The 48,301-nt window shown below is 45.1% G+C and carries 53 protein-coding genes (1 of these 53 running past the window's edge); 21 read left to right on the forward strand and 32 right to left on the reverse strand.

Annotated elements, in window-relative coordinates; translation table 11 throughout:
• The 3 genes from QT979_RS11410 to QT979_RS11420 form a co-directional block, all read right to left on the reverse strand.
• Positions 1-1,512 carry the 5' portion of a leucine-rich repeat domain-containing protein gene (locus tag QT979_RS11410; protein WP_333309955.1) on the reverse strand. It extends 201 nt beyond the left edge of the window, so 1,512 of the gene's 1,713 nt are visible here — the first part of the coding sequence; it begins with the start codon at positions 1,510-1,512; its stop codon lies beyond the left edge, outside the window.
• A gap of 215 nt (positions 1,513-1,727) precedes the next feature.
• Positions 1,728-1,964, reverse strand: coding sequence for a hypothetical protein (locus QT979_RS11415; RefSeq protein ID WP_333210933.1), 237 nt, complete (start codon positions 1,962-1,964; stop codon positions 1,728-1,730).
• A 480-nt stretch (positions 1,965-2,444) separates the two neighbouring features.
• Positions 2,445-5,315, reverse strand: coding sequence for a diguanylate cyclase (locus QT979_RS11420; protein WP_333210939.1), 2,871 nt, complete (start codon positions 5,313-5,315; stop codon positions 2,445-2,447).
• Between the two features lie 516 nt (positions 5,316-5,831).
• Here QT979_RS11420 and QT979_RS11425 point away from each other — a divergent pair.
• The 5 genes from QT979_RS11425 to QT979_RS11445 all read left to right on the forward strand — a co-directional run bounded on the left by QT979_RS11425 (position 5,832) and on the right by QT979_RS11445 (position 11,779).
• Positions 5,832-6,515 (forward strand): methyltransferase domain-containing protein, encoded by a 684-nt coding sequence (locus tag QT979_RS11425; RefSeq protein WP_333309958.1) that lies wholly within the window; start codon positions 5,832-5,834, stop codon positions 6,513-6,515.
• 323 nt (positions 6,516-6,838) lie between these two features.
• Positions 6,839-7,384: an RNA 2'-phosphotransferase gene (locus QT979_RS11430; protein ID WP_333210942.1), complete on the forward strand. Its 546-nt coding sequence runs from the start codon at positions 6,839-6,841 to the stop codon at positions 7,382-7,384.
• 71 nt (positions 7,385-7,455) lie between these two features.
• A complete protein-coding gene (locus QT979_RS11435; protein ID WP_333309961.1) occupies positions 7,456-8,664 on the forward strand; it encodes an AAA family ATPase in 1,209 nt (402 codons plus the stop codon).
• A 584-nt stretch (positions 8,665-9,248) separates the two neighbouring features.
• Positions 9,249-11,459 (forward strand): PAS domain S-box protein, encoded by a 2,211-nt coding sequence (locus tag QT979_RS11440; protein WP_333309963.1) that lies wholly within the window; start codon positions 9,249-9,251, stop codon positions 11,457-11,459.
• 26 nt (positions 11,460-11,485) lie between these two features.
• Complete coding sequence (locus QT979_RS11445) at positions 11,486-11,779, forward strand: TIGR03792 family protein (protein WP_333309966.1); 294 nt, start codon at positions 11,486-11,488, stop codon at positions 11,777-11,779.
• A 180-nt stretch (positions 11,780-11,959) separates the two neighbouring features.
• Here the strand turns inward: QT979_RS11445 and QT979_RS11450 are convergent, their stop codons facing one another.
• From QT979_RS11450 to QT979_RS11480, 7 genes are all read right to left on the reverse strand, one after another.
• On the reverse strand, positions 11,960-12,280 hold the full coding sequence (locus QT979_RS11450) for a type II toxin-antitoxin system RelE/ParE family toxin (RefSeq protein WP_333309968.1): 321 nt from the start codon (positions 12,278-12,280) through the stop codon (positions 11,960-11,962).
• A complete protein-coding gene (locus tag QT979_RS11455; RefSeq protein WP_333309971.1) occupies positions 12,277-12,471 on the reverse strand; it encodes a hypothetical protein in 195 nt (64 codons plus the stop codon). Before QT979_RS11455 ends, QT979_RS11450 begins: the two co-directional genes overlap by 4 nt.
• A gap of 124 nt (positions 12,472-12,595) precedes the next feature.
• Complete coding sequence (locus tag QT979_RS11460; RefSeq protein WP_333309973.1) at positions 12,596-12,760, reverse strand: hypothetical protein; 165 nt, start codon at positions 12,758-12,760, stop codon at positions 12,596-12,598.
• An 83-nt stretch (positions 12,761-12,843) separates the two neighbouring features.
• A complete protein-coding gene (locus tag QT979_RS11465) occupies positions 12,844-13,122 on the reverse strand; it encodes a hypothetical protein (RefSeq protein WP_333309976.1) in 279 nt (92 codons plus the stop codon).
• Positions 13,123-13,215: 93 nt separating this feature from the next.
• Entirely contained in the window at positions 13,216-13,656 is a 441-nt protein-coding gene (locus QT979_RS11470; RefSeq protein ID WP_333309978.1) for a hypothetical protein, read from the reverse strand.
• A gap of 346 nt (positions 13,657-14,002) precedes the next feature.
• Positions 14,003-14,341, reverse strand: coding sequence for a hypothetical protein (locus QT979_RS11475; RefSeq protein ID WP_333309980.1), 339 nt, complete (start codon positions 14,339-14,341; stop codon positions 14,003-14,005).
• A 56-nt stretch (positions 14,342-14,397) separates the two neighbouring features.
• Entirely contained in the window at positions 14,398-14,667 is a 270-nt protein-coding gene (locus QT979_RS11480; RefSeq protein WP_333309983.1) for a hypothetical protein, read from the reverse strand.
• Between the two features lie 261 nt (positions 14,668-14,928).
• Here QT979_RS11480 and QT979_RS11485 point away from each other — a divergent pair, with 261 nt between their 5' ends.
• The gene (locus tag QT979_RS11485) at positions 14,929-16,335 is read left to right on the forward strand and encodes an NB-ARC domain-containing protein (RefSeq protein WP_333309986.1); all 1,407 of its coding nucleotides are present in this window, start codon (positions 14,929-14,931) and stop codon (positions 16,333-16,335) included.
• Between the two features lie 5 nt (positions 16,336-16,340).
• On the opposite strand, the gene QT979_RS11490 is transcribed toward QT979_RS11485, so the two are convergent.
• On the reverse strand, positions 16,341-16,667 hold the full coding sequence (locus QT979_RS11490) for a hypothetical protein (RefSeq protein ID WP_333208113.1): 327 nt from the start codon (positions 16,665-16,667) through the stop codon (positions 16,341-16,343).
• 158 nt (positions 16,668-16,825) lie between these two features.
• Entirely contained in the window at positions 16,826-17,077 is a 252-nt protein-coding gene (locus tag QT979_RS11495) for a hypothetical protein (RefSeq protein ID WP_333309990.1), read from the reverse strand.
• 81 nt (positions 17,078-17,158) lie between these two features.
• Between QT979_RS11495 and QT979_RS11500 the strand changes: the two genes are divergently transcribed.
• Together QT979_RS11500 and QT979_RS11505 are read left to right on the forward strand one after the other, a co-directional pair.
• A complete protein-coding gene (locus QT979_RS11500) occupies positions 17,159-17,635 on the forward strand; it encodes a type II toxin-antitoxin system antitoxin SocA domain-containing protein (protein WP_333164858.1) in 477 nt (158 codons plus the stop codon).
• On the forward strand, positions 17,616-18,050 hold the full coding sequence (locus QT979_RS11505) for a hypothetical protein (protein WP_333309993.1): 435 nt from the start codon (positions 17,616-17,618) through the stop codon (positions 18,048-18,050). The genes QT979_RS11500 and QT979_RS11505 overlap by 20 nt, the downstream gene beginning before the upstream one ends.
• Positions 18,051-18,537: 487 nt before the next feature.
• Here QT979_RS11505 and QT979_RS11510 read toward each other — a convergent pair whose 3' ends face one another.
• Positions 18,538-18,705, reverse strand: a complete 168-nt coding sequence (locus tag QT979_RS11510; RefSeq protein ID WP_333210959.1) for a hypothetical protein — start codon at positions 18,703-18,705, stop codon at positions 18,538-18,540.
• Positions 18,706-18,849: 144 nt separating this feature from the next.
• Between QT979_RS11510 and QT979_RS11515 the strand changes: the two genes are divergently transcribed.
• From QT979_RS11515 to gmk, 4 genes are all read left to right on the forward strand, one after another.
• On the forward strand, positions 18,850-19,686 hold the full coding sequence (locus tag QT979_RS11515) for a hypothetical protein (protein WP_333210961.1): 837 nt from the start codon (positions 18,850-18,852) through the stop codon (positions 19,684-19,686).
• A gap of 164 nt (positions 19,687-19,850) precedes the next feature.
• Positions 19,851-21,953, forward strand: coding sequence for a M3 family metallopeptidase (locus tag QT979_RS11520; protein ID WP_333309996.1), 2,103 nt, complete (start codon positions 19,851-19,853; stop codon positions 21,951-21,953).
• 1,000 nt (positions 21,954-22,953) lie between these two features.
• Entirely contained in the window at positions 22,954-23,220 is a 267-nt protein-coding gene (gene remA / locus QT979_RS11525) for an extracellular matrix/biofilm regulator RemA (RefSeq protein ID WP_333309998.1), read from the forward strand.
• A gap of 78 nt (positions 23,221-23,298) precedes the next feature.
• Positions 23,299-23,868, forward strand: a complete 570-nt coding sequence (gene gmk / locus QT979_RS11530; RefSeq protein ID WP_333210966.1) for a guanylate kinase — start codon at positions 23,299-23,301, stop codon at positions 23,866-23,868.
• 10 nt (positions 23,869-23,878) lie between these two features.
• Here the strand turns inward: gmk and QT979_RS11535 are convergent, their stop codons facing one another.
• Positions 23,879-24,598 (reverse strand): hypothetical protein, encoded by a 720-nt coding sequence (locus QT979_RS11535; protein WP_333310000.1) that lies wholly within the window; start codon positions 24,596-24,598, stop codon positions 23,879-23,881.
• A gap of 87 nt (positions 24,599-24,685) precedes the next feature.
• Positions 24,686-25,969: an RNA-guided endonuclease IscB gene (iscB, locus tag QT979_RS11540; RefSeq protein ID WP_333210970.1), complete on the reverse strand. Its 1,284-nt coding sequence runs from the start codon at positions 25,967-25,969 to the stop codon at positions 24,686-24,688.
• A gap of 490 nt (positions 25,970-26,459) precedes the next feature.
• Here iscB and xseA point away from each other — a divergent pair, with 490 nt between their 5' ends.
• On the forward strand, positions 26,460-27,629 hold the full coding sequence (xseA, locus tag QT979_RS11545) for an exodeoxyribonuclease VII large subunit (RefSeq protein ID WP_333310003.1): 1,170 nt from the start codon (positions 26,460-26,462) through the stop codon (positions 27,627-27,629).
• The gene (gene xseB, locus QT979_RS11550) at positions 27,626-27,853 is read left to right on the forward strand and encodes an exodeoxyribonuclease VII small subunit (protein WP_333310006.1); all 228 of its coding nucleotides are present in this window, start codon (positions 27,626-27,628) and stop codon (positions 27,851-27,853) included. Before xseA ends, xseB begins: the two co-directional genes overlap by 4 nt.
• A gap of 228 nt (positions 27,854-28,081) precedes the next feature.
• Here the strand turns inward: xseB and QT979_RS11555 are convergent, their stop codons facing one another.
• From QT979_RS11555 to QT979_RS11585, 7 genes are all read right to left on the reverse strand, one after another.
• Positions 28,082-28,369 (reverse strand): DUF5615 family PIN-like protein, encoded by a 288-nt coding sequence (locus QT979_RS11555; protein WP_333210975.1) that lies wholly within the window; start codon positions 28,367-28,369, stop codon positions 28,082-28,084.
• Between the two features lie 97 nt (positions 28,370-28,466).
• Positions 28,467-28,727 carry a DUF433 domain-containing protein gene (locus QT979_RS11560; protein ID WP_332943370.1) on the reverse strand — a complete coding sequence of 87 codons (261 nt, stop codon included), beginning with the start codon at positions 28,725-28,727 and terminating at the stop codon, positions 28,467-28,469.
• A 237-nt stretch (positions 28,728-28,964) separates the two neighbouring features.
• Positions 28,965-29,819, reverse strand: coding sequence for a DUF1822 family protein (locus QT979_RS11565; RefSeq protein WP_333210978.1), 855 nt, complete (start codon positions 29,817-29,819; stop codon positions 28,965-28,967).
• Entirely contained in the window at positions 29,819-30,787 is a 969-nt protein-coding gene (locus QT979_RS11570) for a hypothetical protein (RefSeq protein ID WP_333310009.1), read from the reverse strand. The genes QT979_RS11565 and QT979_RS11570 overlap by 1 nt, the downstream gene beginning before the upstream one ends.
• Positions 30,788-31,081: 294 nt before the next feature.
• On the reverse strand, positions 31,082-31,291 hold the full coding sequence (locus tag QT979_RS11575) for a CsbD family protein (RefSeq protein WP_333215835.1): 210 nt from the start codon (positions 31,289-31,291) through the stop codon (positions 31,082-31,084).
• A 328-nt stretch (positions 31,292-31,619) separates the two neighbouring features.
• On the reverse strand, positions 31,620-32,447 hold the full coding sequence (locus QT979_RS11580) for a PHP domain-containing protein (RefSeq protein ID WP_333208107.1): 828 nt from the start codon (positions 32,445-32,447) through the stop codon (positions 31,620-31,622).
• A 316-nt stretch (positions 32,448-32,763) separates the two neighbouring features.
• The gene (locus QT979_RS11585; RefSeq protein WP_190740781.1) at positions 32,764-33,045 is read right to left on the reverse strand and encodes a hypothetical protein; all 282 of its coding nucleotides are present in this window, start codon (positions 33,043-33,045) and stop codon (positions 32,764-32,766) included.
• A 118-nt stretch (positions 33,046-33,163) separates the two neighbouring features.
• On the opposite strand from QT979_RS11585, the gene QT979_RS11590 reads away from it, so the two are divergent.
• Together QT979_RS11590 and QT979_RS11595 are read left to right on the forward strand one after the other, a co-directional pair.
• Entirely contained in the window at positions 33,164-33,340 is a 177-nt protein-coding gene (locus QT979_RS11590; RefSeq protein WP_333215839.1) for a hypothetical protein, read from the forward strand.
• 176 nt (positions 33,341-33,516) lie between these two features.
• Entirely contained in the window at positions 33,517-33,843 is a 327-nt protein-coding gene (locus tag QT979_RS11595) for a hypothetical protein (protein ID WP_333310011.1), read from the forward strand.
• Between the two features lie 151 nt (positions 33,844-33,994).
• Here QT979_RS11595 and QT979_RS11600 read toward each other — a convergent pair whose 3' ends face one another.
• Complete coding sequence (locus QT979_RS11600; RefSeq protein ID WP_333310014.1) at positions 33,995-34,462, reverse strand: hypothetical protein; 468 nt, start codon at positions 34,460-34,462, stop codon at positions 33,995-33,997.
• 55 nt (positions 34,463-34,517) lie between these two features.
• Here QT979_RS11600 and QT979_RS11605 point away from each other — a divergent pair, with 55 nt between their 5' ends.
• Entirely contained in the window at positions 34,518-35,138 is a 621-nt protein-coding gene (locus tag QT979_RS11605) for a histidine phosphatase family protein (RefSeq protein ID WP_333310017.1), read from the forward strand.
• Positions 35,139-35,198: 60 nt separating this feature from the next.
• Positions 35,199-35,570: a VOC family protein gene (locus tag QT979_RS11610; protein ID WP_333310019.1), complete on the forward strand. Its 372-nt coding sequence runs from the start codon at positions 35,199-35,201 to the stop codon at positions 35,568-35,570.
• Positions 35,571-35,768: 198 nt separating this feature from the next.
• Here QT979_RS11610 and QT979_RS11615 read toward each other — a convergent pair whose 3' ends face one another.
• Positions 35,769-36,059 carry a hypothetical protein gene (locus tag QT979_RS11615; RefSeq protein ID WP_333164903.1) on the reverse strand — a complete coding sequence of 97 codons (291 nt, stop codon included), beginning with the start codon at positions 36,057-36,059 and terminating at the stop codon, positions 35,769-35,771.
• A gap of 42 nt (positions 36,060-36,101) precedes the next feature.
• The gene (locus QT979_RS11620; protein ID WP_333310022.1) at positions 36,102-36,773 is read right to left on the reverse strand and encodes a phosphoribosyltransferase family protein; all 672 of its coding nucleotides are present in this window, start codon (positions 36,771-36,773) and stop codon (positions 36,102-36,104) included.
• A gap of 191 nt (positions 36,774-36,964) precedes the next feature.
• Here QT979_RS11620 and QT979_RS11625 point away from each other — a divergent pair, with 191 nt between their 5' ends.
• The gene (locus QT979_RS11625; protein ID WP_333215851.1) at positions 36,965-37,651 is read left to right on the forward strand and encodes a uracil-DNA glycosylase; all 687 of its coding nucleotides are present in this window, start codon (positions 36,965-36,967) and stop codon (positions 37,649-37,651) included.
• 97 nt (positions 37,652-37,748) lie between these two features.
• Here the strand turns inward: QT979_RS11625 and QT979_RS11630 are convergent, their stop codons facing one another.
• Positions 37,749-37,964: a hypothetical protein gene (locus tag QT979_RS11630; RefSeq protein WP_333310025.1), complete on the reverse strand. Its 216-nt coding sequence runs from the start codon at positions 37,962-37,964 to the stop codon at positions 37,749-37,751.
• Between the two features lie 248 nt (positions 37,965-38,212).
• On the opposite strand from QT979_RS11630, the gene QT979_RS11635 reads away from it, so the two are divergent.
• Positions 38,213-38,659 (forward strand): hypothetical protein, encoded by a 447-nt coding sequence (locus QT979_RS11635; RefSeq protein ID WP_333082147.1) that lies wholly within the window; start codon positions 38,213-38,215, stop codon positions 38,657-38,659.
• Between the two features lie 432 nt (positions 38,660-39,091).
• On the opposite strand, the gene QT979_RS11640 is transcribed toward QT979_RS11635, so the two are convergent.
• Genes QT979_RS11640 through tyrS form a run of 3 tightly spaced genes read right to left on the reverse strand, consistent with a single transcriptional unit; the run spans position 39,092 to position 41,711 of the window.
• Positions 39,092-39,688 carry a hypothetical protein gene (locus QT979_RS11640; RefSeq protein ID WP_333215855.1) on the reverse strand — a complete coding sequence of 199 codons (597 nt, stop codon included), beginning with the start codon at positions 39,686-39,688 and terminating at the stop codon, positions 39,092-39,094.
• 37 nt (positions 39,689-39,725) lie between these two features.
• A complete protein-coding gene (gene pyrF / locus QT979_RS11645; RefSeq protein ID WP_333215856.1) occupies positions 39,726-40,436 on the reverse strand; it encodes an orotidine-5'-phosphate decarboxylase in 711 nt (236 codons plus the stop codon).
• A 42-nt stretch (positions 40,437-40,478) separates the two neighbouring features.
• The gene (gene tyrS, locus QT979_RS11650) at positions 40,479-41,711 is read right to left on the reverse strand and encodes a tyrosine--tRNA ligase (RefSeq protein ID WP_333310032.1); all 1,233 of its coding nucleotides are present in this window, start codon (positions 41,709-41,711) and stop codon (positions 40,479-40,481) included.
• Between the two features lie 310 nt (positions 41,712-42,021).
• Here tyrS and QT979_RS11655 point away from each other — a divergent pair, with 310 nt between their 5' ends.
• Entirely contained in the window at positions 42,022-43,941 is a 1,920-nt protein-coding gene (locus QT979_RS11655) for a transglycosylase domain-containing protein (RefSeq protein ID WP_333215857.1), read from the forward strand.
• A 112-nt stretch (positions 43,942-44,053) separates the two neighbouring features.
• Here QT979_RS11655 and QT979_RS11660 read toward each other — a convergent pair whose 3' ends face one another.
• The 3 genes from QT979_RS11660 to QT979_RS11670 form a co-directional block, all read right to left on the reverse strand.
• Positions 44,054-44,377 carry a DUF1825 family protein gene (locus tag QT979_RS11660; RefSeq protein ID WP_006632589.1) on the reverse strand — a complete coding sequence of 108 codons (324 nt, stop codon included), beginning with the start codon at positions 44,375-44,377 and terminating at the stop codon, positions 44,054-44,056.
• 273 nt (positions 44,378-44,650) lie between these two features.
• Positions 44,651-45,244 carry a signal peptidase I gene (gene lepB / locus QT979_RS11665; protein ID WP_333215859.1) on the reverse strand — a complete coding sequence of 198 codons (594 nt, stop codon included), beginning with the start codon at positions 45,242-45,244 and terminating at the stop codon, positions 44,651-44,653.
• A 387-nt stretch (positions 45,245-45,631) separates the two neighbouring features.
• Positions 45,632-48,109, reverse strand: a complete 2,478-nt coding sequence (locus QT979_RS11670) for an ATP-dependent Clp protease ATP-binding subunit (RefSeq protein ID WP_190733781.1) — start codon at positions 48,107-48,109, stop codon at positions 45,632-45,634.
• Between the last annotated feature and the right edge of the window lie 192 nt (positions 48,110-48,301).

Below are 48,301 nucleotides of genomic sequence, written 5' to 3' on the forward strand. Positions count from 1 at the left end.
GAGTTTTAAAGGACGATCGCACACATAGCAAACCTTGTCAAACGCAAAAATCCAGCCACATTCAACTAAAAGCTGCTTCAAGCATTCAAAAGCTTTTTGTGCATCTGGGTTGAGAACAATTCTAAGTACAGAGACACAAAAGTCAGCCACACAGATTTTATCCCACAGGGATGCCCGATTAACGATCGACGTTGAGTTGTCTCTACAATAGTCCCAAAAATCCCGTTGCAATTCTTGTGTGACCTGCCGCTCCCATTCTATTAATTGTGGCAAATACGAACTACTATATCTTATTAAGTTAAAAGGCTTATAGGCTGATTCTAGCTGTTCGTAAATAAGCTGAAAAAAAGCTGTTTTTGGCTGTGGTTGCTCACTTGTTAGTGCGAAATAATACACGCACAAAAAAAATATATACCTAAACGGCAGACAGGCTGGTTCTAGCTGTTTGTAAATACGCTGAAAAAAATCATTTTTCTTAGTGGGAGATTTCAATTTTTTTAACTGTGTGATGGCCGAGTGGGGACTCGAACAAAAAATAATTTTCGGGCAAGTCTTGCCGAGAGCTGTGTAGGCAAATTCGATCGCGGCTGCGGCACGAGTGCGATCGACTCGCTCTGTGGAATTGGCAATAGCTTTCCACAGATATTGGAGTGGTGTTAAGTCTGATAAAAGATTGTTAGGCAGAGACAGCTTTTTCAAATCGATCAGAGAGTGCAGGGGGGTGAGGTCTGATATTTGATTGTTGTCCAGATTCAGCTCTATCAAATTGGTCAGAGATTGTAGGAGTGTGAGGTCTGATATTTGATTGTGGGACAGATTCAGATTATTCAAACTGGTTAGAGATTGCAGGGGTTTGAGGTCTGATATTTGATTGTTTACCAGATTCAGATATGTCAAATTTGTGACCAGAGACTTCAGCGGTGTTAAGTTTGATATTTGATTGTTGTCCAGATTCAGATATGTCAAAATCGTCAGAGATTTCAGTGGCGTTAGGTCTGATATTTGATTGTTAGACAGATTCAGATTAATCAAACAAGTCAGAGATTTCAGGGGTGTTAGGTCTGATATTTGATTGTGGGACAGATTCAGATTAGTCAAACAGGTCAGAGATTTCAGGGGTGTTAGATTTACTATTTGATTGTGGAACAAGTTCAGATATTTCAAACTGGTTAGAGAGTGCAGGGGTGTCAGGTCTGATATTTGATTTTTTTCCAGATTCAGCTCTATCAAATTGGTCAGAGATTGCAGGGGTGTTAGGTCTGATATTTGATTGTTGCCCAGATTCAGATTAGTCAAATTGGTCAGAGATTGCAAGGGTGTTAGGTCTGATATTTGATTTTTTTCCAGATTCAGATCGGTCAAATTTGACAGTATTTCTTCTAATTTATAAAAGCCAGACTTTCGTGCTGTTAACAACAGCACCTTAACTGTATGCTTCGCTTCTTGTGAAAGGCTGCCAAAGTGCAAGCGCCAGTCAGAAGTGGTCGTAGGGTTTGGTTGTTGAGAGGACATAGGGCAATAACCTCCTAGAAAAGTTGCTAAAATCTGATGTCGGTATCTACTTTAAATAACATATCTCTGGCGTTTCGGGGATTATGCCAGCGATCGCACGCACTTATTAACCACCCGATCGCGATCGCCAGTATTGCAATTTGTAACTCGGACTGCGGGCGATGTCGCACTCACAAAACACTTTTCATCTAATCTCCCGAACTGCCTCGCCTCCATTATTTAACCGCTTCCACCCTTGAAGCAATCAGCAGACAGCGAGACAATAAATTAATATCTAAATCAGGCAATATTTCGCTTTGGTCAATTTTTTCATATCCGTGCGATCGCAAATGATACAGGCTAAATACTCCCTCCTGCCAAAACCAAACTTCGGGGAATGCCAAGGCTTGGTAACGATGCAACTTGCTTTCGTTGCTGCTAGTAAATACAACTTCGATCGAGAGGTCTGCCATGCCTCCCGATTCTGTGCCAATTAAGTAACATTAGTCTGCTTGTGCGGAGGCTTTTCCTTCTTTTTCCTGGGTAGAACTTCGTGTGAGTAGAACTTCCTGTGGGAGTAAAAGCGATTTCTTTTTCTACAAAATACGTACCCAGCAACAGGGCGATGACACCGCTGAAGACTTCATGTTCTTGCGAAACTGCCAAGATTCATACCTCACATTTGAAATAAAAAAGTCGGAGGTCGGGGGAGTCAGAAAACCCCTGCTCGATTAGCTTGAATTGTTGCTCATCAATCCCGGAGTGAATTAGGCGCTGGTCTTTTGGTTTGTCTAAGGTTGCTGTCATGGCACGACCTCGTTTAACTATTTTATAGTAATTTGAATTCGCCCAACTTTGGAATCACATTGGTATGGTGCGTCTGACACAAAAAAATTGTTTAAATCGAAACGATAGATTTCTGACGCACCATACAAGTGGATTTAACTATTATATTATCCTTGAAATGTGGCAACCGAAACCCGATCGCGCCCTGCTTCTTTAGCCCGATAAAGTGACTCATCGGCCATCGCAATTAGCTCCCCCGGCTGCGATTTCGCCCCCGGAATGCAGCAAGCTACACCCAAACTCAGCGTCACATATTCGCTGACAGCAGACTTAGCGTGAGCTATGTGCAAACCCCGCACCTGTTGTGCGATCATTTCAGCTACGCAAGTGGCACCTTCAATATCCGTATTCGGCAAAACTACTACAAATTCTTCTCCACCGTAACGCGCTACTAAATCTGCCGCTCGCTTTACCGAATGCTGGATCACCCCCGCCACTTGCCGCAAACATTCATCCCCCGCTTGGTGACCATAAGTGTCGTTGTAAAGTTTGAAATAATCAATGTCGCACATAATTAAAGACAGCGGTGCTTCTTCCCTAGCCAAACGCCGCCATTCCGTATTGAGGTATTCATTAAAAGAGTGGCGGTTTCTTACCTCAGTCAAACTGTCGTAATTTGCCAAATACTGCAAGGCTCGATTCACTGTTTCTAACTGCTGTTTCTGCTGCTGCAACTGACGGTTGAGCTCCGCCAACTGCTGTTCGGCTGAGTGCGATCGCAACAAATTTCTCACCCTCGCCAGCAATTCCCTCTCGTCAAAAGGTTTTGAAATATAATCGTCAGCACCCGCATCCAAACTTTCGATCCGAGCGTCCATCCCCGATCGCGCTGTCAAAAAGATTACCGGAGTAGATTTCAATTCTGGCGTGTTCCGAATCTCCTTGAGCAAATCCAGTCCGTTTTGTCTTGGCATGATTTGGTCGCTCACAATCAAATTTGGCTGCAAACTTTTGGCTCTTTCTAAACCTTCAACGCCGTCCATCGCCACAGCGACTCGATAGTACGGAGTTAATAAAGTTTGGAGGTAAGCCAGCAGAAAATTGTTGTCTTCTACTACCAGCAACAACGGTAATTCTCTACTGTCACTTGTTAATTGTTCCAGATAATTTTTGTCGTCAAAACTGTTAGGTTCCGGCAGCGTGGCCTGGGGTGTGGCCGCCCGGATATTTCCCGAACCCCACTCTCCGGAGCCGAATCCAGTCAGTCCAGCCAATTGGGCGATCGCCCTCACCAACTGATTCGCTTCCACCGGCTTCGACAAATGCCTCTGAAACCCCGCCTCCAGCGCTTCGGCCGAATCTTCTTCCTCAGTGCCTCCCGTCAGCGCCACGGCTGGCAGCAGTTCCCTGTGCTCGGACATTTCCATTGCTCGGATGCGGCGGATTAAATCGCCGCCGTCGGCTCCCGATACCGTCATATCGCTGACCAACACGTCGGGGCGGGACTGTTGCAACTCCGCCATCGCTTCGGCGGCGCTACCCACCGCTGTTACCTTGGCTCCAAATGCTTCGAGGCCAGTTTTGAGAAATTGCCGGATCTCGGCGCTACTTTCCACCACCAGGACTTGCTTTCCCGCTAGGGGTTTGGAAACCGATCCGGGTCTGCTTTCTCTTTGGGCGATCGCAGCAGTGTGATCGTCGGGTGCATTTTTGTTGGCAATCGGTAGCAGCACCCCAAAGGTCGCCCCCTGACCGATACCGGGACTCGAAGCCCAAACACTTCCCCCGTGCAGTTCCACCAACTGCTGCACAATTGAGAGCCCCAGCCCCAGCCGATTTTGTTCCTTGGTCTGGAAGTTGTCTGCGGGGCGGAAGTAGTCAAAGATGTGCGGCAGAAATTTCGGATCGATGCCACAACCGCTGTCGCTGACCTGAATCAAGACGCCCGACTCAGTAGGCTCGATTCGCACTTGAATTGGGTATGGTGTCGCTTCTGGGGTGAATTTTATGGCGTTTGCAAGGAGGTTCCAGACTACTTGCTGCAAGCGTTCTGCATCTGCCAAAACATAGGTGATGGCGGGGTCGAAATGTTTTTCTACGCGGAGGTTTTTGGCATAGGCGGCGGGACGGAGGGTGTCAATCGCAGATTCTATGATAGACGGGAGGTGAACTTGCCCGATGTTCAGGCACATTTTCCCTCGCAGCAACCGCGAGAGGTCGAGGAGATTGTCTATTTGTCGGTTTTGTAATTTGGCGTTGCGCTCGATGATTTCCAAAGCGTGGCTGGTGGTGGCTTCGTTTAAATTGCGCGATCGAGCTAGCTGTGCCCATCCCAAAATCGCACTCAGGGGCGATCGCAGTTCGTGGGAGGCGATCGCCAGAAATTCGTCTTTTGCCCGGTTGGCTTCGGCTTGGGCTGCTTCAACGGCTTTGCGATCAGTGATGTCGAATCCGATCGCCAAATACTGATAGGGTTTTCCCTTACAGTCCAACAGTGGAACTACTGCTGCGTACACCCAATAATCACTTCCATTCTTGGCTTTATTCTGAATATCTCCTTGCCAAATTTCACCTTTGGCAACTGTTGATAGCAGATTGTTGATGATTTCCGAAGATTTATATTCCGAATGGAGGATGCCGAAGTGGCAGCCGATGAGTTCGGCTTGCGAATAGTTGGTGATTGAGCAAACTCGTTCGCTGACATAGTTGATAATTCCTCGCGCGTCCGTCCTCACCGCAAGTGTCGATCGGTCGATCGCTCTTTTAAAATCTAAACATTCTTGTAGCGACCAATCTAGTTCTTTTGTCGTAGAAATTTGACCGAGCCGATCGGACGCTTTTTGTTGCTGGCGATCGGGCTTATCCTTACTCCGTTGTTGGATTTCCATTGCTTCTATCTTCCCCTGACGGCTGACACCTAATCTACTCGCATCCTGATTCATTATCACAATTTTCTTTCCCGCACCGGCGGGTGTAATATTTTGTATCTCTTCATCTTCCTGAAAAATTGGCAGGCACCACATCCACTCGGGAGTCACCTTAATTTTTGTTTATAGTTGGCTAAAGTTTGTCAATCTGAGGACTGATTTTTTCATGTCTAGCCGATCGTCGGTTGGTGGCTCATTCCTTTTTATCTGGTATCTTTTATATTTTACTAAGGGGAATCACTGAGAATTTTATGGTGTGGATCACACACCGACAGTTGCATTCTTGTTTGAAACGGGTATCATAACCGTCAACTTTTTGCTCACAATTACTCCTAGTATCTGGCACAAAGTCTCGTCTTCGGCAGGCTTTCGCCTCTGTGGCATTCTGCCTCATCTGCACTGAATGAGATATATGTGGATGGCTAGACAGTTCCCAAATCAGGGGCGGGTTTGGGCGCACAAAGTCCCTATCTGGCGATCGTCCCTAACTTCTTTTAAATTATTTTCTTCAACATCTTGACAAGCCTGTATATTTTTTGTATTATAAAATGTAATATGCCTTCAGAGAAGAGAATCGGCTAACTGCCTTGACGCACTCAACTATTAACAATTTGAGGAAAATCGTCTGTGAATTTAGACGCTGTACGCGAGCAATTTGAACAAAGAGCCTTTGATTATGACGGCTTAATTCCCCGCATCATTCCGCGCTATGGCGAGCAACACGATGTAATATTGCAGTTAATCCCTTCTGAAACTAATGGTAACATAAAAGTTCTGGATTTAGGTGCGGGAACTGGCATACTGTCGGCTATGATTCTGCAAACATTTCCTCAAGCAAAAGTCCTAGCCTTTGATATGGCCCAAAATATGCTGAAAACTTGCCAAACAAACTTGTCCGCTTTCCGAGAACGGCTGACCTTGCAGCAAGGAAACTTTGCCGAAGATGATTTCGGCAGCGGTTACGATTTGGTAGTTTCAGGCTTGGCAATCCACCACCTCGACAGCCCAGGTAAACAACAGCTATTTCACAAACTTTTTCACTCCCTGAATCCAGGGGCAATCTTGCTAATTCGAGATATTGTGACAGGTGCTACTCCCCGGCTGACTGAGCAATACGAACAGTTGTGGCGGCAGTACATGAAAGCTAACGGAGAAGACGATGCAGCCTGGTTTCAAAAATATCGAGAAGAAGATATTCCCTCCTCTGTTGAAGAGCAGACAAAGTGGCTTGCAGAAGCTGGTTTTGCCGACGTAGGATGTCACTGGCGCTATCTAAATTTTGCTGTTTTTGGCGGAGTTATCCCAAGGTAAAAAGCATTCGGCAGAATGCAGAGTTTTTGATAATTATCAAAAGATAAATCTAGTGAAAAATCGCACAATGAAAACTTTTTCATTACCGGACGCAGAACCTAATTTTGTAGGTTCTTAATGGCCACTTTACCCCTCTAATTCGTGCGTAAAACCATTCATGTTTTGCGATATGAATAAGTTTCAACAAACCTGTAGAGGCGGGTTCACTCAAGCGCTCCCTGGCAGTGCCAACAGATTCAATAAACCCGCCCCCACCGCACAATATAACCCGCTAGTGACATTTGGTAAAATGTGATTTAAAAGTAAATAAATAAAGTAAAATCATGAGCGATTCTCGCTTAGTCAAAATTAGCAAATACCTGAGCAGACATCTGCGCCACGCGCCAGGGCGCATCGGCGTTGAACTCAATACAGGTGGCTGGCTTCCTGTTAGCGAACTCCTCGATGCCTGCCAAAAAAATAAATTTCCTGTTCAGCTTGCAGAACTCAAAAAAGTAGTAGCGGAAAACGACAAGCAGCGCTTTTCATTTGACTCCACAGGCACTCTAATTCGTGCTAATCAAGGACACAGCGTAGAGGTTGACTTACAGTTAGAACCCGCTGTTCCCCCGGATATTTTATATCACGGAACAGGTAGCACTGCCGTCGAGTCTATTCTCAGTCAAGGAATTAGGAAAATGTCGCGGCATCACGTTCATTTGTCCGTGAATATCCAGACGGCGCGCCAAGTAGGTGCAAGACATGGCATCCCGGCAGTCTTTACTGTAGATGCCGCAGCCATGCAACGCGATGGTCATACATTTTACTGCTCGGAAAACAAAGTTTGGTTGGTAGATTTTGTGCCGCCAGCTTATCTCAAAATAAGTTGATAATTTTCACTTTTTTTGTAGAATGTGTACCACAAAAGCAGTAAAATAAGAGTAAGTAGGAGTTTTGCCAAATGAGTGCAGAAGATATGGGCGATCGCGAAAACAATTTTCATCAAAACAATTCTCAAAATAGAGGTCTGCTAGGCTCTGGTTGGCGACCTTTTTACCGTCAATTTGATTGGGAACACCTGGTACATTTAGCGTCTAGCGATCCCTTAGAACTAGCTCAAAAAACTTTAGGGGTAGCTAGCGACCTTGCCGACGCAATGGGACGACACCAATATACTTGGTGGGCAAATATGTTAAATGTATTCTCGGAAAATACTCGCTACGAAATTGATGAATTTTGGGATTACATTACTCCGCAGCCAGTTTACCCGGATTACCGCTACAAAGACGTTTTAGTTACCGAAACGCCTGTGGTGCAATTAGTCAGCCGCGCTAGCATTCCCATCGACTACGTTCTCAACAAACTCCAAGAGATTACTGTTTTCAAAGTTCTGGATTTGCTAGGGAAACCGGATGCAATTACCCAGTCTTTTATGGAGCGACATTTTTCTTATCCCCCAGAGCGGTTTGTTAGCTGGGAACGCTTGGAAGTTTTGGGTACTGTTTATGCTTCTTGGGTTCGATTCGGCTGCTGGCTACAAATTGACAGCTACGACAGGGGAAGACGCTGCTACACTCTAATTTGCCAAGATATTGCGCCTCTCGTTAGCAAGGCAACTTACAATTTAGCGGTGATTCTGGGCGGGTACAAAAGCCGCGTCGGACAGGTTCACAGCCAGTTCTCAATTCGCACGTTTTCTGCAGAGGTTCAAAGTTTTACCGATACAGTTCAGCAGGCAATTTTGGATCAAAATCAGTTGGCTGTTTTGGTTAGTGGCGAACCGGGCACGGGCAAAACTGCTTGGACGCAAGCGGTAGCAAAGGAAATTTTAGTGCCGCTGGGTTATGTGATTTTTATCTTAGACCACGATGCTGTGGAAAATTTTGTGCCGCCGAGTTATTTAGAGCGGATTTGTATTATTATCAATGAGGCTGATAATTTGGCTCAAGATCGATCGACTGCTGAAGCCCAACGCACTAACAAAACTGAACACATTTTGAGTTTGCTGGATGGAACGTTGTATCAAAGCGTTATCGACGAAAACGGCATTCAATTTCAGCAAAAACTCGTAGTTTTGATGACTTGTAACACGACGGAAAGATTAGACCCTGCAATGTTACGGAAAGGGAGAGTGGATTTTACCAGTGAATTTACGCACAAATTTGTTTGAGCGCTCTCTTGCATTCTCAAGCTATTTGGCGATCACACTGGCTACAGGATCTCATACCATGTTCGATGTGGGATTTTCAATTAAAGAATTGGGAATGACTGAGGAAGCTCATGGTTTGGCTCACGGGCCTACAGTTGCATTCTTTTGGGAACTTGTCTAAAATACCCAACAATCACTAGGAAATCTTCTGACTCTCAAAGTGTGGGGGAAAATTTCTTGAGTACCTATAGACCCATTGGTGTCACCAATCGTCTAAAACCCTTTGTATCTCTCGTTTTTGGCCTAGTGTCGCTGCCATGTTGCGCCCCGGAATAGTCGGGGCAGGCAAGAGATCACTCCAGTCTCCTCCAACGATTCCGGGGGCGCCGACGTGATCTATGCCTCATCGTCACAGAGCAGGCGGGCACTACCTTTAGCCTTAAGCTGATAGCAATGCCTATAGACATATCCCCATCAAAAATGATATCAATGATGGGTGATACCCTCTAAGGGTATTGTCCGAGAGAGCAAATCAGGGGAAAACAGCATTTTTGGTGTAAAACAGAGTTTTTCAAACTTGACAGCTATGGAGGAAATCCCAAACCGTGCAAACTAAGCCAGTTCAGCAAAAAAGTCAGGGACTGGGAAGGTACGTTGACGGGAATGTCCCTATCGCCCAACAACCCGCAGAGGCAGCAGTGTCGGAGAGTAAAGAGCGATTTCGGCGGTTTGTGGAGCGCTCCGCCGAAGCCGTGGCAATGGTAGATTGTGAAATGCGCTATCTGTCGGTTTCCCGTCGCTGGGAAACAGATTGCGGGTGGGGCGACGGCGAGGCGCTCGGCCGCTCTCATTGGGAACTGTTCCCGAATCTCCCGGAATATTGGGAGCAAAATGCCCAGGCTTGTTTGACAGGAGTTTTGGAATATAGCGAGTTTGTGGCAGGGCGATCGATCGCATCTGTATCAGGAAAAACCGCAAGCGGCTCTGTCAGCAAGTCGGTAAGATGGGTATTTCAGCCTTGGAAAAATAACGAAGGTGCGATCGGCGGTTTGATTTTGTTTGCATCTAAGATAGGTGAGGCTCCCGCTCAAACCAATTGCTATAATAAATTTCAGTCCGAGGTTAAAAGAAAGCAGTTAGAAGCAATACCACAACTAACTCAAATTGCCCTCGAAAATGCTGCTGATACAATCTTTTTTAGTACCTCCGACGGTCAAATTTGCTACGCGAACAAAGCCGCTTGCCATCTTTTCGGCTACTCGGAATCGGAACTGCTAAACATGAGAGTTAGCGACATCGATTCGCATTTGCCCGCATCGGATTGGCGAGAACACTGGGCTCAACTAAAGCAGCAAACCAACCTGACTTTTGAAACCAGCTACAAAACCAAAGACGGCGCCAGTTTTTCCGTCGAAGTTAAAGTCAATTATTTAGAATACGGCGGCTGCGAATACCGCTGCGCGATCGCCCGCGACATTTCTGCTCGCCTCGCAGCAGAATCAGCGCTCGTACAGGCAAAAGAGCAACTTCAAGCCGTTTTAGACGCCGTGCCCGGATTAGTTTCTTGGGTAAGTTCCGATTTGCGCTACTTGGGAGTAAACCGACATTTAGCTAGCGCTTATAAAATGCCGTCCGAACTATTTATCGGTCAAAAAGTAGGTTTTTTAGATACAAGTCCCACATTTAACGATTTAGTATACGATTTCTTTGCCAACCATAAAAAGAAGACATCTCAAGAAGTAACAGCGAGCATCAGAGGAGAAAATAAAACTTATCTAATAGTAGCTCAAAAATACCATAACAATACGGCGGCGGTATTTGTGGGATTGGATATTACAGAAAGCAAACAGTCTCTTTTAGCTTTGCAAGAATCAGAAGAACGCCTGCGACAACAAGCGTCTAAATTAGAGCAGACGCTGTTAATTTTGCAGCAAACTCAAACTCAACTGATTCAAACAGAAAAAATGTCATCTCTGGGGCAGTTAGTAGCAGGAATAGCGCACGAAATCAACAATCCAGTTAGTTTTATTTCTGGCAATGTCAGCCACGCCACTGGCTACATTCAAGAACTGCTGCGAACGATCGACCTTTACCAAAAGTATTATCCCCATCCCGTGCGGGAAATTCAAGATTTGATAGAAGAATTAGACTTAGACTTCATCAAAAAAGACTTGCCAAAACTGCTAAATTCCATGAAAGTCGGTTCGGAAAGGATTCGCGATGTCGTGCGATCGCTCCGCTTGTTCTCGCGTACCGACGAAGCCCAAATGAAGCCTGCTGATATCCACGAAGGTTTGGACAGCACTTTGCTGATCTTGCAAAATCGCCTGCAAGCTAAAGGGGGACGACCGGGAATTTCTCTAGTTAAAGAATACGGGGATTTGCCGCCAGTTCGCTGCTATCCGGGACACTTAAACCAAGTGTTCATGCACTTGTTGACAAATGCGATCGACGCTTTGGAAGAAGGGGGGAGAAATTCCGAAAAGTATGGTAAAGTTCAAAATCAGTCTTACTTGTCTTCAGCCCGGTCCAACTCTGAAATATTCAATCCCGAAATTCGGATTCGGACTTCCCTGGTAGGGGAAAACGAAGTTGCGATCGCCATTAGTGACAATGGCCCTGGCATGACTGAAGAAGTCCTCGACTGCATCTTTGACCCTTTGTTTACCACTAAATGTCCAGACACGAGCACAGGTTTGGGTCTAGCAATATCCCAGCATTTAGTAGTAGAAAAGCACGGTGGTAAATTGCACTGTGTTTCGCGTCCGGGTGAGGGAACTGAGTTGATCATTAAAATTGCGATCGGCAACGATTAATTAGCTATTTACAAATAGGAAATAAGATGGTAATTGAGTGGCTCAAATTTAAAGTACCTCAAGAAAAGTGGGAGCAGTTTATTCAGCGAGATCAGGAAGTTTGGACTGAGGGACTAAAAAATTGGGACGGTTTTTTAGGCAAAGAAATTTGGGTAGATCCGGTGGAAAATGAGGTGGTGATGTTGATTCGCTGGGAAACTAGGGAGAAGTGGAAGTCTGTGCCACAAAGTACAATAGATGAGTTGGATGCCCAAATGGGGGATTTGCACATTGCGATCGCCGAAAGTCGCGAATATCAAGTTCGCAAGTTTTTGCATTAGTTAGTCAGCAGTCAGTTGCTCGTGGTAATTTTTGAAAGATTAATCATGCGTTTTACCTTGATTGTACTGCAGAGATCGATTTGGTATTTGGTGTGAAGGGCGATCAAGCTGGGTACAATCATCGCAGTGTTTGGTATCTGGTGTTAGGAGCGATCGCCCTTGATTGACTATTTCATGCGATTACTCTGGCGGTTCATTACCTAGAGGGGCTTGACGGCGGTGACGAACGTGTATTATTGCGACGGTATCGCCCTCCACCACAAACAGAATTCGATAGGTTCTTCCTTTACCAACCCACAGTTGTCGAATTTCCCTACCAATGATGGCAGCTTCGGGTGCAACTGAGCAACGGTAAGGAAACTGTTCCAGGGATGCGATCGCATCTTGGAGGTCGTAGTACCACTGATTTGCGGCATCAGCACTCAGATAATCGCACATCCAACGGTAGGCGTTTTCAATTTCTTGAAAGGCGGGTGGTTGGATTAGGACTTGATAACTCATAGACGAGGGGGGATGTTGAACTGCTGCTGTAGCGCTGTCATAGCTCTCTCGGCTGGAATACCTTCACCTCGATCGAAGCTTTCAAGTCCTTTGCGAATGCCGATGATAGCTTCGAGGTAGTCGATACGCTCTAGCAGTTGTTCGTAGGTATTAAGTTGGGGGTTTGGAGTGGATTTTAGCGATCGTACCAAACTGAGAAGATCCGCAAGCAGTTCGTCAGGGGTGCTATCTATTTCTTGGATGAGGAGTTCTTTGATGGTTGGTCATCGCGGCATCTCACGAGGATTGATACTTTGATTGTAACGGCGATCGCTATTAGTTTTGATGGGCGATCGATCTTGGTAGAATCATCGCAGTGTTCGGTATTTGGTGTGAAGGGCGATCGATCTTGATGCGTGAGGGGCGATCGATCTTGGTAGAATCATCGCAGTGTTTGGTATTTGGTGTGAGGGGCGATCGCAACTCGTACAATGATCGCATTGAAATAGTGGAAATAGAGCAGATTGTAAGTGGAAAAAGAGGTTGGGTAACACCAGCGTCAACCCAACCTAAAAGTGAGGGCGCTACAGCGAGAGAGCTACCGATACAGCAAGACTGACAAGGCTTGGATATGCAGCTTTAATTTCTCTTTTCCCCCATCTATAACCATCGTTGTGAGGATCGGAGAAGTGAACATCCTCAACATCTCCATTTCTTGAGTATTTTACAGTCCAGTGTGGATACTCACTGCTTTGCCCCGCTCTTCTCAACAAGTAGGCACGAGCATCATCACGTACCTTGTATTCGAGCTCATAACCTTCATCATCAGAAAAACCTGCTGATTGCCAACTAGAATATGCCATTTGTTCACCTCTATACTTTATTCTGGTTTATACAGGTGCATGCACCCCAAACGGATACTTAATCGAATGCAAAGAGTTTGTTGTACAGCTTCACTATCCTCTAATTGCTTGTTCTGTCATTCTCTCAAACTCATCGCATTTGTTGATAAGGGTTTGCACAATTTTGATGAAATAATTGATATCCAGTAAACTGATCTCTGCATTGTGCATTATCGAAAAAACCTGCCTTCCATTAATTTCCTCTAAACACCAAAAACCAGTTTTATACTTACTACTTTCCTTAAGAAGATATGACGAGATTTGATGAGGAATATAATCAAAACTATCAAATTTTAAACCGCTCGGGCAAGAAAACTCCAAGGTTGTGTCGTATCTCAAGATAAACACTGTCTGCGTACTTCCCGAAGCCATGTTAAATTTTATGATAGCATTGTTAGAGTTGATGTCAGCAATTCTCCAGCCAATTTGATTGCAATATCCTCTGACTGTTACCTGAAAGTTGTTAGACGAAAACAAGTCTTTTTCAATTGCCATATGCTACTCCTCAAGTTAATGATAATTATGACTTTAAATTACATTACAGTAGATGCCTGATTTGCGGGTCAGGGATAATCTTGCCAGTTGTGCTAAGCTGTTCACCATTTAAATCTCAGAGGCTATCTAGACCAGTAAAGGGTTTCAGGCTCTGAAATACGCAGTTTAAATGCTAAACAGCTTAGTTTTGGCTAAACTTTCTCAGCATTTAGATTAAGCTGTGGAGCATTTAAACCAGTAACGAGGCTAGTAGGGTGCGTCAGCTAGAACCCTTACGCTGAAACGGAAAACCTTAGATGCTGACGCACCTTACGCAAGTCCTTTAAATGCCGAACAGCTTAGGTGTCTAAACAAACCATTTAGTATTGGCTGTTTCACCTCCTATACCTATATCAACGCGGTAGGTTTCTCCAGAATATTTAAATTCTCTCCGTGCAGCAGGTATATCTCCATTACCGCCGTAACTTGTTGCTCTATTGTTTCCGAGCCAACTAATTACTTTATCTACAGTACGCTCAAAATCATCATGAGCTTTTCTAGGCAGTTCTGATTTCCCTTTACTTTTCAACCCTTCAACCACAGCGACAGCTTCGCTATAAGTTGGGGGCTGAGAAAATGCTTTGTCTGATGTAGCTAAATTATCTGTATTCTTCTGCAATTGAGCATAGAACCTATATGTACCCATGTCTTACTCCATTAAATCGACTATAATTAACGATCACTTTCATTCAGCAAAACTTCCTACCAAAGAGGTCTCGCCCCAGAAATAATTTGCTGGATGTCATAATCAGATAAGTCGTATACCCTACCTTGCTCGTCTCTAAAAGTAGCACCTTGACCAGTTTCTCCAACCTTGTAAATATGAATGTGATCTTTGTCAGCTTGTTTATCACTTAAACTTGAGCGAGCCATAAGAATATCGGTACACTTACCCTTGGTGTCAAATTGATATTTGACTTTGTAAGAACCTTTATTCTCCCAACTATTGGCACCAGGATACCACTTACTCATTGGCGTAGTTTATTGAATAATTTTGATTTTAGACTTGAGACCAGGGTATAAAACGCCAAGAGTTTAATCCCTAAATTAACGTTTTAATACTTATCCTATTTTCGTTTTTGTTAAAAATTTTGTCTAGCCAAAAATGCTGGATTTTGTTGGCAATTTTGTTGGCTACTCCAACTCGCCTTATGTAAAAAATGTTTGTAAATGCCAGAAAATGTTGGAAAATGTTAGGTATAATACGAAAAATCACAACATCGACGATACTGCATGAATCTTAAGGAAGTGTTAAAAATGGCTGACGAGATGGTATTTGCCAAAACTGGTCAGCACCTCGATAACTTACAAGAGGCAATTCTGCGAGGTACCATGCAAGGTGAAAAATACACCAAAATTGCCGAGGATATTCACTGTAACGAAAGTTATGTTAGGGATGTTGGCTCAAAGTTATGGCCGATACTTTCAGAAGAGTTGGGAGAAGATGTTAATAAAATAAATTTTCGATCGGTAATAGAGAGATTGCAAGTCTCGATAGTTTCACATTTGGAACAGCATCACAACAAAATTGGTAGTTTTAACATCTGTGGAGAAACTTTACACCCGCCAAATATCCAAAACTCACATCCACCCAATCAGGAAACAGCTAACGCAAAACCAACTAAAACTTCACATCAAGATTTAAGCGAAATGCCGGAGTTGGGTAATTTCTACGATCGCACCCTCGAACTCCAAACCCTCACAACCTGGATTCTACAACAAAACTGCCGCCTCATCACCCTCACTGGTATCAGCGGCATCGGCAAAACATCCCTAGCAGTACAACTCGTACAACAAATCAAACACGAGTTTGAGTACGCAGTTTGGTGCACCCTAGACGAATTCCCTACCATCGATAAATTTCAATCTAACCTAATACAGCTTTTTTCCCAGTCAGAAAAACAAGATTCATCCCCAACAAACGAGAAACGCTTACCGCTGATTAAGTATTTGCAAAAGCATCGCTGTTTAATAGTCTTAGATAACATTCACAACCTTTTCTGTAGCGGCGAATTGGCGGGAAAATATAAACCACAATACGAAGAATATCGCTCTTTATTCAAACAGATAGAAAAATTATCCCATCAAAGTTGCTTTCTGCTAATCGGTTGGGAACCGCCGAAAGAAGTTCCTCAACTCACCAGCGAAAATACTCCCATTCGTACTTTACAACTCACTGGCTTAGACACCGCAGCCGCCGGAGAAATTCTCAGAGATAAAGGATTAGCAGAAATCGATAACTGCGAAGCACTCATTCACCGCTACCAAGGCAATCCGTTATGGTTAAAAAGCGTGGCGACTTTGATTCAAGAGTTGGGAATCGGCGCGACCGAGTTATTAATAGATGATACCATATTGTTACCAGAAGATTTAAAAGATGTTTTACACGAGCAGTACGATCGCACTTCCGAACTCGAAAAACAAGTCATGTCATTGTTGGCGACAGAAAACCAGCCAGTCAACGTCGCCAAATTGCTACAAAACGGACAAATATCATCATCAGATTTGCTAAACGCCTTGCAATCTCTATCACGGCGCTGCTTGATAGAAAAAGAAGCAAGTCTTTACACTTTGTCACCTGTACTGAAGCAGTATATCAAAACTCGACGATCGCACTTAACAAACATCGACAGTGAATAAACATTTCAAACAACACCGCTTGTCAACTCTTGTTTCCTCAAATTCGGCAACAATGCCAAAACATCCAAATACCACCACCAACGCTGAGGTGTAATCTCCTCAAATTTGCGCTTCTGCATTAAATCCACAAATCTCGACAACTCCTCATAAAACTCCCTTGCTTGTTCAACTAACCGTCGATCGGCATTTGCTAATAAACCTTTCTCTTCCTCACTCAGTTGAGATTCAACTTTTGCCAACTCATCTCTAAGTTGCAACATTTCTAAATGTTCAGCCCCACTCACATCAGGAAATTCAACCATTACACAATAGTTTTTTACCAAAGTATTCATAACAAATCCTTAACTAAACCTACATAAATAAACATTGAATTAGCCAGGTAGCTTTCCGGTTCCTTTGGAGGAAAAGCCGTTTCTAAAACTCCATCCAAGCCCATCATTACCCGCCATATTGTGTTATTTACACTGCTGGTAACTGTCGGATAAAACGTTTATCCGTAGACATACACATAAACTTTAGCATCAGCATCCCTGACAATTAAACTAATAACTCCATTATATTCTTCAATGGTCGCATCCGGCCCTAAATGACCTAAATTAATCCTTTTGAGTAAATGAGATATTGCTTTTCCATGTTTCCAGAAAATTCCGTCTCTCACCCGCTCAATTGCCTGCACAATCTCTAATTGCCTACCTTCATCAAAAATCAACTTTAACCTTACCTGAGAAAAAGTTAACTGCAAACAAACATATTCTAACCTATAATATTTAACTGTTAACAGTCTGTGCTATCATAGAATACAAAACTTATTGAGTCGAGTTATATGACCACAATAACTACAGTCACAACAGCCTCAAAACTCGCTGATTACTACATCTGGTTCGCGAATGATGTAGGCTCCTATCTCAGCAACCACAAGCTACAAAAACTATTGTACTATGCCCAAGCATGGTATTTAGCCTTTGAAGATACACCGCTTTTTGATGAAGATTTTGAAGCTTGGGTGCACGGGCCGACTATCCCGGCTTTATTTTATGAATACAAAGAACAATTTGACTGGAAGCCAATTCTGAAAGAAGTCGAAAAACCCGAATTTCCCGAAGAAGTACAAGAGTTTTTAGACGAGTTATCCGACGAATATTTCTTTTGCGATGCCTATGAGTTAGAATTGATGGTGCGCCGCGAAGACCCTTGGATTAATGCTAGAGGTGATTTGCCAAAAGATGAACCTTCTCATGCTATTATTACCAAGGAATCAATGAGAGAATTTTACAAAAGCCGTGTCATCGAAGAAAATTAAGAAAGCAGATATACGCCGCCAGGAATCTTTATCTCGCATCAATCGTCTTGATGTAAAAATACCGGAAGGAGTTAGTTTTTCTTTCAGGTATTATCAGGATGATAAAGATAAGTTTTCACTAGGCGGTAGAGATGCTAAGTATCTAGCGTCTTTACTGAGAAGGCTGCGCGATTTGTCACAATTGAACGCTCAAGAAATTATCAACAATCAAAGTAAAAGCCTGCGCTGTCATGGCATAGTTTGGAAAAATACTACTGAACCTAATGGCTTTGGGATTCCCAATGAAGATATCCTAATCAATATCCCCTACCAGTTTCAAATATCTGCTAATGAATACGGCAGAGTGCATGGATTTTTTAGTGAAAATGTTTTTTATATTGTCTGGCTAGACCCTGACCACAATCTTTACAGTTGAAATTATAGCCGCAGGAAGAAGGAAGAAGGAAGAATGCAATCCAAACAACTGATCTCGTGCTTAAGATGCGAGACTTCTTGAAGAAGTTGGGAATCTCAAACAGTCCGGGACTCACTCCGACTAAATAAACCGGGTTTTTTACCTGATCAGGAGGCTGCGACGAAGTATTTTTGTAAAAAAACTTGGTTTCTGAACCCCATGCGTCCAGGACTAATTTTAAGAAAATTTTGCATAGAGAGCTGAAATAAAATTAACGCTTAAAAAGCCTACTCCTAGTACAAGAATGATAAAGATACCGATACTGAAAATAGACTTTAGCCGATCGCCAATTCCGGGTTTTTCTGAGTTCATTGGTCAATTTTTGCAGTAAATTTGAGAGGGACAATTCAGAAATAGTAGATTATACCAATGGGCGAACAAAAATGCAACTCCCGACAACCTCCAAACGACGATCGCCCTGAGTAGGTCGCATTTTTTAACTTTTAATCTAAAATCTAAAATCTAAAATAGTCTTGGGCATTTTTCGGTTAGCCTGGGCAGCTATTGTCGATCGCCCGAACCCGATCGCGCTAACTCCTGTAAAATAGAGAGCGCGTTGGGGCGAACCTTTTAACAGCCGGAATTGGGCGCGATCGCCACAGGCTCCCAAATACATAATAATATGGCAGTCATCCTTAACTTACTCACAAAGGTAAAAATAGAAGAGTGCCAAGAAATAATCTAAAACATATAACTGAAAAAAGGATAGAAATCGATGCTCCACCCAATCTCGCAACCTTACCCACAACGAGTAAATACTATGACCCAAAGAGCCGTGCGGAAGCCAAAACCCTCTGTTGCAAACCACTTGAGGCAAAGTTTTCCTCAAAGACACTGGCTGGAGCTGGCAGAGTACGCCTCTCTGGCGGCCTCTGGTGTGGGTTCCCTGGCGGTGGCAGTGTCGGGTCAAGCTTTTTACGGGGTGGCTCCCCTAACTTTGGCTTTGTCGCTGAATGTTGCTAACCGGTATCGATTCGAGCAGCAAGTGCGGGTGCATCAAAATTCGGAAATGGCCCAAGTCCAAAAGTCTGTCAATAAAGTCGAAAAAACGGCGGTGACGGTAATTGTTAAATTACGCAAGCAGTTGTCAGCAGATATTGCAGCGCTGCGCCAGCAAATGGCTGCCATGCCTAGGGCTGAGGGCTTTGAGGAGTCAATGGACATCCAGCGGCAGTTGGTGAGTTTAGGAGAGTCTGTAGCTTCTTTGCAAGAAATCGTGGCCTCTGCTGTGCTCGATGTCCGCCAGCAGGTGAGCGCACAACTACAAGATTTATCGATTGGCCAACAGGCGAATCTCCAAGCTGTGGAAGAGGCTATAGAGCAACTGCAAAGCGCGACGCAAGGCTTGACAGAAACTTCTATCACCAGAGACGACTGGGAAGTAGTAAATACTAGATTTTTGGAAATCCAGAAAGTCATGGCCAATTTGCAAAGCCAACTGCTAGCTCCCGCGCACCAATCGACTGCGGATTTGTCTCTGGTCCAAGCTCAAATCCACCGTTTGGAACACGAGCAGCAAGAAGTTGTCAAACCTCACCTCAAGCGCTTAATCTCAGTTGTCAAGGAGTTGCAGCACACACCAGAGAATCGTCAGTAGTCATAAGTCAGCAGTCATTAGTCATCAGTCATAAGGAAGATTTTTTGACTCTGAGATTCTGCGACTCACGCCCGATCGAGTCCTACTTTTTCGACAACTGTGTTAAAAGATTAAAAGCTAATCTGTCTAGTTCACCTGTTTTCAACCTGTTACAAGAAAAATCAATGACTGCAACCGTAACTATTGCTGATAACCCGTTACTAATCGGTCAAGGATTGCCTCCATTTGACGCGATCGAACCAGAACACGTAGTCCCCGCTGTTACCCAACTGCTGACCGAACTAGAAGCCTCGCTAGCTGACTTAGAATCGTCTGTAGAACCGACTTGGAGCAACTTAGTAGAACCATTGCAGCGACTCGGAGAGCGTTTAAATTGGAGCTGGAGCATTGTCGGACATTTGATGGGTGTGAAAAATAGCCCGGAATTGCGATCGGCTCACGAAACAGTGCAGCCGGAAGTAGTAAAATTTTGGAGCAAGCTCAGTCAAAGCAAACCGCTTTATGAAGCTTTTAAAGCACTGCGGGCTAGCGAAAATTGGGACAGCTTAGAGTCAGCTCAAAAGCGAATTGTCGAAGCCGCTCTCCGAGACGCCCAACTCTCCGGCGTCGGTTTAGAAGGCGAGCAAAAAGATCGTTTTAATGCCATTCAATTAGAATTGGCCGAAATTACTACCCAATTTTCCAATCACGTCCTCGACGCTACCAAAGCATTCAGCATCACCCTCACAAACAAAGACGAAATTGACGGTTTGCCACCGAGTTTGTTGAGTTTAGCAGCTCAAGCCGCTCGCAGCGCGGGCGAAGAAAATGCGGATGCCGAAAACGGCCCTTGGCGGATTACTTTAGACTTTCCGAGTTACGGCCCTTTCATGCAGCACAGCACCCGCAGTGACTTGCGCGAAAAGTTGTACAAAGCTTTTATCGGCAGAGCAAGTAGCGGAGAATTGAATAACTGGCCGTTGACCGATCGCATTTTGGCTTTGCGTCAGGAAAAAGCTGCTTTGGTCGGGTTTAGCAGTTATGCCGAATTGAGCTTGGCGAGCAAAATGGCTCCCGACGTGACAGCAGTGGAAGCTTTGTTAGAAGAATTGCGCCAGGCTAGTTATGATGCTGCTGTCAAAGATTTAGAAGAATTAAAAGCTTTTGCTGCCGAAAAAGGCGCGGCGGAAGGTGGAGATTTGAAGCACTGGGATATTGGTTTTTGGTCGGAACGGCGTCGGGAAGAAAAGTTTGCTTTTAGTGCCGAAGAATTGCGACCTTATTTTGCTTTGCCACAGGTATTAGAGGGGTTATTTGGATTAGTAAAACGCCTGTTCGGCGTGACAGTAACTGCGGCGGACGGTCAAACTCCTGTCTGGCACAAAGATGTGCGCTATTTCCAAATAAATGATGAAGCAGGAAATACGATCGCCAATTTCTATTTAGACCCCTACAGTCGCCCCGAGGAAAAGCGCGGCGGTGCTTGGATGGACGAGTGCGTGGTGCGCGCTAAATTTGTGGAAGCCGGAAAGACAACCACGCGGTTGCCGGTGGCTTATTTGGTGTGCAACCAAAGTCCTCCGGTTGACGGCAAACCGAGTTTAATGACTTTCTTGGAAGTCGAAACTTTGTTTCACGAATTCGGTCACGGTTTGCAGCATATGCTGACAACGGTAGACTATCCGGGGGCTTCGGGCATTAATAATGTTGAGTGGGATGCAGTGGAATTGCCCAGTCAATTTATGGAAAATTGGTGTTACGATCGCGCTACTTTGTTCGGGATGGCAAAGAATTACGAAACCGGGGAAACTTTGCCGGAACACTACTACCAAAAACTGCTAGCAGCGCGCCACTACATGAGCGGCACCGTCATGCTCAGGCAAGTACATTTTAGCAGCGTTGACATCGAATTGCACCACCGCTATCGATCGGGTGGCAGCGAAACTGTGGCCGATGTCCGCAACCGTATCGCTAAAACTACGACTGTTTTGCCTCCTCTGGAAGAAGACGCATTTTTGTGCGCTTTCGGACACATTTTTGCGGGCGGGTATGCGGCGGGGTATTACAGTTATAAATGGGCGGAAGTGCTCAGCGCGGATGCTTTTGCGGCGTTTGAGGAAGCTGGTTTGGAAGATGAAAGTGCGATCGCGTCTACAGGTAAGCGCTTCCGAGATACAGTGTTAGGATTGGGCGGCAGTTTGCACCCGATGGAAGTGTTTAAAACTTTCCGGGGACGCGAACCGAGCACTAAAGCTTTGTTGAGACACAGCGGTTTAGTTGCCGCTTAATTAAGTGTGGAATAACTGGGGATTAATGCGGGTGAATTTATCTGCATTAATCCCTTTTTTTTGTTTAATAAGATTTATACATACATATCCTGTATGTTTAGGGTGCGGTGTGCATGAAGTCTTACCGCTATAATTCATATCAAATCCGGTAGCATCGGAATTATTCATCTCTCTGTTCTCTCTCTGACTCTGTGTTCTCTGTGTCCTCTGCGGTTTAATCATTCCAATTCAACCGGAATTGATATCATGCGTAAAACCACTTTTTGCCTAACTTGTGCTGAATTCAAAATGTTTGTAGTAAAAACTAAAATATTCAGATTTTTATACTAATTCCCCCATTTTTGCTAGCTAGAATCCTGCGACCATCTGTAGGAAAAAAGCACTGCAATTTCCGGCGCGAGACTAGGCAAATTTTCATAATAGTTATAAAATTGATAACTCTAACCACACTTTTTTTATTTGTATTAATAGGACTAAAGTCCTCACTAAAAACCACTTTTATTGGTATAACACGATCCAAGAAATATCTGTAGTTTGACACATCATCCCCAATCTTTTGGTTAAAAATCGGGCAGAAAGTGCGTTAGCGAAGCCCTCGAAGAGGATCGCCAGCAGCTTTTAGTTTAAGTTGAAGGCTGATAAAACCAGCATTGGCGAATATTTGCTGTCATCGATCACTGATTATACTTAAGTTTCCCTTTCCCTAAAATTAAATTTATATTTCGCAACATTTACGGTTTTTTTCTCGATACAGCTAATGCTTTTATTTGCAACTAAAAATCGACGCTTTTACCGAATCTTTAAGATAGAGTGGCAACAGCGAGCTTTTTTTAAATTTTTGATAAAGAACCGGGTACTCGGCGTCAAAACGGTAAAAATTTTAGGTAGAAACTAAAAAAATTAGTTGGGATTAATTTGAGGATTGTAATAAAAAATATTTGTATATATGATAAAAAGTAAGGATTGATAGTCAATCGTTCACCTACAGATTAAGAATTTCATGGATATTCAATTAATTAATATCGGTTTTGGTAACATTGTGTCTGCTAATCGAGTGATTGCCATTGTCAGTCCAGAGTCAGCGCCAATTAAGCGGATTATTACTGATGCGCGGGAGCGGGGACAACTGGTTGACGCAACTTACGGCCGCCGCACGAGAGCGGTAATTATTACAGATTCGAGTCACGTCATCCTCTCGGCGATTCAGCCGGAAACGGTTGCTAATCGTTTTGTGGTGAGCAAAGACGGTTCAGGTCGGGATGATTGAGGTTTGTCAGTTGCAATTTGAGCGTTTACAGTCTAAAGTAAGCGGAAACTTAAATTGTTACACGTTTCTATTCTCAAAATGAAATCTGGTAAATTAATTGTTCTGACGGGGCCTAGCGGTGTAGGGAAAGGCACCTTAGTACGATCGCTCCTCAATCGCCATTCCGAATTGTATCTTTCGGTATCGGTGACAACTCGTGAGCCCCGTGAGGGAGAAATTGAGGGACAGCACTACTATTTTGTCAGCCGCAGCCACTTTGAAAAAATGGTTGAGGCTGGAGAGTTGGCGGAATGGGCCCAGTTTGCCGGTAATTTTTACGGTACTCCTTATTTTGGTCTCAAGCAAGGAATTGGTGAGGGAAAATGGGTAATCCTCGAAATTGAGTTGGAAGGGGCTAGGCAAATTAGGAATAATTTTCCAGAGGCGCTGCGAATTTTTATTTTACCTCCTTCTTGGGAAGAATTGGAACGGCGGCTGCGGAGTCGGGGTCAAGATTCCGAAACTGCGATCGCCCGTCGGTTGCTGCGGGCTAAAGAGGAAATTGAAGCGGCAGGGGAATTCGATTTCCAAGTTGTTAATGACGAGTTGGAAGTTGCTTTGAAAAAGCTAGAATCAATACTTAATTTGGTTGAGCTTTCAGGTAACTAATGACTAATGACTAATGACTAATTACCCATTTCTCCGTCCTGGCTAAAACTTCGCTACTTTGTTTGATAGCAACACAAACTTTTAAATTCAATTCCAGAATATTCAATGAAGGCGAAATTTTTCTCAACGGTTCAATTTCGCGAGCAGAACAGCCCAACATTTCCATATAAGCTAGCGTCCAGCCAATAGCTGCAATGTCCCCTACATTGCCTTCTCCGGCGCAAAGGTAACAATCCAATTCGCCCTCGGGCCCACACTCAGGACAAACCCAATTGCCCAGTTGTGAATTGGGCAGATTTATGCGGGAGGCGGATGCAATTGTTAATGCTTTAATATGATTTTGAACTACTTGTTTAAAACCTCGGTTTTGGTCGCTGCGGTGGTCGGAATTACCGTGCGATCGCCCGATTGCTACTGCTTGCTGTTGTGGCGAAGCAACAGAGGCTGTTTGGTTCTCCCTGGTTACTCTAGATTCGCCTAGATTCGCAGTTAGCTGAATACCATAGTCTTTCGACTCTTCAGTCTGAGAGTGGTTGAGTGCGCTGGAGGAATCGGGTTCGGAAGTTGTGAAGGATTGTTCTATGCGATCGGCAAAATCTTGCATTGAGAGGTGATGTTCGATCGCCAAAGACCAAGTTCTTTTATGTCGGAGGTCGCCATATTTTCTGGCTTCTTCCTCAGTAATGCCGATCGCCGCCGCCTCTTGGCGCAGCACATTCATCGAAGTCATAAAAACCTCGCGGTAGCTTGGAAACCCAGTGGCTTTAGCCCTGGGAGGAAAAAGGACACGGGATACTTTAGTATCCCGTCAACAGTCTTAAAATCCATAATTGTACCCATCCTTTTGATGAATAGAAAAACAATATTTGTGATTGATTCCTTCGACTAATCCTTGGGCTGTTGACACATTAAAACTGCCAGATGAGCGGACAGCCACTCTGCCCGTATAAGTACCCATCTTTTTGCCCGAAGTAACAACGGCTTTTACAATATCCCCTGTCTGGAAACCCTTAACAAACTTAAATCTAGGAACGTACCTAGAAGGAAATCCCAATTTATCCGTGCGGCACATTTGCCTTGAACCATGCCCCGTCGCTTTGATATTTAAAGGCTGATTCGTTGATACGGAAATTTCAGGTGTATTGCCTACGCAAGCAGCATCAAAGAAGTGGGTTTTTGGCAGTCCCAGCCGTATGCGATTGAATTTAGTCAACCCGCCAGAACCTGCAATAATCTCTTTACCTGTCGCTTTTAAGCGATTAAATAAAGCCCATCGAGTCGAGTTAACAGCAGTGGCATCCTTCAACGGACGCTTAGCTTGTGCCACGATTTTTTTCAAAACATCGGTTTTTTTTGCCAAGAATATCTTGATGTCTTTAGTCCCTTTTTTTGTGTTGCAAGGTTCGCAAGCTAAGCACAGGTTAGATATTCTATTAGTTCCGCCCGACGCTCTAGGATGAATGTGTTCAACTTGTAGCGCTACATTCTCTATGCCACAGTAAGCGCACCGCCTATTCCATTTAGCAAGAAGATACTCGCGGACTTCGTAGCCTTGCAGCTCTCCTTGTTGATACTCAATCCCTGAAATCTCCGGGTTTTCCATTTTTTGTAAATCAAACCTAACCAATTCCTGAAAAATCGTCTTAACGGGTGCAAGCTTTGATAGTTTGTTGACCCAAGTTAAAGTCGTATCTACTCGGTGTTGGAGGCTGGGAGCTAACCAGGCTTTGGATCTAGTTCGGTTCAAAAATCTCGCTTGGCGATACCTTGTCTGCCGACTTCTGCGGTTGCGCCGCAGAGAACGACGCGACTCTAGCAATGCCTTGATCGTTTGCCCGCGATGGGTTAATTCGGCTACCCAGATCAGATTGGAATTCAGAAGTAGACCAAACCCAGTAACTTTTGAACCGGGGTCAATCTTTAAAGTGACAGGCTGTGGGTCTTGAGCTACCTTTTTTTTCAAAATTATAGTGAAAGGATAAAGCCTGAAAACTTTACATTTGCCAACCTTTAACAGTTTGCGTGCCAAAGATGGTTTGCATGGTGTTAGTGGTTTGCGGTTAGCATCTAGAACGAAAACGTAATTTGGTTGGATAGACATTGTTGTGTCCCTTCGATTTCTCGTAAAGTTCGCTTTGCCAATGTTATAAGGGCTTTTTACGCTTGCAACACTATTCCAGTGACCTTAGAATTGTTTAATTGCAAACAACAGAGCGGAAAACTAGCGTCGCATTTTCCGGTGTTTTGACCCCCATAACGTAGCCAGTTAAGGCTTAGGCGGGTAAGCACGGCTTCAGTTTATTTGCTGAAGCCCCGTGTCTTTAGACCGGGGTTGCTTACTGTATCTGATATCATTAGTTTGTTTGCAGTTAAAATTACGATCGCCGGCTCAGCCTACAAATAAATTACCTTAGATATACTACAATAGTCCGGACTATTTTGAGATCCTAGTCGGAAACCCTTGATTTTCCGTTAGGAAGTCGATTATGCAATCGCCCTGAAACCCTTATTTTACGCTTGGCAATCACACACTGTCCGAAGTGTTGATAGTAGCCTAAATCTAAAATCTAAAATCTAAAATCTAAAATTGGATGACTTCAATTCTTCCCGATACAGCTTTATCTGTTGCCGGACTAACATCATACCTGCAAGACTTGTTGGAGGGCGATCGCAACCTGCAATCAGTTTGGCTGACAGGCGAGGTGTCGAACGTTTCGCACCACCCCAGCGGCTGCTTTTTCACTCTGTGCGACACCGACAAAAGCGCTGCTATTCGCTGCGTGGTGTGGAATTCTCAGCGGCAAAAATTGGTGCAAATCCCGGAAAAAGGGGAACAGTTGCTGGTTTTGGGAAGCATCCGGGTTTACAAAAATCGCGGCGAGTACCAGTTGACAGTAGTGCAATCGCTACCGGCTGGGGAAGGATTGCAGGCTTTGCGGTTGCAGCAATTGCGATCGCGCTTGGATGCTGAGGGTTTCTTCGATCCCGCCAGAAAGCGCCCGATTCCCGCACACCCGCAAATTGTGGCCGTGGTGACATCAGATACAGGCGCTGCTTGGGGAGACATTCAGCGGACTCTAGCCCAAAGATATCCGGGTTTGCGGGTGTTGCTGTCGCCGACAGGAGTGCAGGGAGAATTGGCTGCTGCTGCCATTGCTAGGGCGATCGCCCGCGTAGAATTGGACGGTAGGGCTGATGTGATCGTTTTAGCGCGCGGCGGCGGTTCTGCGGAAGATTTGGCTTGTTTTAATGATGAGAGAGTTGTCAGGGCGATCGCGAATTGTGCGATTCCAATTATCACTGGTATCGGGCACGAAAGAGACGAATCTCTTGCCGATTTAGTAGCAGATAAACGAGCCCACACTCCAACAGCGGCGGCGGCTCAAGCTGTACCAATTTTAGCCGATATTTACTTTGAACACAAGCAGCGAATGGTCAATTTAGCAAACGCTGTACGGGCCAGATTTCAGGCAGAAGAAGAGCATTTACAACTATTACAAAATCGATTAAAACGCTTGCCTGCGACATCCCGAACTTTGCGGCAAGCAACTGGTAAACTGGAGGTATTGCAAGAAAAGTTATCCGCACTGAATCCGGCTGCCGTTTTGCAAAGGGGTTATGCGGCGGTAATCCAAAGTGACGGTACGATTGTCCGCACAACTGACGGTTTGGAATTGGGAGAAGAATTGACTGTGAGGTTGAGTCGGGGCGTGCTGAAAGTTAAGATTGTAGAAGTATTGGATGCGGAAGAAAAGTTATGATTGATTCGCAGTTGCGCCAGTCTGACTGGAATTATGAGGAAACGGTCGATCGAATTGAAGCGATTATCGATCGGGTGGAATCGGGAGAGTTGCCTCTAGAGGAGGTTTTCGAGCAGTTTGGGGAGGCTGTGGAGTGTTGGCAGGAGTGCGAAAGATTTTTGGCGCGGGGGAAGGAACAGATGGATTTGTCGATCGAGCTTTTGGCTGCGGAACCCGATTTTTAAGCGCAGATTAACGGGGATTAATGTGGATGAAATAGCGCGTTTTGTCGAAAGTCCGACAGCGGATTAATTCCCTGTCTAATAGCGAAAGTCCTCGCTATTAGGAGTGTTAAACTCATGATACTAAATCTGGGTTGGCTACCCCCTTTCTCCTTACCAAACGCCGAATCAGCATCGACATTCTTTGCCTAGAAACCGGGTTACTTTGCATAACTCTTTTATTTGAATCTTTTAGTCAGATTCATCTTCCGATATTGCTTGATACTCCAAAAGCTGTTCCCCTCGGATAATCCACAATTTACCCGTAACTTCTGCCGCCTCCAATCCGCGAATTAATATTTCTACTGCCGCTTGCAAATCTTGCGGTTTCGCTTGAGAAGGCAGACGCAGTAACACAACCCCAGAATAATCAGAAGGATTGTAGCGGAGGCGATTGCCAAACCCCCTATCCAAAGTCACCAAACATCTACCTTCCCTCCGACAGATATCAATCAACAATCCATCCGCTGTTGAACTCAAATTTTGTTCCCTTCCCGTACAGTCGCAACATCGTGGCAAGCTAAACGTAACAGCGAAACAACGCGGATGCTGCCCAAATTTTCATCAAGTTTTAACTTCACTTTAAAACTACCTTTTTTTCACCCACAGGAATTTCGACATAACAATCTCTTGCCAACTCAGCCCCATAAGCAATACAAGCCAAAACGTCTTCTCGTTCAATTCCCGGATATTCCTCAAGCAATTCTTCAAAAGTCATTCCACTAGCGAGAAAGTCAAGAATCAGAGAAACCCAGATGCGATGACCGCGAATACAGGGTTTGCCAAAGCAGATATTCGAGTCGATTGAGATGCGAGACAGTAAATTATTTTGAGTCATGTCTTTTCAATTACATATTTTCCATTGATTCATTTTAATGAATTTTACGATTGAGTTGCGGGGGCCCATAAACCGGGTTTGATGGACGACAATATTTCGTTTCAACCCGCAGATGTGGCCAAAAACCCGGTTTCTTCTGTCGGTGGGAATTCATAAACCGGGTTTGATGGACGAAAATATTTCGTTTCAACCCGCAGATGTGGTCAAAAACCCGGTTTCTTCAGTCGATGGGAACCCCTACAAGTCATCACCATCTCCCCAAATCTCCGCTAACTTCTCCAACAAATCTTCAGCAATCAGATTCAGTTCCGCTTTCACATCCTCCTCAATATCTGAAGCTTTCTCAACAGGTGAAGATTTATCACGAGAGAAAGATATATCTCTATTTCCCAAACCTCCACTGCTAGAACCACTTCCCGCTAAAGCCTTCCCCCCTTCATATCCCCAGTCAGATTTCTCACTACTGTGCAAAACTTTATTCAAAATTGCCACAATTTCAGAAATAGATTTGTTTTGCAAATTCTCCCGAACTTGTGCTTGTACGGGGTCATCTTCTCCCAAATCAGATAGCAACTCTTCAATTTCACCTTGCAACAGCGGAATTGCCAACTCAATCCGATCCAAATAATCCCACAATTCCTCAACTGGTTTGAGATTAGTTAGATAAATTTCTTCATTTCCCTCCTGAATTTCCACAGCCGGAATAAAGCCCAAAACTTTCACCTTATCGAAAGGTTCGGCAAACTGAACGACGATATATGCAATGCGGTTTCCTCGCACTTCCGGCAGAGAAATCGCCGATTCTCCAAGCTGAACCGGACAGCATTCTATCTTGCCAATCCCCGGCAAAACCAAATCGCCGACATCCAAAACCGCCCGCATTGCTGGATTCCAACTATCACCGCCATCAATATCGGTTTCCATTTCCATCCATTCCAAAAAATAGTTAACCGCCCAAACCGCCAGGGTGTTGAAATAAACCCGCTTGCCTTTTTGCGGATTAGCTTGCTCAGAAGCAAATTGCAGAGCTAAATTGCGGGCAGTTTGCTCCAGAGGAATTTGTAACAAATAAGTATCCATGCTATTCACCATTATTCCTCCGGTTGATATCCACATTCTTTAGCAATTCTATTGCCAATCTCTTTGACGAGTTCAAAACCTGTTCTTTTCCAGTGAGAGTTGAGCGTTTGATAGTCAATATTTAAGTCTCTGGCAATTACCGATAATTTATCAGGAGGGCCTTTCAGCAGCAATCGCACTGCCAGTATGTGACAATTGGCATCCGGTCGAGGGCGACGATTTTCGGGAGTGTTTGGCTGAGTCTTATCTATTTTTTCATTGGGATAACTGTTTCGCAGTTCTCCCGTCGGATCGTCTTCAATACACTGCCATAGTTTGCGACCGATGCGCTGCTTATTGTGAGCTTGTTCTCTCTCGATGAGTTGCTCAATCCCATTTTTTGTGGTATCGTCTATCGGTTGTTGAGCCTCAAATTCTTCCCCTGGGTTGCTCGTAATCGGAGTATCAAAACTAACAGTAAAAATCTGTTGCTGCATCCGGCGATATTGGTCATAGACCTTGTTCTTGAGAGTTTTATTGAACCGCTGAACTACTCGGGTTCGCAACACATCAACAGCGAGATTGTCGAGGTCAATTGCCCGCAAAAATACCGAAAGCGTTTTGATAAAACCGCAATAAGCTTCCTGCATCATTTCCTCTAAATCAATATTAGGATAAGGATGCTTGCGAATTCCGGGCAAATCGGGAATGAGTTGGCACAATTGATTTTTGAGTCTTTCTTTTTCCTGACTCCCCTCTGGCGAGTCTTTCAAGAGTTGTAGAAGTTGGCGTAACTGTTCGTCGGTGTTCACTGGCACGTTCGGATGACATCGAGATAATTCGATTTTCCCAGGGAAAATAGCGCTGTAACGTGCCAACAGTAACAAAGTCAACGAAATCGGTTTGAGTTCCCAACCCGTGGGTGGAAGCAACAAGCTGAAACTTGCCGCTACAGGAACTAAACCTGCTAAGGGTTCGACGGGGGTATCATGTCTCGTCATAGTCCAGTTTTTGCGTGTTGATACTCTGATATCGCAGGTTTTGGCGGCTTTATGCAGAATTGAGCAAAAATTTTTCGTAAAGGCAATGCGATAAGGACTGAAGTCCTTACTACGAAATTAATCCGGTGTAAAATTAACAATCATAGGGACTTCTCCACTGCGCTTTTGAAGGGATATCGCAGGAGTCACCCAGTTTATGCACATTCCAAAAATAAATCATATCAAACCCTATTGATACCAAAGGATTTGATATGAAGCGAATTCTATTAGCCAGGATTTGGTATAACGCAGTTTCTACAATTTGTCGATCGACCTTTTGGCTTGATCGGCCAGATTTTTCACCGCATTTTTTGCATCTTCTGCTGCGTGGCGGGCGGCAGCTTCGGCTTGTTTGGCTTTACCTTCAACCTGGTCTTTTCTGTTGCCCGTGATACTACCGAAAATTTCCTGAGCTTTGCCTTCTAAATTTTTGCCGATCGCCTTAGCTCTGTCTTCTGCACTCATAATAAGCTCCGTTTGGCAAGTTGCTATAGTAACATTGTAAAATCAACTCGCCTGCAATTGCCTTTAACTTCATATTAATTTATATTCTGCTTGACCTCGGTCTTCTTCTGATGACTTACTTAGTGCAAATTCCTCCCTCAAAAAGCGAAAGATTCCTTTTTTTTACCACTGAATACGTCGGCAAAATTCGTCATAACTGAGATGTTGCACCATTCTCCAGAACGGGCAAGATGCCCGTTCCACAAAAGATAAATTTTCTTGTGGAACAGACCGGAAAGCCTCTTCATAAAAGCCTAATTGAGAATGGTGCAAAATTAGTCCTAAAAAACTATTTCAAACTCGCCGCAGCAACTTTAATTGGTTCCAGTAATTCTAACGGCAAATGCAGCATATTCAATTGGGTGCTATCGGCTGCTTTCCTTTCAGGATCGGGGCCGTGATAATCGCTGCCACCAGTTGCCAGCAAACCGTAATGAAGACACAAATCTTTCAACTTTTGGATTTGGCTAGAACTGTGGGTGGGATGGTATACTTCAACTCCCATTAAACCCGCATCTACTAATTCTTGTAAAACTTCCTCAACACCGCCGCCGCGAAATAAATAAGGGTGAGCCCACACCGGTACTGCGCCGCAACTTTTCAGTAAATCAATGCCTTCGACGATCGAGAATTTCTCGTAATGAACATAAGCCGGGCCGTCATCTCCCAGCCAGCGATCGAATGCTTCCCGCGATGATTTCGCGTGACCCGCTTTTACAAGTGCAGAGGCAATGTGAGGCCGTCCCGGTGCCATTCCTGGGGATGTTTTTGGCAGTTCGATCGCGTATCCCATTGCTGCTAATTTTTCGACCATTTCCTGCGATCGGCGAAACCTTCCTTCCAGGCGATCGTTCAAAGGAACTCGCAACTTATTTGCATCGGGATAAAAACCTAAAATGTGCAGCGATCGGCCGTTGTGAACGGTGCTGAGTTCGAGTCCGGGGACTATTTCGATACCGTGCAAAGCAGCAGCAGCGAAGGCTTCATCCCAACCCGACATGGTATCGTGATCCGTGACAGCCAAGGCGCGAACCCCCGAAGACGCGGCGGCGGCTACGAGTTCGGCAGGGGTGAGAGTGCCGTCGGAATAAGTAGTGTGGCAGTGGAGTTCTAGCATTTTTTTCGGTAAGTTAAAGTCTGTGAAACCTGCAATTATTCCCCTCACTCATGTGACATATATCGTCATACTATTTTAGATTTTAGATTTTAGATTTTAGATTGGGAATGAGTGATGATATAAGGGTTGAGAGTTTGTCTACTGTTGCATTTTTTTTCAGAACTGGTTTCACGGCCAGCAACATTTTTTTTATTTTTATCGTTATTTGTAATAAATAGTTGCGCCTTTAATTTGTACACTTATGCTTATTCAAACTCTGGATGACATGGGTATTCAGCCCGCCTTTTCCGTTGAATTTGGATGGAGAACAGCTTAGCTATTTCTTGATTTCTCGCATTGGGTAAAGGACACCCTCTGGCAATTTGGGAGGAACCGGCGATATTTCAATACTTTGTATGTTGTGAACTGGGATAACTACCAGTTTATCTGCCAATTCGAGAATTACCGGGTCTGCTGTCAACATTTTGTGCAGGCGAGTGCCTAAAGTTGCTTGCTCTCCTACTGTTCCCTCTGGCGCAATGAACTGGAAGTGTTGCTGTTTGCCGTTGGTATAGTGGATTGTCAGATTGATAATTCCTTCTTGGTTGGTTGCTTGCATAATTTTTTTCCCTAACAGTCGATCGGGACTTCGCAAAATTAACAATAAATCAAAACTGGCGATCGCACCACCGTTGGAAAGCTCGTTGCAAAGCTTTTGACCAAACGAGGCTGTCGATATGAAAGTTCGCGTGCTGCTAATTTTATCACAAAAACTGTACGGAAACTCGCCAACTTACCTAGTATACAATTGGCAGTCGCGCTGTCTTTGCTCCTCAATGCGCGAGAGCCTTCGCCAGCAATATTGGGTCGATCGGGCTTTCTTCTATGCCAGTTGGCAAAGTGGCTCAATTTAGCCTCTCTAGCGACTTGACTCAAAGCGGTCTCAAGTCATACAGCAGCAGCATTTGAGCGCTTTGGCTGTCAAGGTTTTTCGAGGTGGGAACTGTGGAGGTTAGGATAGTGGCATTCTGCTGTCACTGCCGTAGAGGATTTTTTTATAAATTAATAACATAACATTCAGGTACAGCTTATGAAATCCACACTTTGTTTTCCCGAAACTTCTCTTCACTCTAACGCAGTCACTGTTAATAATAATGCTATTGACTCTTGTATCCTTGCAGCTTGGATTGACTTAGTAGGAGGAGATTTTGATAGCTTGGGAGGAGATGATTGGCTTCCCTTGTGCGGTGACATTGATGACGGCGAAATTTACCGGGAATGGTTTTTTTGGCAAGACAGCGAAGTGACTCAAGAGTGGGAAGCTTACGATCCAATTACTAATTATCGAGTTGTGGCACTTAGCCGAGAAATGATGATTGCTAAAATCGACCAAATAGAAGATTCCAGAAAAGTTTAGCTGTTCGGGATAACGTTAAATCTTGATGTTCAACTTTAATATAAATTCTGTAAACCCACCCGGTTTCTGTGCCTAAAAGCATTAAAGAGACCGGGTTTTTAAGACCACAACAGTAGGTTTGGGTTTATTTATACGGGCAAGACCTAATAATTTATGTCGCTACTGTTTTTTGTTTTTCTCGTTCTAATTTGCGCTGCTTCAACGCTGACAGATTTTGTTTGATTGTGTCGATCGCAAATCCAGCCTCTTGCTGTTGATATAATTCGCTGGCACGGATAAAATCTGCAACAGCCTCGTCATCCGAGCGCAAATTTGCAAAAGCTAAGCCGCGATTGTGGTAAGCTTCTGCCAAGGTTGAAACTTGTTCTACAGCGCTGGTAAATTTATCTTTTGCTTTGCGGTACTTTCCTGACTGATAAGCCTGAATTCCTTGTTGAAAATAAACGGAAGCTTTACTACCGCTGTCGGTATCGGGAAATTCTGGGTAAGTTAAAATTGGTTCTTTAAAGAGTACAGAAATGCTGCCCTTGCCGAAGTAAGCCCAAGTCATTGTTCCAAACCCAATCCCCAGCACGAGGGCAATAATGACAGACAGAGCAATAAAATTGGTGAGTTCCATAGAGCAATATTTGTTGTATTATAATATGATAAGTTAATTCTTAACTTCTGCACCAATGGCTGCGCGGATTTACCTTAACTGGAAATGGTTTTTCGGATCGCTAGCTTTAGTATTGTCGATCGGCTTAATGATTGCAACTACAAGTTCTGACGCAGCAACCAACCCGCAAACTCAAGCAGGGTGGCAATTTTTGCAGCGGGGTGAGAGGGGGTTGGTGGTAGCAATGCGACACGCGATCGCCCCAGGTACGGGAGATCCTGCTAACTTTAAGTTGGGCGACTGTTCCACCCAGCGCAATTTATCAGCACAAGGAAGAACCCAAGCCCAGCAAATTGGAGCCGAATTTCGCAATCGCAACATCAAAGTGGCCAGAGTTTTATCCAGTCAGTGGTGTAGGTGTTTGGAAACAGCAAAACTGATAAATTTAGGCAAAGTCGAACCGTTCCCAGCGTTGAACTCGTTCTTTAGGGACAGCAGCAAAGAAGCCAGCCAAACAGCAGCAATTCGCAAATTAATTGTTGACAACCGCAACACAAAAGGCGCGATTATTATGGTAACTCATCAAGTAAATATTACCGCGATTACTGATATTGTACCGCAAAGCGGCGAAGCTGTTATTCTCAAAAGCGATCGACAAGGTAAAATCCAAATAGTCGGACGAATTGGAGGATTTTAAATAGATAGAAAGTTATAATATTATTAATTTCCCATTCCCAATCACCACTTACCAATTTATATGAGTTTCCAATACAGCGCCGCCCTAGTGACTTTAGCCGACCTTGATAAGGAAGTTCTCGTTAAATTTTACACAAAATTTCTCGACATAGAACCAAACCCTTACATTCCCAATACTTATGCTGAATTTCAACTACCAGGCTTAAGACTCGGCATATTCAAACCAAAAGATTCCCACAAATCGGAATTTGCCAATCGAGCAAAAACAGGCATGAGTTTGTGCTTAGAAGTCAGCGATATCGAAACTGCGATCGCCCGAATTTGGGCTTTAGGTTATCCGCCCAGCGGAGAAATTATCAAAGCTTCTCACGGTCTAGAAATCTATGCCTTCGATCCTGCCGGGAACCGCATAATTTTACATCAATCCCATTAGAATGTAGGATGATGGCTAATTATTGGTGAACTCTCGCTCTTGGCTTCTTTTCCTTCGCGTCCTTTGCGTCTTCGCGGTTAGTTCAAAAAAACATCTAATTCACAACCCGCTGAGGATTGCTATATAAGTTATGCAATTGCTTCACCACCTTGGCAATCACCTTGTAAAACCCGCCTCTACCAATCAAAACGGCTTTAACTATCTAATCAGTTCAGCAAAACTATAAAAACTGATAATTAATAACAGCAAGGCTGTCAGGTGAGTTAGTTGAAATTGAGGCCGCGGGCCGATGGATTCCCGCACCAAAATTGAAAAAGACGAACCAATTATATAACTCAAAGACAGCGTTAAATACTGCCACTGCAATGTTACACTCCACAGCCCCAGCAACATCATCGCCAAAGTCAACATTACCAACTCAACAAAGCGAGGCGGATTGTGCTGAGTAGACAGAATCAAAGTGTCCAACCAATATTGCCAAGGTCTCATGTTTTAGCGATCGAGCTTTTGGATTTAGCCTTCTAGCTTAACCTACGCTCGCCATTCAGTTTGTTGCTGCAAACACCTTAAAGCCTCCGCCGTCTCAACCTGCGGAAATTGCCCATAAAAGCGACTGACACTGTAAAAAGGGTGAGGAGTCTCCAGAACGATCAACTTATCGGCCATCTGGGCCAAAAATCCCATCAAATCTGCCGGGGCGACAGGCGCGCAAATCCACAAAGCCATCGGTTGCTGCGACTCCAAAGCCTTAGCCGCCACAGCCATCGTCATCCCCGTCGCAATGCCGTCATCTACCAAAATCGCCAAAGCCCCAGCCGCGCTGATATTTGGGCGTCCAGGAGACAAATCTGCCAGCAGAGATTGAGCATTATTTTGAGCCAGGGGCAATGCTGATTTTTGCAAGCGTAAATTGTGCTGCTTTTGCTTTTCCCAGAGGACGTGACCATCAGCAGTTGCAGCGCCGATCGCCAATTCTAAATTATCTGGGCGAGTAATTTTCTTCGCAACAACCACATCCAAAGGACAGCCCAAGCGGCGCGCAATCGGCACAGCAACGGGCAAACCCCCGCGTGGCAAGGCGTAAACAATCGGTTTCACCGCCTGCTGTGTCATTAAACTCAACTTGCCGAACTCGTCCACAACTGCCTCGGCCAGTTTTTCGCCTGCATCGGCGCGATCGTCAAAAAACGGGTTAGAGAACATATTTTTGCCTGTACGAGCTCAACCAAACAATTGGAGATTGTGCCAGTGTTAATTGGAGATTATACGTGAGCGTAGCTATCCCGTAGCGAATCGACAGCATCGCACACAAGCTTGTAGCCAATCTCAAATCACCAAACCCGATCTAAACTATAAACTCTAGACTCGAAAAAATCTCCCTAATTGTAAAATGTATGTCCAGCGACTTGCAACTCAGCCTTTTTGACAACAATCAAAGTGCCACTTTCCAAACAGACTCAATACCAGCAAATGCCAAAATTCCCATTCCTCCCGGCACTTATCAAAATATGGAACAAATCGGCGAGCACTGCAACCGCTGTCACCGCTGCGAATTGGGCAACAGCCGCACTCACGCCGTCATCGGGCGCGGCAATCCTCAAGCCTCAATTTTGATTGTGGGAGAAGCGCCCGGACAAAACGAAGATGAAACCGGATTGCCCTTCGTCGGGCGATCGGGCAAACTGTTAGATAAGATTTTAGAATCCGTGGGATTGAGTGCAGAAACCGACGTATTCATTGCCAACGTCATCAAATGTCGCCCTCCCAACAACCGCCCTCCGACAGCAAAAGAAATCGAAGCTTGCAAACCTTACTTGCTCGAACAAATCCGCATCTTAGACCCCAAAATTATTTTATTAACCGGTGCAACAGCCCTCAAAGGTTTGCTAAGCGACAAGCGACCCATTAGTAAAATCAGAGGTCAGTGGATTGAATGGGAAAATCGTTTGTGTATGCCAATTTTTCACCCGTCGTACTTGTTGCGAAATCCCTCCCGTGAACCGGAAACTCCGAAATGGTTTATGTGGCAAGATATGCAACTAATCAAGGCTAAACTAGACGAATTCAAAGAGCAATTATAATATTTTTTGTTTGTGCTTTGTATGGGCGGGTTTCACGAACAATAATTGCCTAAAACAGATAATCTCTCTCGTAAACCCGCCCCCCACGGTAAATCCCTCAACCGAAAATTCCTGGCTTTTCTGATACCTCTGTCAGGAACAGGCAAGATGCCTGTTCCACAATAAAATTATTTTCTGTCAGGAACAGGCAAGATACCTGTTCCACAATAAAAATTATGTCATGTGGGGAGTAGGGGTTGGGCGTCTCGCCCGCCCGCAAGATGGGGAGCGTGTCATTTTTGCGATGAGTATAAATACTGGTTAACCCCACCATGACTTTTTTGCCGATCATCAGTATCAATAGTCGGGACAGTTTTTATATAGCCCAATGGCTTATGCTCGCTTGACTTTGAGCCACTATGGATAATTAAATTAATGTCAGCTCCACGCCTGACTTACATTTAATTCGACTTTTTTATGATCCTTGCCCCGCGTAAGCTTGTAGTATCGTTCCAAAAACTGTCCGGAGTATTGCAGTATAATAGGGAATAATTATCATCTCTTCCCACTTGATATATAATCATGAACAACTTTATTGAAGCTATTGGTGGACTAATAGGAATCCTAGCTTTTGTGAAAGGCATTCTTGAGTTCGTAGAGCTCAATAGGATAAGTAGATATGAGAAGTTTCATGAGATGAGCAAAAGATTCGATGAGAACGAGTCAATCCAGAAAGTCTGTGAGCTTTTGCATGATAGCTCTAGCAGCATATCAGTCACAAAACAGGAAAAAGAGGTATTTATCTGCTTTTTGGAAGAGATTTACTTTATGATTATGTCTGGTATAATGAAAAAGGAAATTGCACTGTACACATTTGGCTATTATGCAAGAGAAGCAATGCACAGCCAAAGATTTTGGCACGATCTTGATAGGGGGGAAGAGTATTACACAGTATTCCATAAATTCTGTCGAATGGTCTCTATCTTTGAGCCAAGCAAACTGGGAGTCAAGGAAACGCTGAAATACTGAGCACCATGAAGATAAATTCTTAGGTCACAATGTATTTTTGACTGTTATCATTTGATTTAGAATTGAGTATTTCCTAATTTAGAAGGTCAAACATATTCGGAATTTCCAACTTATCTATTTCCAGCTCGTGATTTATTAACAGCGGACATTATACTAGATATTATAAAAAAAGGTGTTATCAAAAAAAGAGGTACAAGTAATGACACAGGTATAAGTCCTACAACCATCGGCACTCCAACCCAAGGGTTAGAACTAACAAAAGACATGAAGCCGCTCCAATCCAGACTGTTAATTAGACCCCAACCAACAACCAACCGCAAGATGCCTGTTCCACAATAAAATTATTTTCTGTCAGGAACAGGCAAGATGCCTGTTCCACAATAAAAATTATTTCATGTGGGGTGGGCGTCTCGCCCTCCCAAAAAATGCAATTTAGTTGCGAGATAACTTATTTTTTGCATGACAATCGCGCAACCACAAACGAATAGCCTCAGCAATTTCGCTTTCACTATCTTGACTTAATAAAGGACGAATATCAGCCGCATTACCAAACCGAGAAACAAGTTTTGCCAATTCCCAACCGTTTTCCGTTTTAGTTAAAAACAACCAATGATATTGCTGAACTTCTACTCGTTTTCCCCCGCGATACTGCCGTTCCAAAGTAGTAATAAAAACTTGACTAGCATTTTCAGGAAGTGCATCTTCAAAAGTTAAAGGTAACGGTTCAAACTCCGGGCGGCCGGCTAAAATTATTTGAGGCAGCGCGTAACCGGATGGTGTGTTTTTGTTAGGAGAAAAGTGCGATCGCACAATTACGCGATTAGCATAACTCGGCAAATCTTGCAACAGGCGATCGACCAAAGTTTCTAAATCAGCGGGACAGGGCGATCGCGCTAACAAACCATACCGACTGGCATTTATACTGTTAGCATGATTTGTCACAAAATTAACTGCCAAAGTCGGGGTTGCAACCGCAGATATCAGCAGATAAACACAGATGAACGCAGATACAATTCTATTGGCGTTCATCGGCGTTCATCGGCGGTAAAAAACAACATTCATATTGTTATTCAATCTCTTCACAAATACGCGCAAAAGCCGCCACCGGATCGTCCGAAGCAGTAATTGGGCGCCCAATCACCAGATAATCCGCACCAGCTTTCAAAGCAGCTTTTGGAGTCATCGATCGCTTTTGATCGCCTCCATCAGCCCATTTCGGACGCACACCGGGACAAACTAACACAAAATCATCCCCGCAACTCATCCTTAACTGTTCCACTTCTTGCGGAGAACAAACCGCACCAGCTAAACCCGTTTCCTTAGCCAACAATGCCATGTGCAAAGCATATTCCGGCAACTCCAAAGGTATTTTCAACTCAAAAGCCAACTGTCGCGAATTCAAACTCGTCAACAGAGTAATTGCAATCAACTTAGGACTCGGTTTATCCACAGCCGCCGCCCCTTCAGTCAAAGCCAACTGTGCAGCTTTCAAAGCATCTTTACCACAAGTAGAATGGATAGTCAATAAATCCACATTGTACTTAGCAGCAGCCCGACAAGCACCAGCCACAGTATTCGGGATATCGTGAAACTTCAAATCGAGAAAAATCCGCTTTTCCCGCTGTTTTAAAATTTCCAAAATCCCCGGGCCGGAACTCACAAACAGTTCCAAACCCACTTTCCAGAAAGATACTTGCGGGAGTTTGTCAAGAAGTGCGATCGCCTCTTCTTGACTCGAAACATCCAAAGCAACAATAATTCGATTATCAGCGTTCATCAGCGTTCATCTTCAGTATTCATCTGCGGTTAAAAAAGAGATTCAAGACACCAATCGCACAAACTTATTCTTCCCCACCTGCAAAATCTTACCGCATAAATCAGCAGGTGATTCAAAAGTAAGATTAACATCAGAAACCCGATCGCCCTCCAACTTCACCCCGCCACCCTGCATCAACTTCCGCGCATCACCGCTGCTTTTACAAAGCCCGCTAGCACTGAGAATATAAAACAACTTAGCCGGAAACTGCACACTTGCCAAAGAAAACTCCGCCACAGCATCAGCTTGTCCTGCAGCACCTTTAACCAGCGCAATTGCATCTTGTTGTGCGCGTTCCGCCGCTTCCGAACCGCGATACTGGCGCACCACATCCACAGCCAAAAGTTTCTGTTTTTCTCGCGGATTTTCGGGCAATCCATCAAGTGGCAAATCTGTCAATAGTTCAAAATATTGGGCGATCGAACTATCAGCAATTTTCTCCAACTTAGAATACATCGTCAGCGGATCTTCCGACAAACCCACATAATTGTTCAAAGACTTCGACATCTTCTGCACCCCGTCAGTCCCGATCAAAATCGGCATCAGCAAACCAAACTGCGGTTTCATCCCAAAATGCCGCTGCAAATCTCTCCCCACCGCAATATTAAACTTTTGGTCGGTTCCCCCCAACTCCACATCAGCCTCCAAGACTACTGAATCGTAACCCTGCATGACTGGATACAGAAACTCGTGGAGGAAAATCGCATTTTCCTGCTGCATCCTGTTATCAAATCCCTCTTTAGCAAGCATCTGCTGCACCGTCATCGTGCCTAGCAGTTCCAAAATCTTCGCCATGTCCAATTTTGACAACCACTCGGAGTTATAGCGAATTTCCAAACGTCCGGGCGTCTCAAAATCTAGAATCGGACGCACTTGGTCTAAATAAGTCTTGGCATTTTCCGCCACTTGTTCGGCTGTCAACTGGCTTCGCATCTCGGACTTTCCTGTCGGATCGCCAATTCTTGCGGTAAAATCTCCGATGACCAGTACCGCTGTGTGACCGGCATCCTGAAAAGCTCGCAGCTTGCGGAAGCAAATGCTGTGTCCCAAGTGAATGTCCGCCCCTGTGGCGTCAATTCCCAGTTTGACTCGCAACGGTCGATCGACTTTTGCCAGCAGTTGGGCTAAATTTTCGTCAGGGTTGCTAGAATCAGGTCGATCTGGAAAAATCTCGCTGACGCCGCGGTAAAGCGCTGAAAGGTTAGGAGTTATCATCGGGGAGCGATCGTCCATCATATTATTTTGCCAAAGTGCAGCAGAATTAGTTACACTCACTGGTTGACGCATAAAAACATAACTATCAAGCTACTATAATCCCAAAGCTGACCGGCTTTCATTAGCTGACCCCGCCCAAAAACGGATACCAGCCCCCGACAACAGTCGTGGAGATCCCCAAATTTTAGACTCTTGTTCAAACCCCCAGATTCATCTGTGGAATAAATCTAAAATCTAAAATCTAAAATCTAGAATCGACTGACAGTCTCTAGGGTTCGCATCTAAAATAAAAAGTCTTAAACACCAAATCGAGTGAGGAAGTGAAATCCACGTGTCAACCAACGCAGTCCGCAATAACACGGAAAACTCAGCCCCCGTATTTGAGTTTGTTCAGTCAGTCAGTAAAGTGACCGCCGGAACCATACTCAGCATGACAATGCTTGCCAGTTCCGTAGTCGCTGGTGGACTGGTTGGCTTAGCGATCAGCTTCCGCAATTTGCCAGATGTTCGGATCTTGCAAACCTACTCTCCCACAGAAACTACCCACATTTACGACATCAACGGCAAGCCGCTAGCCAGTATCCACGACGAAGCCAACCGGGATGTCGTACCCCTTGACCAAATCTCCCCGAACCTGAAACGAGCTGTTCTGGCGATCGAAGATAGCAACTTTTTCACCCACAAAGGCATCAACCCCGGCGGGATAGCCCGAGCTCTGATGGTCAACCTAGAGAAAGGTAGAACCGTTGAAGGCGGCTCGACTATGACTATGCAGCTAGTCAAGAACCTGTTTCTTTCTCCCCAGTCAAAATTTAGTCGCAAGGTAGCTGAAGCGGTAATGTCTATCCGCTTGGAGCAAATTCTCAACAAAGACCAAATTCTGCAACTATACCTGAATCAAATCTACTTAGGTCACAACTTGTACGGCGTAGAGACAGCCTCTCGAAGCTATTTCAACAAGTCCGCAAGTAATTTGACTCTTTCAGAAGCAGCGATGCTGGCCGGCTTAATTTCTGCCCCCGAAGAATACAGTCCTTTCGTCAATTACAAGTTGGCAAAAGAGCGGCAAACAATTGTTTTAGGCCGCATGAAGGATCTTAAATGGATTACGCCCGCCCAAGAGACTGCTGCCCGCCAGGAAAAAATTAAGCTAGGCAAAATTACCTCTTTTGGTGGCTCTCAAGTTCCTTACGTAACACAAGCCGTAGTCCAGGAACTGACGAGGCGTTTCGGGCGAGATGCCGTGGTTAAGGGAGGAATGCGCGTTCAAACCACGATCGACCTCAAAATGCAGCGCATAGCCGAAGAAACCGTCAAAGCGTGGCACAATCGGCTTTACTACCAAGGGCTGTTTTACGATCGCGAGGAAGGTCAAATTGCCCTAGCCGCCGTCGATCCACGCACCCACTTCGTCAAAGCAATGGTGGGCGGCGTCGATTACGAAAAGAGTCAGTTCAATCGCGCCATTCAAGCACGTCGCCAGCCCGGATCTTCTTTTAAACCTTTTATCTACTACGCTGCCTTTGCTAGCGGCAAATACAGCCCCGATTCAGTTGTCTACGACTCCCCTGTCGGCTACCGCGACGGCGACGGCTATTACTACCCTCAAAACTACGGCGGCGGCTTCTCCGGTGCAGTCAGCATCCGCAGAGCTTTGGAAGTATCTCTCAACATTCCCGCTGTCAAGCTTGGCCAAGAAGTCGGATTGAATAAAGTGATTGAGATTTGCCGCGTACTCGGCATCAGAAGTCCGATGGAACCGGTGATTTCTTTGCCCTTGGGTGCCGTTGACCTCACTCCTTTAGAAATGGCCGGAGCTTTTGCTACCTTCGCGAACAACGGCTGGCATTCTGACACCACGTTTATCGTACAAGTTACTGACAGCAGCGGCAACGTCTTGCTCGACAATACCCCCAAACCCAAATTAGTTCTCAACTCCTGGGCGGCCGCATCTGTCAACAGCGCCCTGCAAGGGGTAATTAACAGCGGAACGGCAAGGGCTGCTCAACTTGGGCGACCGGCTGCTGGGAAAACTGGTACAACTTCCTCAGAACGGGATATCTGGTTTGTGGGTTACGTGCCACAGTTGTCGGTGGCTGTTTGGATGGGCAATGACAACTATAGACCGATGAGCTACGGTGCTACTGGTGGTACTATTGTCGCCCCTGTTTGGCGTGATTTTATGAGCCAAGCTTTGGAAGGCGTTCCCGCAGAAAGTTTCAAACCTGCTTCATCTTTTGAGCGGCCTTAATTATCAGTCATTAGTAATTGGGCATTGGGCATTGGGCATTGGGCATTGGGCATTGGGAATACTTTCTTTTTCTTCCTTCTTCCCTCTTCCTTCTTCCTTCTTCCTTCTGACACTAGGATTGTTTTTCCAGCTCAGATTTCATCCGCTCCAGCGTTGAGTTCATTTGCTCAAACATCTGCTGGGGCGTGATGCCAAATTGATTGAGCTGTGTTTTTAACTGCTCTACAGTCATCTGAGCCATGAAGTCCTCCGACAGCTCAAAGCGCTTCATAAAAATACGGTAGCGCTCCATCATTGATTCCATCTGAGCGATGAACATTTTCTTGCCTTCGCGATCGAATTTGCCGTAATTCCCGCCTAGTTTGATGAGAGATTGATAGTCTTCAAACAACAGCTTGGCTTCTTGCTGAACAATTTCTGAATCAAAAAATCCCATAGCTTTCCTAATTTTTTAATATTCTACTAATTTTGATCTAGGCGAGAAATCCCGCTGCTTTTTCTACTATTTTATCAGTTGCCGGAGGAAGTCCCTACCCCTTAAGGCGCAAGAATAAGTAGAAATTTCCGTACAGGATAAGGCATGGGAATGGGGCATTGGGCATTGGGCATCGGGCATCGGGCATCGGGCTTGCGATGACAACAGTCAACAGTCAACAGTCAACAGTCAACTGTCAACTGTCAACTGTCAACTGTCAACTGTCAACTGACTTTAAACTTCCCCGATGCGTTCTAGAGGCCAAAACCGCACTACAGCGCGGCCGATGATATTCTGCTTAGGTAAAAATCCCCACCTGCTGGAGTCGTTGCTGTTGTTGCGGTTGTCTCCCATCACAAAGTATTCATTTTCTGGGACGCGATAAGGCCCCCACTGATATTTAGGAGGTTCGGCAATATATTTTTCGACGAGGGGTTTGTCGTTGAGATAAACTAAACCTTTTTTAACGGCGACGGTTTGACCCGGTAAGCCAATTACCCGCTTGATGAATGCTTGGTCTTGGGTAAAGCCTTGTTCTTGCAACTTTTCGGGCGGGGCAAATACTACGATGTCGCCAGTTTTGGGAGGTTCGAGGTAGTAGGAGATTTTTTCGACTACGACGCGATCGCCCACGTGCAAAGTGGGTACCATAGAATCTGAGGGTATGTAGCGCGGTTCGGCGACCAAGGCTCGAATCACTATTGCTAAAGTCAAAGCAATAATCACTATCTGAAGATTTTCTCGCTGCGACTTCCACGCTTTTTGCCACCAGCTTGCAGGCGGATTTTCTGCTACTTCTGTACCCAAATTCTTTTTTTCAGATGTCATGAAAGTCCTCGCTATATAGTTGCCACTAATTATCTGATTAAGCTCGCTCAGCATTTAAATTGCATCTCAAGAAATAATCAAACCCTGAGCGAGCTGGGCACGCGAACCCGCCCAAAATATACAATTTAAATGCTGTCCAGCTTACCATTGAACTATGTCGCTGTTAATTACTAGACGTGAAGTGCAGGCATTCGCAAACAATCTTGGAAAGCATCTGCGGTTGCCCTATCAATCAAAGATTTATGCCATAACTCTCCTCTTGAGATTAACTCATAAAAAAGGCAGAGAATTTAAATTCTCTACCTTTTTTATGTGAGGTTTTTGAGTTTTTTGCGATCGCGAGATTGGTTATTTCCCAACTTAACTCGCGATCGCACCTACTCAAACTTACTCAGCGCCTTGGGGCAGCAATTCCCGCTTTTGACCTTGCAGCACCTTAACAATTCCGTCCTCGCCCACATCCACAACAGCGGTGTCGCCGTCTTTGATGCGGCCAGAAAGGATTTCCTCAGCCAAGCTGTCTTCCAGCAAGCGCATAATGGCGCGGCGCAGGGGTCGAGCTCCGTAGCTGGGGTTGTAGCCTTCTTCTACTAAGCGTTCTTTGAATTTTTCGGTCACTTCCAGGGTGATGCCCTGTTCTGTCAAACGACCGAACACTTCTTTGAGCATGATGACCGCAATTTCCTTGACTTCTTCCTTGTTCAACTGGCGGAAGACGATAATTTCGTCGAGTCGGTTGAGGAATTCGGGGCGGAAGTAGTTTTTGAGTTCTTCGTTAACCAAAGAACGAATGCGGTTGTAATTAGCATCGGCTTGGTTGTCGCTGAACTCGAAACCGAGACCGCCGCCGCCTTTTTCAATCACCTTAGAACCGATGTTTGAGGTCATAATCAGCAGCGTATTTTTGAAGTCTACGGTGCGACCTTTGGCATCTGTTAAGCGGCCGTCTTCCAATATTTGCAGCAGCATATTGAAGACATCGGGGTGGGCTTTTTCGATTTCGTCGAACAGCACGACGGTGTAAGGACGGCGGCGGACTGCTTCTGTGAGTTGTCCGCCTTCGTTGTAGCCGACGTAGCCTGGAGGAGAACCGATGAGTTTGGAGACGGTGTGCCGTTCCATATATTCCGACATATCCAGCCGAATCATCGCGTCTTCGGAACCGAAGAAGTAGCCGGCTAGGGCTTTGGTGAGTTCGGTTTTGCCGACGCCTGTGGGGCCAGAGAAGATGAAACTGGCGATCGGGCGATTGGGATTTTTCAAGCCAACGCGAGCGCGACGGATGGCGCGGGAAACGGCTTTCACTGCTTCTTCCTGTCCGATCAAGCGCTGGTGCAAGGTATCTTCCATGTGCAGCAGCTTTTCGGATTCGGATTCGGTCAGTTTGTTTACCGGTACGCCCGTCCAGCTTGCCACGATTTGAGCGATATCTTCTTCGGTGACTACTGGCGATGGGTCGGTTTCGCCTGTGCGGGCCGAGTCTGTTTTTTTGGCTTGGGAAATAGCGCGAATTTCGGCTTTGATCGTCATTTCTCGATCGCGCAATTCGCCGGCTTTGTCAAAGTCTTGAGAACGCACCGCTTCGTCTTTATCTTTGAGGACTTGGCGGAGTTCTTTGTCCAGTTCTTTGGCTGCGGGGGGCAGTTGAGAGTTGATCAAGCGAACTCTAGAACCAGCTTCGTCTACCAAGTCAATTGCTTTGTCTGGTAGGAAGCGATCGGAGATGTAACGATGAGATAGTTTGGCTGCGGCTTCGAGGGCCGTGTCCAAGATTTTCAGCTTGTGGTGCTGTTCGTAGCGTTCCCGCAGACCGAAGAGAATCTCGATCGTCTCGTCAACAGTCGGTTCGCCGACCATGACGGGCTGGAAGCGCCGTTCTAGGGCTGCATCGCGCTCGATGTGCTTGCGGTACTCGTCGAGGGTGGTAGCGCCGATACACTGGAGTTCGCCTCTTGCCAAAGCCGGCTTGAGAATGTTGGCCGCATCGATCGCCCCTTCCGCCGCACCTGCACCTATCAAAGTGTGCACTTCGTCAATCACCAAAATCACGTTACCCGCAGTGCGGATTTCGTCCATGATTTTTTTGAGGCGTTCTTCAAATTCGCCCCGGTATTTCGTACCGGCAACGAGCAAGCCGATGTCGAGGGTAACAACGCGCTTGTCTTCGAGAATATCTGGAATATCGTTGTTAGCGATGCGCTGGGCCAGACCTTCGGCGATCGCTGTTTTACCGACTCCGGGTTCGCCGATGAGCACCGGGTTATTTTTGGTGCGGCGACCGAGGATTTGAATTACCCGTTCGATTTCTTTTTGGCGTCCGACTACTGGGTCTAGTTTGCCATCGACTGCCATTTGAGTCAGGTTGGCACCGAATTCATCCAGGGTTGGGGTTTTGGTGCGGGCACCGCCGCCAGTGGCTGCGACTTCTGCGGTTTCTCCCAGCATCCGAATCACTTGGGTGCGGACTTTCGACAAGTCTACTCCCAGGTTTTCCAAGACTCTGGCCGCTACTCCTTCACCTTCGCGGATCAGGCCCAGCAGCAGGTGTTCAGTACCTATATAGTTGTGTCCGAGTTGGCGAGCTTCTTCTAGGGATAGTTCTAGAACCCGCTTGGCGCGGGGGGTGAACGGAATTTCGACTGCTACGAAGCCGGAACCGCGCCCGATGATTTTTTCCACTTCAATGCGCGCGTCTTTGAGGTTGACCCCCATTGATTTGAGGACTTTAGCTGCAACCCCGGTTCCTTCTCCGATCAGACCCAGGAGGATCTGTTCTGTCCCTACGAAGTTGTGACCCAGGCGGCGAGCTTCTTCCTGGGCCAACATGATTACTTTTATTGCTTTTTCTGTGAAGCGTTCAAACATGATTTATTCCCATCACCTGCTGCTATGTGCCCGTTTCGAGGTCACGCTCGCACAACGAGCGTTTGTGTTCGAGTGTTAACTCGTACTGCTTATTCTAGCGCGACACTCCCAACCTATCTGCCGCACTCGGCTGCGGTTGCAGATTCCAGGCTCATGTTGCAGGGTGGCTTTCAACTGGGAAGACCCAAATGG

The organism is Microcoleus sp. w2-18bC1 (assembly GCF_036700365.1).
Taxonomy (GTDB): Bacteria; Cyanobacteriota; Cyanobacteriia; order Cyanobacteriales; family Microcoleaceae; genus Microcoleus.

Bases quoted from the DNA above. Each gene is read 5' to 3' on its own strand.
- QT979_RS11670 (WP_190733781.1), bottom strand. From the start codon at position 48,109: ATGTTTGAACGCTTCACAGAAAAAGCAATAAAAGTAATCATGTTGGCC.
- QT979_RS11600 (WP_333310014.1), bottom strand. From the start codon at position 34,462: ATGGAACTCACCAATTTTATTGCTCTGTCTGTCATTATTGCCCTCGTG.
- gmk (WP_333210966.1), top strand. From the start codon at position 23,299: ATGAAATCTGGTAAATTAATTGTTCTGACGGGGCCTAGCGGTGTAGGG.
- xseA (WP_333310003.1), top strand. From the start codon at position 26,460: ATGACTTCAATTCTTCCCGATACAGCTTTATCTGTTGCCGGACTAACA.
- QT979_RS11470 (WP_333309978.1), bottom strand. From the start codon at position 13,656: ATGGCAATTGAAAAAGACTTGTTTTCGTCTAACAACTTTCAGGTAACA.
- QT979_RS11605 (WP_333310017.1), top strand. From the start codon at position 34,518: ATGGCTGCGCGGATTTACCTTAACTGGAAATGGTTTTTCGGATCGCTA.
- QT979_RS11580 (WP_333208107.1), bottom strand. From the start codon at position 32,447: ATGCTAGAACTCCACTGCCACACTACTTATTCCGACGGCACTCTCACC.
- QT979_RS11445 (WP_333309966.1), top strand. From the start codon at position 11,486: ATGGTAATTGAGTGGCTCAAATTTAAAGTACCTCAAGAAAAGTGGGAG.
- QT979_RS11500 (WP_333164858.1), top strand. From the start codon at position 17,159: ATGACCACAATAACTACAGTCACAACAGCCTCAAAACTCGCTGATTAC.
- QT979_RS11490 (WP_333208113.1), bottom strand. From the start codon at position 16,667: ATGAATACTTTGGTAAAAAACTATTGTGTAATGGTTGAATTTCCTGAT.
- QT979_RS11610 (WP_333310019.1), top strand. From the start codon at position 35,199: ATGAGTTTCCAATACAGCGCCGCCCTAGTGACTTTAGCCGACCTTGAT.
- QT979_RS11560 (WP_332943370.1), bottom strand. From the start codon at position 28,727: ATGACTCAAAATAATTTACTGTCTCGCATCTCAATCGACTCGAATATC.
- QT979_RS11635 (WP_333082147.1), top strand. From the start codon at position 38,213: ATGAACAACTTTATTGAAGCTATTGGTGGACTAATAGGAATCCTAGCT.
- pyrF (WP_333215856.1), bottom strand. From the start codon at position 40,436: ATGAACGCTGATAATCGAATTATTGTTGCTTTGGATGTTTCGAGTCAA.
- QT979_RS11465 (WP_333309976.1), bottom strand. From the start codon at position 13,122: ATGGCATATTCTAGTTGGCAATCAGCAGGTTTTTCTGATGATGAAGGT.
- QT979_RS11615 (WP_333164903.1), bottom strand. From the start codon at position 36,059: ATGAGACCTTGGCAATATTGGTTGGACACTTTGATTCTGTCTACTCAG.
- QT979_RS11625 (WP_333215851.1), top strand. From the start codon at position 36,965: ATGTCCAGCGACTTGCAACTCAGCCTTTTTGACAACAATCAAAGTGCC.
- tyrS (WP_333310032.1), bottom strand. From the start codon at position 41,711: ATGATGGACGATCGCTCCCCGATGATAACTCCTAACCTTTCAGCGCTT.
- QT979_RS11565 (WP_333210978.1), bottom strand. From the start codon at position 29,819: ATGGTGAATAGCATGGATACTTATTTGTTACAAATTCCTCTGGAGCAA.
- QT979_RS11435 (WP_333309961.1), top strand. From the start codon at position 7,456: ATGAGTGCAGAAGATATGGGCGATCGCGAAAACAATTTTCATCAAAAC.
- QT979_RS11585 (WP_190740781.1), bottom strand. From the start codon at position 33,045: ATGCAAGCAACCAACCAAGAAGGAATTATCAATCTGACAATCCACTAT.
- QT979_RS11480 (WP_333309983.1), bottom strand. From the start codon at position 14,667: ATGAGTAAGTGGTATCCTGGTGCCAATAGTTGGGAGAATAAAGGTTCT.
- QT979_RS11430 (WP_333210942.1), top strand. From the start codon at position 6,839: ATGAGCGATTCTCGCTTAGTCAAAATTAGCAAATACCTGAGCAGACAT.
- iscB (WP_333210970.1), bottom strand. From the start codon at position 25,969: ATGTCTATCCAACCAAATTACGTTTTCGTTCTAGATGCTAACCGCAAA.
- xseB (WP_333310006.1), top strand. From the start codon at position 27,626: ATGATTGATTCGCAGTTGCGCCAGTCTGACTGGAATTATGAGGAAACG.
- QT979_RS11535 (WP_333310000.1), bottom strand. From the start codon at position 24,598: ATGACTTCGATGAATGTGCTGCGCCAAGAGGCGGCGGCGATCGGCATT.
- lepB (WP_333215859.1), bottom strand. From the start codon at position 45,244: ATGACATCTGAAAAAAAGAATTTGGGTACAGAAGTAGCAGAAAATCCG.
- QT979_RS11475 (WP_333309980.1), bottom strand. From the start codon at position 14,341: ATGGGTACATATAGGTTCTATGCTCAATTGCAGAAGAATACAGATAAT.
- QT979_RS11485 (WP_333309986.1), top strand. From the start codon at position 14,929: ATGAATCTTAAGGAAGTGTTAAAAATGGCTGACGAGATGGTATTTGCC.
- QT979_RS11450 (WP_333309968.1), bottom strand. From the start codon at position 12,280: ATGAGTTATCAAGTCCTAATCCAACCACCCGCCTTTCAAGAAATTGAA.
- QT979_RS11570 (WP_333310009.1), bottom strand. From the start codon at position 30,787: ATGACGAGACATGATACCCCCGTCGAACCCTTAGCAGGTTTAGTTCCT.
- QT979_RS11515 (WP_333210961.1), top strand. From the start codon at position 18,850: ATGACCCAAAGAGCCGTGCGGAAGCCAAAACCCTCTGTTGCAAACCAC.
- QT979_RS11590 (WP_333215839.1), top strand. From the start codon at position 33,164: ATGAAAGTTCGCGTGCTGCTAATTTTATCACAAAAACTGTACGGAAAC.
- QT979_RS11575 (WP_333215835.1), bottom strand. From the start codon at position 31,291: ATGAGTGCAGAAGACAGAGCTAAGGCGATCGGCAAAAATTTAGAAGGC.
- QT979_RS11640 (WP_333215855.1), bottom strand. From the start codon at position 39,688: ATGAACGCCAATAGAATTGTATCTGCGTTCATCTGTGTTTATCTGCTG.
- QT979_RS11630 (WP_333310025.1), bottom strand. From the start codon at position 37,964: ATGGTGGGGTTAACCAGTATTTATACTCATCGCAAAAATGACACGCTC.
- QT979_RS11510 (WP_333210959.1), bottom strand. From the start codon at position 18,705: ATGTATTTGGGAGCCTGTGGCGATCGCGCCCAATTCCGGCTGTTAAAA.
- QT979_RS11415 (WP_333210933.1), bottom strand. From the start codon at position 1,964: ATGGCAGACCTCTCGATCGAAGTTGTATTTACTAGCAGCAACGAAAGC.
- QT979_RS11620 (WP_333310022.1), bottom strand. From the start codon at position 36,773: ATGTTCTCTAACCCGTTTTTTGACGATCGCGCCGATGCAGGCGAAAAA.
- QT979_RS11460 (WP_333309973.1), bottom strand. From the start codon at position 12,760: ATGCGATCATTGTACGAGTTGCGATCGCCCCTCACACCAAATACCAAA.
- QT979_RS11660 (WP_006632589.1), bottom strand. From the start codon at position 44,377: ATGGGATTTTTTGATTCAGAAATTGTTCAGCAAGAAGCCAAGCTGTTG.
- remA (WP_333309998.1), top strand. From the start codon at position 22,954: ATGGATATTCAATTAATTAATATCGGTTTTGGTAACATTGTGTCTGCT.
- QT979_RS11520 (WP_333309996.1), top strand. From the start codon at position 19,851: ATGACTGCAACCGTAACTATTGCTGATAACCCGTTACTAATCGGTCAA.
- QT979_RS11595 (WP_333310011.1), top strand. From the start codon at position 33,517: ATGAAATCCACACTTTGTTTTCCCGAAACTTCTCTTCACTCTAACGCA.